Source organism: Paracoccus sp. L-17 (genome assembly GCF_056857655.1).
The window spans coordinates 1-54665 of record NZ_JBSXNM010000035.1 but is presented as its reverse complement, the minus strand read 5'-3'; the positions used below and the strand labels follow the sequence as shown (position 1 = coordinate 54665).

Below are 54665 nucleotides of genomic sequence, written 5' to 3'. Positions count from 1 at the left end.
ACGGGCTGTCGGCGGAATTGCTGGAAGAGGCGTCGGTGCCCGTGGCCGACGCGGTTCTGGCGGTGACCGATGACGACAAGACCAACATCCTGGCGGCCGTCCGGGCCAAGCAGGCCGGCGCGAAGATGGTGATATCGCTGATCAACGACCCGACGCTGGTGTCCCTGATGGGCGCGCTGGACATCGACGCCTATATCAATCCCCGCGCGACCACCGTCTCGACCATCTTGCGCCATATTCGCCACGGCCGGGTGCGCGACATCTATTCCATCGGCGATGCCGAGGCCGAGGTGATGGAGGCGCAGGTTTTGTCCACAAGCCCGATGTCCGGCCGCGCCATCCGCGATATCGACTTTCCCGAGGGCGCGCTGATCGGCGCGGTGCAGAAGGGCGACCGGATCCTGAAGCCGTCCCCGGACACCCGCATCGAAGAAGGCGACATCGTGCTGATCTTCGCCCTGACCCATGACGTGCCCGAGGTCGAGCGCCTGTTGCAGGTCTCGATCGACTTCTTCTGAGGCGCGAGGCGAATGAACCTGATCCTGCGTCTGCCGCTGCTGATCCTGCTATCCGTCCTGTCGGGGCTGGCGATGCTGGTTCCGGCCATCTATGCCTCGGTCATCAATCAGGACGCGATCGCGCGCAACTTTCTCTACGCGGCGCTTCTGGTCCTGATCGTGACCGGGATGATCGCGCTGGCCACATCGGCCAACCGCCGCAGGCCGCGTTCGCGCGACACGCTGCTGTCGATGCTGGCGGTGATGGGACTGATGCCGCTGATCCTGGCCATCCCCCTGGCCGAAAGCCTGCCCGATACCGGTCTGTTCAATGCCTGGTGGGAGATGGTGTCGGCGCTGACCACGACCGGCGCCTCGCTTTATTCCGCCGATCTTCTGCCGATGCCGCTGCATCTGTGGCGGGCGATGGTCGGCTGGATGGGCGGCTTCTTCATGCTGGTCGCCGCCATCGCCATTCTGGCACCGCTGCGGGTCGGCGGGTTCGAGATCATGTCCACGCCCTATGGCCGCAGCGAGGATTTCGAACAGCTGCCCCGATCGTCGGATCCGCGCGTGCGGCAACCGCATCTGTCCTCGCCGATCTTCCACACGGAACTGGCCGATCCTGCCTACCGGCTGGTCCGCGCCGCGATGCAGGTCTTTCCTGTCTATGCCGGCCTGACACTGGCCCTTTGGATGATCCTGCTGCTGCTGGGCGACAGCTCGATCCTGGCGCTGACGCGCGCGATGGGCACGCTGTCGACCAGCGGGATCACCCCGGTCATCGGTCCCTCCGGCGAACGTTCGGGCATCGCCGGCGAGATGGCGGTGTTCCTGTTCCTGATCCCCGCCCTGTCGCGGCGCTTCTGGCCGGGGGGCGGCGAATTGCGCGCCACCCGCCGGCTGATCGAGGATCCCGAGCTGAAGATGGCGGTGGGCCTGATCGCGCTGGTCGCGGCGGCCCTGTTTCTGCGCCATTTCATCGGCGCGATCGAGGCCGGTGTGGGCAACGACCCGGCGCTGCCCAGCCTGATTGATCTGCGCAACGGGCTGGCCGCCTTCTGGGGCGGCATGTTCAACGCGCTCAGCTACCTGACCACGACCGGCTGGAATTCGGTCGACTGGCAGGGATCGCGGGCCTGGTCGGGCCTGTCCTCGCCGGGCCTGATCCTTGCCGGGCTGGCGCTGATGGGGGGTGGCGTCGCGACGACGGCGGGCGGGGTCAAGCTGTTGCGCGTCTATTCACTGGCCCGCCACGGCGAACGGGAACTGGAACGCATCATCCATCCCTCATCGGTTTCGGGCGGCGGGCGGATCGCGCGTCGGCTACGGCGCGAAGGCGCCTATCTGGCGTTCATCTTCTTCATGCTCTTTGCCAGTTCCATCGCGGTGACGGTCGCGCTTGTCTCGATCCAGCAGATCGAGTTCGAGACCGCGACGATCCTGTCGATCGCGGCGCTGACCAATACCGGGCCACTGGCCGGCGCGATCCCGCTGACGCCCGCCTTCGAGGCCAGCGCCGGCATCGCCTCGGCCCCGTGGGAGGGCTGGTCGGGCCTGCCCGCGATGACCAAGATCGTGCTGGCCTGCGCCATGGTCGTCGGCCGACTGGAAATTCTGGCCATTCTGGCGCTGTTCTCGCCCGAATTCTGGCGGCGCTGAAGCGGGGTGGCGATGCGCGGGATGGCCGGGAAAGAGCGGTTCATCACTCAGCCATGTCGGCCTTGAAGCCCCGCGTCACGGATTGGGGGGCAGGCTGTCGTTCTGCAGGTCCGTACCAAGCTGCGCCAGAAACCCTGCCAGTTCCGGACCCATCGCCGCGCGCGCCGCGAACAGCGTTGCCTGAGAGCGCAGGATCGGTTCCTCGGACAGGATCTTCAGGTTGTTGGCCCGCAACGTCGCCCCGGACGAGGTGATGTCGGCGATGGCCTCGGCGGTCTGGTTGGCAATTGTGCCCTCGGTCGCGCCCTGACTGTCGACAAGCTGGTAGTCGGCCACCTCATGCGCGGCCAGCCATGCCCGGACCAGCCGATGATACTTGGTCGCGACGCGCAGCCTGAAACCATGCGTCGCGCGGAAATCGCGGGCGATCGCGGTCAGATCGTCCAGCGTCTCGCAATCACGCCAGCATTCCGGCACGGCGAGGATCAGGTCGGCATGACCAAAGCCCATCGGCGCGATCTCGATCACCAGATCGCGCCACCCCGCAAGCTTCTCGCGCACCAGATCGGTGCCGGTGACACCCAGATCGATCCGGCCCGCCGCCAGTTCGCGCGGGATTTCGCCGGCCGACAGCAGCACCAGCGACACGCCCTCGGCGCCTTCGACCCGGCCGGTATAGTCACGCTCGGATCCGGTCCGCGCCAGGCCGACCCCGCGGGCGGCGAACCACGAGAATGCCTGTTCCATCAGCCGCCCCTTCGACGGCACGCCCAGCCGGATCATGACGCCTCCATTTCGGCGATGAGGCCGGGGCGGATGATGCCGCCCACGGCCGGAATTTCGCGGCCGCGGCCCAGGATTCTGGTCAGCGCATCATAGCGCCCGCCCGAGGCGACGGCGGGCCAGCCCGGACGGTCCGACAGGAAGCTGAAGGTGAACCCGTCGTAATATTCCAGATTGGCGCGGCCGTGGCTGGGATCGAAAATGATCCCCGCCGGCGCAATCCCTCGCGCCGCGATGGCGGCGAAACGGGCCTCGATGCGCGCGACCGAGGCCGAGATCGCCGGCATGTCCACGGCAAGCGCGCGCAGGGCGGTGATGGCGTCGGGCGCCGATGCACGCAGGGCGAACAACTGTTCCAGCCGCTCGATCCATGATCGCGGCAGGGGGTCCACCCGCATGTCTTGGCGCAACCGGTCGATGCGCGCCTGCATTTCGGCCCGGCTTCGCAGGCCGGACCATACCGCCGGCGGATCGGGAAAATCCCTGTCGGGAACCGGGGCCGAGAACCGCGTCAGCAGGCGCTGGAACCGTCCCGGCCGCCAGATATGGTGCAGCAGCGCCTCGCGCCGTGGCTGCGGCAGGGGCAGGCCACGCACGGCGTCCATCAGCAGCCCCATATCGCCGGTCTCTGCCGTCAGCCCATAGGGCGCGAGCTGCCGATGGAACAACGCGAAGACCTCGGCATCGGCGGTTGGATCGCGGCTGAACATCTCGAACCCGGCCTGCAGATACTCGGCGTCGCGGGGCGCTTTCGGATGATGCTCGCCCATGTCCTGCTTGCGGAATACCTCGCCCAGATAGCAGTAGCGCGCAGGCTCGGCCCCGTTTTCCATATGTGCCTGCACGACCGGGACGGTAAAATCCGGCCGCAGCATCATTTCGCCCCGGATCGGGTCGGTGGTGACATAGGCGCGGGCGCGAATATCCTCGCCGTAAAGATCCAGAAGCGTTTCGGCGGGCAGCAGGATGTCGGGCGCGATCTCGGCCGCACCCGCCTCTCGGAACGCGGCCAGCAGGCGCTGGCCCACGGCCTGCCTGTCACGCTTGGGGATCATCCGAGGATCCGCCGGATTTCGGCAACCAGCCCGTGGCGCGGAACCTCGGTCTGTGCCGGCTGGGATTTCCATTCCTCGTGGCTGGCCTCGGCCGCGATCCTCGCGCCGAGGTTCAGATCCTTGACCTGAACCACGCCGCGCGCGGCCTCGTCAGCGCCCTGGATCACGGCCACGGGAGCGCCGCGCCTGTCGGCGTATTTCAACTGGTTGCCGAAATTCTTCGGATTGCCCAGATAGACCTCGGCCCGGATACCGGCGGCGCGCAGTTCCGATGCCATCGCCTGATAATCGGCCATCCGGTCGCGATCCATCACCGTCACCACGACCGGACCATCCGCTGCGGCGCCCGACAATCCCCTGGCCCTCAATGCCGCCAGCAGCCGGTCCACGCCGATGCTGACCCCGGTCGCGGGCATCTTCTGCCCGGTGAACCGCTCGACCAGCCCGTCATAGCGGCCGCCGCCCGCGACCGATCCGAATCGCCGCTTGCGACCCTTTTCGTCGAGGATCTCGAAGGTCAGTTCGGCCTCGAAGACCGGACCGGTATAATAGCCAAGGCCGCGCACCACCGCAGGGTCGATGACGGCGCGGTCGCCGCCTACACCCATCGCCTCCAGCATCGCGGCGATCTGCGCCAGTTCCTCGACCCCTTCGGCACCGATGGCCGAGCCACCCACGGCGGCGCGCAGATTGTCCAGCGTGGCCTGATTGTTGTCGCCACCGGAGGTCAGAAAGGCCAGCACCGGCGCGGCCTGGGCGTCGGACAATCCGACACCCTCGATAAAGGCGCCGCTGTCATCCTTGCGTCCGGCGGTCAGCAGCGCCAGCACGCCCTCGCGGCCGACCTTGTCGAACTTGTCGATCTGGCGCAGCACGCTTTCGGCCTGTTCGGCGCGGACCTCGGCGGCCTCCAGCACGCCGTTCAGGACCTTTCGGCTGTTGATCCGCACCATGTAGTCGCCGCGCGCGATGCCCACCGCCTCCAGCGCATCGGCCAGCATCACGCAGATCTCGGCATCGGCACCGACCGAGGCGCTGCCCACCGTATCCGCATCGCATTGATAGAACTGCCGGAACCGCCCCGGCCCCGGCTTTTCGTTGCGCCAGACCGGCCCCATCGCATAGCGCCGGTAAGGGGTCGGCAGATCATTGCGGAACTGCGCGGCCACGCGCGCCAGCGGTGCCGTCAGGTCATAGCGCAGGGCCAGCCAGTCACCCGAACCGCCGCCCGGCACCGTCTCTTCCTGCCAGGCAAAGACGCCGGCATTGGGTCGGTCCACATCGGGCAGGAACTTGCCGAGGGCCTCGACCGTCTCGACGGCGCTGGTTTCCAGGGGATCGAAGCCGTGGCGATGGTAGATTTCGGCGATGCGGTCCAGCATCGCCTTGCGCTCGGTCACATCCGCGCCAAAATAGTCGCGAAAGCCCTTTGGCGTCTCGGCCTTGGGGCGCGGCTGTTTTTTCTGATCCTTCGCCATGGTCTTTGCCTTTCGGGGCCAAATCCGTGGCTGCTGTAGCGGAAGGGAGTGACATGGACAAGGATGTGGCGGCCCGGCTGGATGCCCTGGAAGAGGCGCTGGCTCACCAGGCCCGCATGATCGAGGATCTCAGCGAGGTCATCGCGGCCCGGGATGGCGAAATCGCGCGTCTCGGCCGCCGCGTCACTCTGTTGATGCAGGCAGCGGCCGAACGCGAACTGGATGCGGGCGGATCGATCCCGCTGGCCGACCAGCGACCACCGCATTACTGATCCGGCGCTTTCTTCGTTGCGCAAATACCCGGGGGTAAGGCGCGGCACGCGCCGAGGGCGAGGCCCTTCAGACCACTGCGATGATGCGCGCAGGTCCCCCGGTGCCACGCTTGTGGCTGGGCGCGCCGACGAAGATCGTGGCGCCGGCGGCCGGCATCTGGTCCAGCCCCGCAAGGTTCTCGATCCCGTAGCGGCCGCCCGGCAGCCACGAATTGTGAACCGCGAAATCGGCCGAATTGCCGGGATCCAGCGACAGCGTATCGACTCCGATCCCGGCCACGTCCATCCCCGCCAGCATGTCCGTGGCGGCCTTCGAAAAGCCGGGAAAGGCGAAATTTCCGTCGCTGTCGGTGCGATAGGCGGTCTCGGCCAGTTTTGCGGCCCAGCCCGAATGCATGGCCACCACAGCGCCGGCCGGGATCTCGCCATTGGCGGATATCCATGCCTCGATATCCTCGGACTGGACCATGGCATTGGCATCCTCGGACGCCTTCGCCCTCAGGTCCAGCACGCAGAGCGGACAGACAAGGCCGGCGGCCGGCAACTGATCGACCGAGGCGCCATCGGCCGAGAAATGCAGCGGCGCGTCGACATGGGTGCCGGAATGTTCGAAAATCGTCAGCTTCCACAACTGATAGCCGTCGCGATCAAGGATCTTGTCGGGCTCGTAGAGAATTCCGGGCTTGCCGTCGAAGGTCGGAAAATCGCCGTCCCAGGGATGGGTCAGATCGACGACCTTGCCCGATGACTGGGCCAGGGCCGGTCGGGCCGCCGCGGCACCCATGGCAAGGGCCGCCGCCCCCGCGGTCGCGCCCGAAAACAGCGAGCGGCGGGACAGCATGTTCGACTTGACCGATTCGACGATACAGGCGTGACACATGGCGCGGGTCTCCCGGGTGGTTGCGCGTATTATTCCACGGTGCCGCCCCCGCGCCAAAGGAAATCGCCGCTTTTCCCCGGCACGGCCATGCGCTAGACCCTGCGGCGGTGATTTTCGGGCAAGGGAAGGACCGGCTCATGGCCAATGTGGTGGTTGTCGGCGCGCAATGGGGCGACGAGGGCAAGGGCAAGATCGTCGACTGGCTGTCCGAACGGGCCGACGTGATCGCGCGCTTTCAGGGCGGCCACAATGCCGGACACACCCTGGTCATCGGCGAGACGGTGTTCAAGCTGTCGCTTCTGCCCTCGGGCATCGTCCGCGAGGGAAAGCTGGCGGTCATCGGCAACGGCGTCGTGCTGGATCCCTGGGCGCTGTTTGCCGAGATCGACAGGCTGGCCGCGCAGGGCGTCCGCATCGACACAGACAGCCTGATCATCGCCGAGAACACGCCGCTGATCCTGCCGCTGCACCAGGATCTGGACCAGTTGCGCGAGGAGGCGGCCGGCAAGGCGAAGATCGGGACCACCGGCCGCGGGATCGGCCCGGCCTACGAGGACAAGGTGGGCCGCCGCACCATCCGGGTCGCCGATCTGGGCGACGACGAAACGCTGGAGGCGCGGTTGGACAGGCTTCTGGCCCATCACGACGCGCTGCGACAGGGCCTGGGCGCCGAGCCGATCGACCGGGCCGGGTTGAAGGCCAAGCTGCTGGACATCGCCCCCAAGCTGCTGCCCTATGCCGGTCCGGTCTGGAAGGTCATGGCCGAGGCGCGCAAATCCGGCAAGCGGATCCTGTTCGAGGGCGCGCAGGGTTCGCTTCTGGACATCGATTTCGGCACCTATCCCTATGTGACCAGTTCCACCACCGTTTCGGGCATGGCGGCCTCGGGCACCGGGATGGGGCCGGGCGCGATCGATTTCGTCCTGGGCATCGTCAAGGCCTATACGACGCGGGTCGGCGAGGGCCCGTTCCCGACCGAGTTGCACGATTCCGACGGTCAGCGGCTGGGCGAGCGGGGCCACGAATTCGGTACCGTCACCGGGCGCAAGCGGCGCTGCGGCTGGTTCGACGCGGTACTGGTGCGCCAGACCTGCGCGATCAGCGGCATGAACGGCATCGCGCTGACCAAGCTGGACGTGCTGGACGGGTTCGAGACGCTGAGGATCTGCACAGGCTACGAAATCGACGGCCGGCACTATGACTACCTGCCGACGGCGGCGGCCTTGCAGGCAAAGGTGGTGCCGATCTATGAAGAGATGGAGGGATGGGCGGAATCGACGGAGGGCGCGCGAAGCTGGGCCGATCTGCCGGCGGCGGCGGTGAAATATGTCCGCCGGGTCGAAGAACTGATCCGATGTCCGGTTGCGCTGCTGTCGACCAGCCCCGAACGCGACGATACGATTCTCGTGACCGATCCCTTCGCGGATTGAACCGGGGCCCTGCGTCCCGCGACCGCCGGGGGTTTCACACCCCTGGACCCCCGTGGGATACTTGGCGGACCAAAGCAGGCCGAGGGTCGTGTTTTTCGAGAATGGGCAGGAAGCGGGCATGAGATTGAAGACACGCAAGCGTTTGTCGCTGCTGATCCTCGTTCTGGGTCTGCCGGCCTATATCATCGTGGCGGTGATTCTCGTCAACTGGATGGATGATCGCTGGGGCCGGCAGCCGATCTGGATCGAGTTGGCGGTCTATGTCCTGCTGGGAGTGATCTGGATCCTGCCCTTGCGGCGCGTATTCACCGGAATCGGGCGCGAGGAATGATTGCGCCGGTCGTCATCGCGGATCGCGGGGTAACCGTGATCGGCGGCGGCGCGGTGGCGAAACCCGACCTGCTGACCGCGCTGGCCATTGCGCCGACCCTGGTCGCGGCCGATGGCGGCGCGGATCGTGCGCTGGCCCTGGGCCGACGGCCCGACTGGGTCATCGGCGATCTGGATTCGATCAGTTCCGGCGCCGAAAGCATGGTTCCCGCCGATCGCGTCGTGCGCGTGGCCGAACAGGACAGCACCGATTTCGGCAAATGCCTTGGCCGGATCGCGGCGCCTTTCGTCCTTGCCGTGGGCTTTACCGGCCTGCGCGTCGATCACACGCTGGCCGCGCTGTCGCTGATGGCGCGAGCGCCCCGACCGCCGGTGGTGATGCTGTCCCGGGACGATGTGATCTTCCGCGCGCCCTCGCGGACGACGCTGCCCTTGATGCCCGGCACGCGGGTTTCGCTGTTTCCCATGGGACCGGCCCGCGGTGTCAGCACCGGGCTTGAATGGCCAATCGAGGGGATCGAGTTCGACCCCGCCGGCCGCGTCGGCACATCGAACATGGCCACGGGATTGGTAACCCTGCGGATCGAAGGCCGGATGCTGGTCATGCTTCCGCGAAACGCGCTGGCCACGGTGCTGACGGCATTGCGCCTGCCCACCGGCTGAGGCGCCGGCGGGGCTTCGGCCGCCGGCTGCCGCTCCGAAGATCGGAAAGTCGCGATCGTTGAAATCCGCCAGGTCAGGATCGCCGTCAAGGGCGGCGATCGGGCCAGCGGGTTGCCTGGTGCCAGGCCTGGCCCAGTCGCAGGATCGCGGCATCCTTCCCGGTCGCTCCGGCAAGCTGCATCCCCATCGGCAGACCCGAGGCGCCGAAGCCCACCGGCACCGAAAGGCAGGGCAGGCCGGCAAGGCTGACCGGAACGACGATTTCCATCCAGCGGTGATAGGTATCGGCGGGACGGCCGCCCACCTGATGCGGCCAGCACCATTCGACCGGGAAGGGCCAGAACTGCGCCGAGGGCAGGGCGATGACATCCACCTGCTCGAACAGTTTCGCGGCGCGGCGATACCATTGGCTGCGAATCTCGCTGGCGGCATAGACATCGGCGGCACTCAGGGTCAGGCCCTGCTCGATTTCCCAGATCGCCTCCGGCTTCAGAAGTACACGCCTGACCGGATCGTCATGAAGCGCCCGCTTGCTGCCCGCGTTGAGAAAGGCGCGCAGGATCATCCACGAATGCCACAGCTTTTCGGCGGGAAAGGGCGGGTTCAGGGGCACGATCTCGCAGCCCAGATCGGCCAGGACATCCAGTCCGGCGCTGCAGAGCGACACGATCCCGTCCTCGCAGGGATAGGCGCCGCCCCAGTCGCCCAGCCAGCCGATGCGCAGCCGCTCGATGCGGCCGTCAAGCGCGTCGTCGTCGTCGCGCATCTCGCGGCCAAGGGGAACCGCGGGGTGGGGTCCGGCCATGACCGACAGCAATTGCGCCAGATCGCGGGGGCTGCGTCCCATCGGACCCAGCGTCGCCATCGTGGCCATGAAGCCGTCGCCCTGCGGTTCGCCCGGCACCAGCCCCCAGCTAGGGCGGAACCCGTAGACGTTGCAAAAGGCGGCCGGGTTGCGCAGGCTTCCCATCATGTCGGATCCGTCCGCGACCGGCAGCAGCCGCGCGGCCAGCGCCGCCGCCGCGCCGCCCGATGACCCGCCCGCCGTGCGCGCGGGATCGTAGGGGTTGCGCGTGGCGCCGAAGACCTCGTTGAATGTGTGCGAGCCAAGGCCCCATTCGGGCGTATTGGTCTTGCCGATGAAGATCGCCCCGGCCGCGCGCATTCGCGCCACGACCACATCGTCTTCCTGCGGCACGTGATCGGCAAAGATGGGCGAGCCCCAGGTCGTGCGGATGCCCTTGACGGCGGCCAGATCCTTGATCGCGACCGGCATCCCGTGCAGCCAGCCCCTGCGCGGGGCGGTATCGGCCCGGCGGGCCTCGGCCAGCAATTCGTCGCGCGGCCGCAGGCTGACAATGGCGTTGAGACCGGGATTGAGTGCCTCGATCCGGTCCAGATACGCCGTCATGACGGTCTCGGCACGAAGCCTTCCGTCGGCGATGGCCGCAGAGAGATCGGTGGCGTCGAGACTGGTCGGGTCGGTCATCTGATCCTTTCGGGCATCATCCGGCACAGATCTGTTGCAGCGCCAGCCATTGCTGGTCGGTCAGCAGCGGTTTCGGCGGCGTGGCGCTGCGGAAGGGATCACCCTCGATCAGAGGCAGGACCGAGGCTCCGGTCGGGTCGATCGAACGGGCATAGGGCTGGCTTGAGATTCCGACGCGGGCAAACTGGGCCAGCAGCGCCTGATCGTCGCCCCGGCGCGATGCGTGATTTGACAGCAAGGTCGGTCCATAGCCGGTCATCGCCCCCTCGGGCAGGGAACCCAGCGTCATCAGCCGCAGGGCGGTTGTCAATCCGGCATAGCCCAGGGCCTCCTGCCGGGCCTCTTTGTCGGTTTCGACCTGCCGGGCGGCCAGAAGATGACCCGCCGCTGCGTCGGGGCCGGAGGCGCCGACCAGCAGATCGGCCCCCATGACGTAAAGGTCGCCGGGAAGGCGCAGCGCCGTGTTCAATGGTCCCGGCACGACGCGGATCGCCGCCTCGTCGCCAAGCAGTCGTGGCGTCAGCCAGTCCAGCACCGCCTGTCCGGATTGGCGTTTGCAGACCGCGCCGGTGCTGCGTTCGACATCGGCCAGAACCGCCTCGCCGATCTGGCGCGCCTGGGCGGGCGGCGCGATCCGGGCCGCGTGGCGGACAAGCGTATCGGGTAGCCAGAAGACCAGTGCAGCCAGCATCGCCAGAATCGCAACCACGGTCAGCCCGTCGCGCAGACGCCCCGGATGGGCCCGGCGCGAGGCGATGGCGCGGTGCACCCGGGCGATGGCCTCGATCATGACCGGATCCTCGATCTCGACGGTTTCGTCGCGATCGTCGGGGCCGGGGGAAAAGATGGCCGGGCTCTTGCCCGGATTGAGGCGGGTCACCGCGGGCAGCGACCAGTGAGACAGCGGCGTGTCGGATTTCGGATCGGACAGCATCAGCGTCGCGTCGCCGAAAGAGACGACAACCTCGCGCAGCCGGGCGTCCGGCGACTCGCGCCACGAGCCCTGAGCCTCGAGCCGTTGAAATTCGCTGAGCGCGGTCATCCTGTCTGGTCTTCCTGCCTCGCGATGACCATAGCGCGATGGGATTTCAGGTCAATCGGCGCGAAGCGCGGATCGCCGCGCCATGCTTTCCGCCGCAGCGCCAAACCGGCCCGAGGCCGAGGCTATTCGGCCCCTTCCGGCACCCGCATCCCCTTCTCTCGTGCCAGGACCCGCATCCGATCCTGCAACTTCTCGAAGGCGCGAACCTCGATCTGGCGGATCCGCTCGCGGCTGACATCATAGCGGCCGGACAGGTCTTCCAGCGTCATGGGATCGTCGCGCAGGCGACGCTCCATCAGGATGTCCTTCTCGCGATCGTTCAGCACATCCATCGCGGCGATCAGCATCTGCCGGCGGGTGTCCAGTTCCTCGCTTTCGGCATAGGCGTCGGCCTGATTGGCATCCTCGTCCTCTAGCCAGTCCTGCCACTGCGCCGTCGAATCCCCATCGGCCGATCCGACGGTCGCGTTCAGCGAGGCATCGCCACCCGACATGCGCCGGTTCATGTCGATGACCTCCTGTTCGGTCACGTTCAGGTCGGTTGCGATCTGGGCCACGTTCTCGGGGCGCAGATCGCCCTCTTCCAGCGCGCCGATCTTGGATTTGGCCTTGCGCAGGTTGAAAAACAGTTTCTTCTGCGCGCTGGTCGTGCCCATCTTCACCAGCGACCACGAGCGCAGGATATATTCCTGAATCGAGGCGCGGATCCACCACATCGCATAGGTCGCGAGGCGAAAGCCCTTTTCGGGATCAAATCGTTTGACCGCCTGCATCAGCCCGACATTGGCCTCGCTGATCACCTCGGCCTGCGGCAAACCATAGCCGCGATAGCCCATGGCGATCTTGGCGGCCAGCCGCAGGTGACTGGTCACCATCTTGTGGGCGGCCTCGCTGTCCTCATGATCCACCCACGCCTTGGCCAGCATGTATTCTTCTTCGGGTTCCAGCAGCGGAAACTTGCGGATTTCCTGAAGATAGCGGTTCAGACCCTGTTCGGGTGAGGGGGCCGGTAAATTCGCATAAGTCGCCATCGCAAAGGGCCTTTCGCAGAGTCCGGGAAACGCAGGCGGCGCGATTGCGGTTCCGGGCGCCGGGCCGCGCAGCCTGGGAACAGACGAGGTGGTGACACAATCTGTCGGGTATTTCGTGCAATGCAATCTGGGCGCGGTTCACGTTGCCGTCAAGAGGGCGCGCCGCGCAGACGGTCCAGCAATCTTTGCATGTCCTGCGGCAGAGGGCTGTCAAAGGCCAGCGCCTGCTGGCTGACGGGATGGTCAAAGCCCAGATGCGCCGCGTGCAGGGCCTGCCGGGGAAAGGCCTGAACCTCTGCCGCCGCCTCTCCGAGGGACCGGATCGAGGCCCGGCGCGCACCGCCATAGACCGGATCGCCGATCAGCCCCAGCCCGGCATGAGACATATGGACGCGGATCTGGTGCGTGCGGCCGGTCTCCAGCCGGCATTCGACCAGCATCGCCGAGGGAGGCCGGCCAAAGCTTTCGATCATTCTGGCGCGGGTGACGGCATGGCGGCCCTTGTCGAACCAGACCGCTTGCCGCTGCCGGTCGGTTGCATGGCGCGCCAGCCGCGAGGCGATCTTCAGCACGCCGCCATCCTCGAAGGTCAGGCCGGGCGTGCCGCGCAGACGCGGGTCGGCGGCGTCGATCACGCCATGGGCCAGCGCCAGATAGCGGCGCTGCGCCGTATGCGCCTCGAACTGCGCGGCAAGCCCGTGATGGGCGCGGTCGGACTTGGCGACAACCAGCAGCCCCGATGTGTCCTTGTCGATGCGGTGGACGATGCCGGGCCGTCTTTCCCCCCCGATCCCGGACAAGCTGTCGCCGCAATGCGCCAGCAAGGCATTGACCAGGGTGCCCGAGGGGCTGCCCGGCGCGGGATGCACGACCATGCCTGGCGGCTTGTCGATGACGATCAGATCGGCATCCTCGTGAACGATGGTCAAAGGAATGGGTTCCGGCCGCGTCTCGACCGCGGCGATCTGGGGCAGGGCGATGCGGTATTGCTGACCCTCGGCCACCCGCGCCTTGCCGTCGCGGGCAACGCCGCCGGGGCCGCTGACGGCGCCCTCGGCGATCAGGCGCGCCAGACGGGACCGCGACAGAGCAGCGGCCTCTGGCACTGCCAGCGCAAGCGCCTTATCAAGCCGGTCGGGCGGATTGGCCGGGATGGTGATCAGAAGGGTCGACATGGGCAACGATGATAGGCAATGGAGCGACGCTGCGGAAGCGGTTCCGGAACTGCGCTTCCTGAAACGACTGGTCACCGGACTGGCGGTGGTCATGGGCCTGGGCGTGATCGCGCTGGTCGGACTGCTCTGGCTGCGCCTTGGCCAACCCGTGCTGCCGGACCTGCCTGCCACCATCTCGCTGCCCGAGGATGCGCGCGCCGAGGCCGTCACCTTCGCCCGCGACTGGATCGTCGTCGTCACCCAGACGGGCGAGGTGCTGCTCTATGACCGGATGGGCGCGTTGCGCGATCGGGTTCAGCCCTGAACCGTCTTTTCCAGCGCATCCAGGCGCGCCTTCAGCGCGGCGTTCTCGGTCCGTGCCTTGATCGCCATTTCCCGCACGGCATCGAATTCTTCCCGTGTCACGAAGTCGCGATCCGCCAGCCAGCGATCGACCCAGCCCTTCATCGCGGTCTCGGCCTCGGATTTCGCACCCTGGGCCACGCCCATCGCGTTGGTCATCATCTTGGAGATATCGTCGAAGAACTTGTTCTGCGTGGTCATGAATCGCTCCTGCCTTTGCGACCTTATATGGGCGTGGCGGCGCGGGCTTCAACGCCGCGGGGTGCGGCGAAGCGCGGTTGACACCGCATCCTGCGCCGCTAGCGTGCGCCCCGCATTCCGCGAGGCCCCCATGATTCCCTTTCCCGACATTTCGCCCGAGATCTTCACCATCGATCTGGGCGGCCTTTCGCTGTCGCTGCGCTGGTATGCGCTGGCCTATCTGGCGGGGCTGCTGCTGGGCTGGCGGCTGCTGATACGCATGATGCGCAACGACGCGGTCTGGGGCGACCGGGCGCCGATGCGACCGGAGGCGGTCGACGATCTGCTGACCTGGGTCATCCTGGGCGTGATCCTGGGCGGCCGCCTGGGCTTCGTGCTGTTCTATCAGCCGGGCTATTATCTTTCGAACCCCGCCGAGATCCTCAAGGTCTGGGAGGGCGGGATGAGCTTTCACGGAGGCTTCGCGGGCGTCATCCTGGCCACGTGGATCTTCTGCAGGCGCCACGACATCCCGCCTCTGCGCGTGGCCGACGCGATGTCGGTCGTGGCCCCGATCGGGCTGTTCTTCGGCCGCATCGCGAATTTCATCAACGCCGAACTCTGGGGCCGGCCGACCGACATGCCGTGGGGCGTGATCTTTCCCGGCGAGGCCGCGCAATCCTGTCCGGGCGTCGAAGGGATCTGCGCCCGCCATCCCAGCCAGCTCTACGAGGCGGGGCTGGAGGGCTTGCTGCTGGGTCTGATCCTCTGGGCCGTGCTGCGCGCCGGCGGCCTGCGGCGGCCCGGCCTGTTGTTCGGGGTGTTCCTTGTCGGATACAGCCTGGCCCGCTTCTTCGTGGAATTTTTCCGGGTCGCCGATCCGCAATTCATCACGCCCGACAATCCGCTGGGCCATGTGATCGGCGGGCCGGTGATCGGGCTGAGCATGGGTCAGCTTCTGTCGCTGCCAATGCTGCTGGTGGGTCTGTTCTTCGTCCTCTGGGCCAGACGTCGCCCCGCCATCGCATGACGCCGCTGGCGCGCGTGATCGCACAGCGTATCCGCGTCGCCGGGCCGATGACGCTGGCCGATTACATGGAATTGTGCCTGATGCATCCGCGTCATGGCTATTATGCCAGCCGCGATCCCTTCGGGGCCGCGGGCGATTTCACCACCGCCCCGGAAATCTCTCAGATCTTCGGCGAGTTATGCGGGCTCGCCCTGGCGCAGGCCTGGATGGATCAGGGCCGCCCCGCGCCCTTTACCCTGGCCGAGCCGGGGCCGGGACGCGGGACGCTGATGGCGGACATGCTGCGTGCGATCCGGGCCGTGCCCGGCATGTCGGACGCGGCCGAGGTGGCGCTGATCGAGGCATCGCCCTTTCTACGCCAGGTCCAGAAAGACCGGCTGGGCGCGATCCGGCATCTCGATCACGTCGAGGAACTGCCGGACAAGCCATTGTTCCTGATTGCAAACGAATTTTTCGATGCCTTGCCGATCCGGCAGTTTCAGCGCCTGGATGACGGCTGGGCCGAACGTGTCGTCAGCGGCGATGAAAACGGCCTGCGCATGGGTCTTGCGCCGCCGGTCCTTCTGCCGCGTGAAGGACAGGTCGGCGAGGTGATCGAGGATCGGCCCGCCGCGACCGCCATCGTCACTGCCATCGCCTCGCGCGTTGCCAGCCATGGCGGCGCGGCGATCCTTGTCGATTACGGCGGCTGGAACGGTGTTGGCGATACGTTTCAGGCCCTGCGCGCGCATCGCCCCGAGGATCCGCTGGCCCATCCCGGCGAGGCCGATCTGACCGCCCATGTCGATTTCGCACCGCTGGCGGCGGCCTCCATCCAGGCGGGCGCGGTGGCATCGCGCCCGATCCATCAGGGTGACTGGCTGCTGTCTCTGGGCGCCGCAGATCGGGCGCGCAGGCTGGCCGCGGCCGGGGATGGGGGTGCGATGGTCGCACTTGATCGCTTGACCGCCGCAGACAAAATGGGTCACTTGTTCAAGGCGATGGCCATCTGGCCCCGCGGGGCGCCGCCGGTGCCCGGATTCGACGCGCTGAGGCTTCATGCAGACAACGCTTGAGATCCTGAACCACCCGCTGCTTTCGGATGTGAGGCACGGATTTTTCACCCGGAAGGGCGGTGCGTCGTCGGGGCTTTTTGCGGGGCTGAATTGTGGCCGACGTTCCAGCGACCAGGCCGATATGGTGCGGGTCAATCGCGGGCGCGTGGCGCAGGCGATGGGGGTTCCGGCCGCCAGCCTGGCGACCGTGAAACAGGTTCATTCGGCCGATGTGGTGACGCTGGCCGCGGGCGAGGATGTCGAGGCGATCCGCGACCAGAGAGCCGACGGGATCGTGACGGCGCGGCGCGACGTGGCGCTGGCGGTGCTGACGGCCGATTGCCAGCCGATTCTGCTGGCCGATCCGCAGGCGGGCGTGATCGGCGCCTGTCATGCCGGCTGGCGCGGGGCCCTGTCCGGAGTGATCGAGGCGACGGTGGCCGCGATGCGGGCCCTGGGCGCGACGCAGATCCGGGCCGTGATCGGCCCCTCGATCAGCCAGCGGGCCTATGAGGTCGGGCAGGATTTCATGGAGGATTTCCTGCTGGAAGATCCCGATTACCATCGATTTTTCGCAGGCGGTCCGAACGGCAAGCCGATGTTCGATTTGCCGTCCTTCGGCCTCTCGCGTCTGCGCGCTGCCGGGGTCGAGGCCGAATGGTCGGGCCATTGCACCTATTCCGACCCCGCGCGCTTCTTCAGCTATCGCCGCGCCACGCATGAAGGGCAGGCCGATTACGGCCGGCTGATCTCGGCCATCGCGCTGTAGCCGGGATCCCGTCCGCGCCGCCGGGTCAGACGTCCAGCTCTTCCACGAAACGGGCGTTTTCCTGAATGTATTCAAAGCGAAGCTCGGGCTTCTTGCCCATCAGCCGCTCGACCAGATCGCCGGTTTCGCCGCCCTCGTCATCGTCGATGCTGACCCGGATCAGCTTGCGCGTCTTCGGGTTCATCGTCGTGTCCTTCAAATCCTTGGCGTCCATCTCGCCCAGGCCCTTGAACCGCTGCACGTCGATCTTGCCCTTGCCCCCCAGCCCCTTGGCCAGCATCCGCTCTTTCTCGGCGTCGTCGGCGACATAGATGCGATGCGCGCCCTGCGTCAGCCGATACAGCGGCGGACAGGCCAGATAGAGATGCCCCTTGTCGATCAGCGGCCGCATCTGGGTGAAGAAGAAGGTCATCAGCAGCGATGCGATATGCGCCCCGTCCACATCCGCATCGGTCATGATGATGATCTTGTCGTAGCGCAGATCGTCCACGTTGAAGCGCGTCCCCATCCCGACCCCGAGCGCCTGGCAAAGATCATTGATTTCCGCGTTCTGGCCCAGCTTGGACGAGGCCGCGCCCAGCACGTTCAGGATCTTGCCGCGCAGGGGCAGCAGCGCCTGTGTGGTGCGGTCGCGCGCCATCTTGGCGCTGCCGCCGGCGCTGTCGCCCTCGACGATGAACAATTCGGTGCCGTCGCGCGCGGTGGCGCTGCAATCGACCAGCTTGCCGGGCAGGCGCAGTTTCTTGGTCGCCGATTTCCGGGCGGTTTCCTTTTCCTGCCGGCGGCGCAGACGTTCTTCGGACCGCAGCACCAGAAAATCGAGGATTGCGCCCGCCGACTTCGTGTCCGAGGCCAGCCAGTTGTCGAAATGGTCGCGCACCGCACCCTCGATCAGCCGCGCGGCTTCGGTCGTGGCCAGGCGGTCCTTGGTCTGGCCGACGAATTCCGGCTCGCGGATGAAACAGCTGACCAGCGCGCAGCCGCCTGTCAGCAGATCCTCGCGGGTGATCTGGGCGGCCTTGCGGTTGCTGACCCGTTCGCCATAGGCGCGGATGCCCTTGAGGATCGCGGCCCAGAAGCCGGCTTCGTGGGTGCCGCCCTCGGGGGTGGGGACGGTGTTGCAATAGGACTGGATGAAGCCGTCGCGGGCCGGCGTCCAGTTGATCGCCCAATCGACCTTGCCCGGCGCGTCGAAGCGTTTGAAATCGACGCTGCCCGCGAAAGGCCGGTCGGCATAGCTGGTCGCGCCGGCCAGCGTTTCCGACAGGTAGTCGGCCAGCCCGCCGGGAAAGTGAAAGCTGGCCTCGGTCGGCGTCTCGCCGTCGTCGATCTCGGATTTCCAGCGGATTTCGACGCCCGAGAAAAGGTAGGCCTTGGATTTCACCATCTTCAGCAGGCGCGCGGGCTTGAAGCGGTGATGGCCGAAAATGTCCTCGTCGGCATGAAAGGTGACGGTCGTGCCGCGCCGGTTCGGCGCCGCGCCGATCTTCTCGACCGGTCCTTCCGGCACCCCGCGCGAGAATCGCTGCTCGAACAGTTCCTTGTTGCGGGCGACCTGAACCACCAGGCTGTCGGACAGCGCGTTCACGACCGATGCGCCGACGCCGTGCAAACCGCCCGACGTCGCATAGGCATCGCCCGAGAACTTGCCCCCGGCATGAAGCGTGCACAGGATCACCTCCAGCGCGGATTTTCCGGGAAATTTCGGATGCGGGTCGATGGGAATGCCGCGTCCGTTGTCGCGCACCACGACACTGAAATCAGCCAGCAGTTCGACCTCGATCCGGCTGGCATGGCCGGCGACCGCCTCGTCCATCGAATTGTCGAGGATCTCGGCCACAAGGTGATGCAGGGCGCGTTCATCGGTGCCGCCGATATACATGCCGGGGCGCTTGCGGACCGGTTCCAGTCCCTCCAGCACCTCGATCGAGGATGCGGAATAGCTTTCCACGCTGGCATCGGCGGCAGAGAGAAGGTCGTCGGCCATGGGCTGCTCGTGTTTATGGCTGTTTTGACGACTATCTCATGTCCGGGCCGGGTGGGGCAAGTGGTTGTGGCTTTGGAAACCTCGGCCGCAACCACTTGCGCGGGCGATAGCGTATCATTCCGGCTCGGCCAGCCGTGCCTCCCACATGCGGCGAAAGGCCGGCCGGGCCTGGCAAGCGTCCAGCCAGGCGGTGATCGCGGGGAATTCCTGCATCAGGGCGCCGTAGGATTGGGCATAGCGCAGAACTTCGGCCAGATTGATGTCGGCGACGGTAAACCGGTCGCCGATCAGATGGCTGTGACGGCCCAGATGATCTTCGACCACGCGCAAGGGCCGGATCAGCCTCCCGGCTGCATCCGCGACGATGGCCGCGTCCTCGCCGGATTGTGTCTGGTCGCGTCCATGCAGGAACAGGATCGTCAGGGCGTCGGGTTCGATGGCTGTCGCCGCGTAAAAGCTCCACTGCATCATCAGCGCATCCTCGGCGGCGTCGGTGGGGCCTATGGGCTGGCCGTGTCGGCGCGCCAGATACAGCGTGCAGGCCATCGATTCGCTGAGGATCAATCCATCGTCGTCGATCACCGGAATGGCGCCTGCGGGCGACAGGTCCAGAAAGCCGGGTGAGCGTGTGTTCATCCGCGCGCCGGGCGCATCCGCATCGGCAAGGCGGTAGGCCTGAATCACCGGCACCTGGTGAAAAGGCAGGGCGATCTCGTGGCACAGCCAGACGATGCGCGATGCGCGGGAGCGGGTGACACCATAGAGGGTCAGCATCTGGACGTACTCCTGTCTGCCTCGGCCCGGGCAAGTCGGGCCTTGCTTGCGGTTTCACGACGGCGCGTCATCGCAGCCCGGCGCGGGCGGCGGCGCGGTCGATGGCGGCCACGACCTGGTCCGGGGCGGCGTGATGAGGCATATGGCCCACATCCTTCAGCACCGTCAGACGGGCGCTCGGCACCTCGCGCACCATGCGGCGCGAGTGAATGTCCAGTCCGACAGTCGTATCGGCATCGCCATGCACGATCTCGATCGGCTGGTTCAGACCTGGATAGAGCGGCGCCATCTTTTCGAGATAGGGTTTCAGATTCGCCACCTGCTGCGCATTGGCCAGCAGACTGCCCTGTCGCAGCGTCAGTTCGGCGCCGACGTAGGAGGCGTAGCCGTCCGGCACCGGATTGGGCGCGAAAATCTCGGCGATCGCGCGATCGACGGTGGATTTCGGCGCGAAGGCCGAGATCATCGGTGCGACCACGGCCCTGCCAAAGGGAGTGGCGAGAAAGGGCGACAATCCGCCAAGCTCACCTTCCCAGGGGTAGGTCGCCCCCGCCAGCAGCACCAGCGCGGCGGTGCCGTCGGGATCGCCCAAGGCCCATGCCATCGCAACCGCGCCGCCATAACTGTGGCCCAGAACGACAGGATTGCGCACGCCAAGCTGGTCGGCCGCCTGGCGCAGAAGATCGGCCTGACGGCGCGGGTCGTCGTTGCCTTCGGGCAAGGGATCGGTCCATCCCAGACCGGGTCGATCGAAGGTGATGACGCGGTATCTGTCCTGCAGGCGCCCGACCAGGTCGAAGGTGAAATCGCGGCTGCTGCCGCTGGCACCGTGCAGCAGGACCAGATCCGGACCTTGCCCGCGAATGTCGGCATGAACCGTCAGGCCGTTCACTTCGAGCAACTGACCGGTCGGGGGAAAACGCCGTTCGGCCGCTTCGGCACGCCGCTCGACCTGATTGTCCAGCAGGGCGGCGCATCCGCCAAGGCTGAGGGCGGTAACGGCAATCAGCATCGCGGCCTTGAAAAAGCGCATCTCGGTCGGGTCTCCGCAGGTCGTCCTGTCGAACAATCACGGACGAGAGAGGGTTCCGGTTGCACCCGGACGAATTTTTCCGTTCATCCGCAGATCATTGTCCAAGCGTCGCAGGTGACGCAAGCGGCGCGGACGGGTTGTCGCCACGGCCCGGGCTTGCCGTTTGCGACCATGAGGCCATCACCCCATCTGACCGGGCCAATCTCTGCATTCCTCGCGCCTTGGGCCGGCTGGCGCGGAACACGACACCAGATCCGAAGTCACCGGACCACAAAAAGCGAGGCTGGAAAAGCGCGCAGCAAAAACGGGCGGGAAGGCCCCGCCCGGTTCGGTTTTGGCGCATCACAGCGCGCTCAGGGTCCGATCACCTTGCAATCCTGCGAGCGGGTCCGGAATCTTTCGCAGACCAGTTGTGCGCCGGCCTTGTCAAGATTGACGAACTTGGGTTCGAAACCGCGAATCGTATTGGCGATATTGCGCTGCGCATTCCCAAGCACCGCGCCGTCCTGCAAGGCGCTGCGGATCAGCAACTGGTCGGCTTCGGCCCTGGAGCGGTACAGACCCAGCGACACCCCCCAATTCCGGCTGCCGTCAGAGGCGCGCGAGACGATCTCCAGCGGTTCCGGCTCGGACCGGTCGCCTTCGCCCATCGCGGCAAGGATCACCGAATCCGAACGCGGCTTCGGCGCTTCAGAGGCCATAAGCGACATCGCATCACCCTGTTTCGGAACCGCGGCGGCGACGGCCCGGGCGATGGCCTCCGGGTCCTGACCCTTTTCCGCCGAGGCGACCAGCGAGGCGGTTTGCGTGCCGCGCGACCGGGGTGCCGGGGCCGGGCGGGACGATTCCGACAGCAGGCCGGCAGCAAGACTTGCCGATTGCCGCGGTGCGGCCTCGGTCGAGGCGACAGCGCTGGCAATGGCCTCTTCCACTGCGTCGCCCTCGGCGACCGGACGGCGGTTGGGACGGATGCTGGAGGCCAGTAGCAGTTTGTTGCCATCGGCAGCCGGCTGGGCGGCAGCGGCCTGACGGACCGCCTCCGCGATCTGCACCGGGTCGCTGACCGGAACCGCCGAGCGGCGCGCAGGCTTTTCGGAGGCCGACAGAACCAGGCGCTGCGGCTGCGGCCGGGTCGCCGCCGTGCTGGGCTGGACCTGGGCCCTGCGCACGACCTTCTTGGCCAGGTAACGTGGCGGCTGAGGCCGGACCTCGCTGACCCGGTCGCGAACGCGCGAGAATCCCGCGTCCAGCAATTGCGCCATCAACTGATTGCGCTGCGCGGTCGATGTGCCACCGAACACGGTCGCGATCAGCCGCTTGTTGCCGCGCTGCGCCGAAGCGGTCAGGTTGAACCCTGCCGCGCGGGTATATCCGGTCTTGATGCCGTCAGCGCCCTTGTAGGCATCCAGGAACCGCTTGTTGGTCGAAGACACCTTGGCGATTCCCGCATCCGCCGAACGGCGCGAGAACAGGTTGTAATATTGAGGGAAATCATAGAACAGGCGGCGGCCAAGGATCGACATGTCCTGGGCGGTGGAATAATGCCCCTGGGTCGTCAGACCGTTCGCGTTCCTGAATTGCGTGTTCCGCATCCCCAGGGCGCGTGCCATCTGGGTCATCTGCTGGGCAAAGGCCGCCTCGGACCCTGCCAGGCCTTCACCGATGGTGGTGGCGGCGTCGTTGGCCGACTTGATCGCCGCCGCCCGGATCAGATAGCGCAGTTCTATCTTCTGCCCCGCCCGCAGACCAAGTTTCGAGGGCGGTTCGGCCGCGGCGTTCGACGATACCGTGAACAGTGAATCCAGCCGCACCTGCCCGCGCTCGATCGCGGTGAACGCCATGTAAAGCGTCATCATCTTGGTCAGGGATGCAGGATGCAGCGGTGTGTTGGCGTTCTGTGAATAGATCGGCTGACCGTTCCGGGCGTCCATCACATAGGCTGCGAAGGGTGCGGCCGACAGACTTGCCGGTGCCAGCATGGCCAACAGAAGGAAAGCCCATGGCCGGGCCAAGCGTAGAGAATGGGTCAATGTCACTGTCTCTCTGCCTCGTGCGGGCATGTCTTTTGTCGCATACCCGTTCTTAATAAAATCACAATAGCATGAGATTTCTGTGCATGTAACCTTGGATTTGCACTATTTTCCACCTTGCCCGCGTATGGGATCCGGGGCTTTCATCGCCCGCCAAAACGCTTATATTCGCCCATGGACGAAGGGTCGGCCGCGATGCGGGCCCGGAACACAGGACCGGAAGGCCTCACGGACACTCATGACGCAATGGATGAGCGACAGCGACAAGCCCGACGACCAACAGGATCTGGCCGTTAAGCCGCATACCCGACCGCAGCGACCGCCGATGTACAAGGTCTTGATGCTGAACGACGATTTCACGCCGATGGAATTCGTCGTGCATGTCCTGGAACGGCTTTTCAACATGACCCATGCCCAGGCGATCGAGATCATGCTGACCGTCCACCGCAAGGGGGTCGCGGTGGTCGGGGTCTTTTCGCATGAAGTGGCCGAGACCAAGGTGGCGCAGGTCATGGAACTGGCCCGGCGTCAGCAGCATCCGCTGCAATGCACCATGGAAAAAGAGTAACCCGTGACCGGCACCCGACTTTCGCTGGCCCTCGCGGACTCGGTGCCCGAGGGACGTTTCCTTGTGATCGGTGCGCGTGCAGCGGACGATCTTGCCCCGCTGGGTCCCGATCGCATGGTGATCCAGCAGCGACATTTCCCCGACCATCATGCGCTTGCCGCACGCGGCTTTGATGTCACAACCCAGGCCGAGGGGCGTTTCGAGGCCGCGCTGGTGTTCCTGCCGCGCGCCAAGCCCGAGGCCCGCGCCCGGATCGCCGAGGCCGCAGCGTGCCTTTCCGCCGGCGCTCCGCTCTGGATCGACGGGCAAAAGACCGATGGTGTCGATTCGATCCTGAAAGAGTTGCGCGACCTGGCCGGGATCGACGAGGTCCACAGCAAGGCGCATGGCAAGATCTTTCGCCTGACGCTGCCGGCGGGCGACTGGCTGCCCGCCGGCTGGGCAGCCCGCCCGAACCACGTCGCGCCCGGATTTGTCACCCGGCCCGGCGTCTTTTCCGCCGATGGGATCGATCCGGGATCGGCCTTGCTGGCGCGGCACCTGCCGGAGCGGCTGCCGTCGAGGATGGTCGACCTGGGCGCCGGCTGGGGCTGGCTGGCGGCGCAGGCGCTGTCGCGGCCGGGGGTCGAGGTGATCCATCTGGTCGAGGCCGACAATGCCGCACTGCAATCGGCGCGCGACAACATCGCCGATCCGCGCGCCCGTTTTCACTGGGCCGATGCGCGTGACGTGGCCCTGGCCGATCCGGTGAACGGCGTGATCATGAACCCGCCCTTCCATGACGGGCGCGATGCCGATCCCCGGCTGGGTGCGGCCTTCATCGCCTCGGCCGCGCGGCTTCTGACCGGGGCGGGCCGGCTGTGGATGGTCGCCAACCGCCATCTGCCCTACGAGGCCGCCCTGGCGCGGCATTTTGCGCAAGTCACCGAAACCGGAGGCGATGCGCGCTTCAAGATCATCGAGGCCAGCGGCGCCCGCCGCGGCACCCGCAGGATGCAAGGAAAACGCGGATGAGCATGTCCGTTCAGGGAAAGACCGCCATAGTCACCGGCGCCGCGCGCGGGATCGGCCTTGCCATTGCCCAGCATCTGGTCGAGCGGGGGGCGAACGTCATGTTTGCCGACAGCGACGAAGAGGCGCTGGAATCCCAGGTCTCGGATTATGATACCGAGACCGGCCCGGTGCGCCAGTTCGTCGGCCACATGACCGAAAAGCTGGCCATGGCCAACCTGCTTTCGGCCACGCTGGATGCGTTCGAACGCATCGACATTCTGGTGAACGCCCATCGCTTCGTCAAAAGCTCGGATCCGCTGGACACCGATCCGGGCGTGCTCGAGGAAATGCTGCGTCAGAACATGATCGCGGGCCTGCGGCTGTCGCAGATGGTTGCCAAGCGGATGATCAAGCAGGCCGAGGACCAGCGCGATCTGGCGCAGGCGGGCGCCATCGTGAACATCTCGACGCTGGCGGCCTGCCGGCCGGTGCCGTCGATGCTGGGCTATTCCATCGCCTGCGCGGCCCAGGAACAATCGACGCGCGGGCTGGCGCTGGCGCTGGCGCCCTATCGGATCAGGGTGAACGGCGTGTCCTTCAGCAGCATCATGTCGCACGAACTGAAATGCGCCTTGCGCGATGACATGGATCTGCGCGCCCAGATCATTTCGGGCACGCCTCTGGGCCGGATCGGCGGCGCCGACGAAGTGGCCGAGACGGTGCAATATCTTGTCAGCGAGGGCGCGCGCTTCGTGACCGGCCAGATCGTGACCGTGGATGGCGGCCGCAGCCTTGCCGATCCGGTCACGGCGCAGGTTCTGTAATCTCAGCCCTGCTTTTCGGGATAGGCGGCCTTGCAGGCCCGAACCGCGGCCGCCGCCTGGGTGGCCAGCGCCGTCTTGCGCGCCGCCAGGTTGTCGCGCTTGCGGGTTTCGGCCGCCGGGTCGATGGGCACGCGGTAACGCTGGGTATCGACGTAGTCCTGCCAGCAGGGACGATAGCTGACCTGAACGTTCCCCTCCTTGTCGCGATACAGATCGCGGCACTGGGTCAGGCGGTCGCGCACCACCTCGCGCTCTTCCCAGGCATAGCCACGCGCCAGATTGCCCTCGACCACGGCCAGCAGGCGGCTGACCGTGCGATATTCATCGGTGTTGCGGCCGATGCACTGCTGTAGCGGGGTCGCGCAGGCCGCCAGCAGCAGCGGAACGGAAAGGGCGAAGGCGGTGTTGCGGCGCATGATCGGTCTCTTTACATCGGCGAGGCGATGCTAGCCGGGCGTTCGGTCGCTTGGCAAATCAAGAATGGAGAGCGTCATGGACGACCAACGCCGCCAGGCTGCCGGCTGGTTCAGGGAATTGCGCGACCGGATCACGACCGCCTTCGAATCGCTGGAGGATCGCGGCCCCGGCGACGGACCCGAGGGACGATTCGTCGTCACTCCCACGCAACGCGGCGAGGATGGCGGCGGCGGGCTGATGTCGGTCATGCGCGGTGGCCGGGTCTTCGAGAAGGTCGGCGTGAACTGGTCCGAGGTTCATGGCACGCTGGCCCCCGCGGCCCAGGCGGCCATGGCTGCACGCGGTGTGCCCGGCATGGACCGCGACCCGCGGTTCTGGGCCTCGGGGATCAGCCTTGTCGCGCATATGCAGAACCCTCATGCGCCGGCGGTCCATATGAACACGCGCATGTTCTGGACGCCCGGCGCCTGGTGGTTCGGCGGCGGATCGGATCTGAACCCCTGCATCGAATATCCCCATGATACTGCGCATTTCCATGCCACCCTGCGTGCGGCCTGCGCGCCGCACGGGGCCGATTATTACGACCGCTTCAAGGCCTGGGCGGACGAATATTTCTTCATCCCCCATCGCGGCCGCGCGCGCGGGGTCGGTGGCATCTTCTACGACGATCTGTGCACTGGCGACTGGCAGGCCGATTTCGCCTTTACCCGCGATGTTGGCGCGGCTTTCCTGCCCGCCTTCCTGCCGCTGGCCGAGGCACGCATGGCGCAGGGCTGGGACGACGCCGACCGCGAGGCGCAGCTGATACATCGCGGCCTCTATGCCGAATACAATCTGGTCTATGATCGCGGCACGAAGTTCGGGCTGGAGACCGGCCATAATGCCGATGCCGTGCTGATGAGCCTGCCGCCGCTGGCGAAATGGGTCTGAGGATCGCGTGATCCTTGCCGATCCGCCCATCCGGCGACAGCAGCGGGAAGGGATGGTTGCGGCAGGGGGACCGGGGGATGCAAAACCCCCGGCCGTCGCGGGACGCGAAAGACGCCCTCAGCCGATGGCCACCGCCAGCAGCCAGCCGACCCCGATCACGATCAGCGCCATTCCGGCCAGTTGCAGCCGTTGCGTGGCCTCGCGGAACAGCCGGCCCGAAACGATCTGCGCGAACACCACCTCGACCAGTGCCAGGGTGCGGACATTGGCGGCGGGGGTCAGTGCGAAACCCACGAACCAGAACAGCGACGCCATTGCGCCAAGCGCGCCGGCCGCCAGTGACACCCGCCATTCGACGGTGATGCCGCGCAGTGCCGCGCGATCGAAGGCCGACAACCACGCCAGCATCGCCACCGATTGCATGGCCAGGGTCAGGACCAGCACCGTCAGCGCCCGGGCAAAATAGCCGCCCTCGGGCAGCGCAAGCAAGGCGCCGCGAAACCCGATGGCCGAGATCCCGAACAATGCCCCCGCAGCAATGCCGTTCAGGATCGGCCGCAGGCCCGCTTGCGACCAGCTGGCCCCGGATGCCAGCACGACGCCCAGGGTCGCCACCCCGATCGCGCCCATCCGTGCCGGTCCCAGCGGCTCGGCCAGAACCAGAGCGCCGATCAGTGCCAGCGTCACCGGTTCGGTCTTCATCAGCGCGGTGGCGACGCCAAAGCTCTGGCCGCGCATGGTCAGCAGCATGAAGGCCGTCGCAGCAATCTGCGCCGCGGCACCAAGTCCGGCAAAGGCCAGCGTGCCGGGGCCGATGATCGGCAATTCCATGAACGGCCACAGCGCCAGCAGCATCACCGCCGCGAAGGGCAGGCCAAAGACGAAACGCACTGCCGTCGCGCCGGTCGTTCCGACGCGGGCGGTCAGTCCGGCCTGCGCCGCATTCCGTCCGGTTTGCGCGACCGCGGCGATCAACGTGGCCGCGACCCAGATCATGCGCTTCGGACCGCCTCGATCATGGCCGCGACGTTGTCCGGGTCGGCCTCGGGCGTGATCCCATGACCCAGATTGAAGACATGCGGGCCGCCCCGAAAGGCGCGGGTGATCCGTTGCGCCTCGGCGATCAGATCCCTGCCGCCCGTGACCATGTGTCGCGGGTCCAGATTGCCCTGGACACAGCCGTCGATCTGCACGTTCCGGACCGCCCATTCCGGACTGACCGAAGTGTCCAGCGCGACGCAATCAGCGCCCGTGGCACGGGCAAAGCCGACATAGCGTTGTGCCGCCCCGCGCGGAAAGGCGATGACCGGGATGCCGGGGTGGCGCTGTTTCAGCGCGGCAATGATGCGACGGGCGGGGGCGATCGCGAAATCGTCGAAATCGGGGCCTGCCAGGCTGCCTGCCCAGCTGTCGAACAGCTTGACCGCCTCGGCGCCCGCTTCGATCTGCGCCGACAGATACAGGATCGTCGCCTCGGTGATCCGGTCGATCAGCGCCGAAAATGCCGCACGGTCCGCCGCCTTGAAATCATGCGCTGGACCCTGATCGGGCGTGCCGCGGCCGGCGATCATGTAGGTGGCGACGGTCCAGGGCGCGCCGGCAAAACCGATCAGGGCGGTCTGCGCAGGCAGATTGCGCGACAGGATCTTCACCGTCTCATAGACGGGATGCAGCCTGTCATGGATCGCATCGGCCGGCCGAAGGTCTGCCGCGCCCGCCGCGCTGGTGATCGTCGAGAGGCGCGGCCCCTCGCCGGCGACAAACCACAGATCCGCGCCAAGCGCCTGCGGCACCAGCAGAATATCGGCGAAGAGGATCGCGGCGTCGAAGCCGAACCGCCGGATCGGTTGCAGCGTCACCTCGGCCGCCAGCTCGGGATTGTAGCACAGCGACAGGAAATCGCCCGCTCGGGCGCGCGTCGCGCGATATTCCGGCAGATAGCGCCCGGCCTGACGCATCATCCAGATCGGCGGGACGGGCAGCGCCTCACCGGCCAGCGCGCGCAGCAGCAACTTGGTCATGGGACCTCCTTTGCGGCCCTTCAAGGCGAGGGTGCGGGCGTTGTCAAGCGCGCGTCCGACCGCTATGGCGGGCGCATGACACAGATGCCCGACCCCTCGCAGCCCCTGAAGATCGGCACCCGCGGCTCGGTCCTGGCGCTGGCGCAGGCGCATGAGACGCGCGCCCGCCTGATGGCCGTCCACGATCTGCCGGCCGAGGCGTTCGAGATCGTCGTGATCAGGACCACCGGCGACCGGATCACCGACCGCCCGCTGAAAGAAATCGGCGGCAAGGGCCTGTTCACGCGTGAGATCGAAGAGGCGCTGTCTGCGGGCCGGATCGACATCGCGGTCCATTCGATGAAGGACATGCCGACGCTTCAGCCCGAGGGAATGCTGATCGATTGCCTGCTGCCACGCGAGGATGTCCGCGACGCCTTCGTGTCCCCGCACGTTGCCTCGATCCAGGATCTGCCGCAGGGCGCGGTGGTCGGTTCTTCCAGCCTGCGCCGGCGGGCGCAGTTGGCGCATCGGCGACCCGATCTGCATCTGGTCGAGTTTCGCGGCAACGTCCAGACCCGGCTGCGGAAGCTGGAAGAGGGCGTGGCGGTTGCGACCTTTCTCGCCATGGCCGGCTTGCGACGGCTGGACATGCTGCATGTGGCGCGCGGGCCGATCGATCCGGCCGAAATGCTTCCCGCGGTGGCGCAGGGCGCCATCGGCGTCGAGCGCCGGGCCGGCGATGACGCGACCGCGACACTCCTGCGTGCCATCCATGATGTCGAAACCGGTCAGCGCATCGCTGCCGAACGCGCCTTCCTCGCGCGCCTGGACGGATCCTGCCAGACGCCGATCGCAGGTCTGGCCGAGCTGAGCGGATCGCGACTGACCCTGCGCGGAGAAATCCTGCGCCCGGACGGCGCCGAGGCGTTCAGCGGCAGCCGTAAAGGCGAAATTCCCGACGGCCCGGCGATGGGGGCCGACCTGGCCGAGGAATTGCTGTCGCGTGCCGGCCGGGGCTTTCTGGAACATCTGTGAGCGGCAGAGGCCATGCCGCAAGGCCGGGACAGCCAGCCTGAGGACACGAACCCACCCGGCAGTCAGCTTGTGACAGGCCAGACCGATGCGAGCGGTCGCAATGCGGCCCTTCGCGGGCGATCAGCCAAGGGTGCCGCGCCGCGATCCCTCAATAGCTGCGGATCAGGCCGACGAGGCGGCCCTGCACGCGGACACTTTCCTCGGGCAGGATGCGGGTTTCGTAGGCAGGGTTTGCCGCCTCCAGCGCGATCATCGCGCCGCGCCGGCGATAGCGTTTCAGCGTCGCCTCATGGCCTTCGACCAGGGCGACGATGATGTCACCGTTCTCTGCGCTGTCCTGTTCGCGAATCACCACGACGTCGCCGTCGTTGATCCCCGCCTCGATCATCGAATCGCCCTTGACCTCCAGTGCGTAATGATGGTCGCGACCCGTCAGCATCGTGCCGGGCACCGAGACATGGTGCGAAATTTCGGAAATCGCCTCGATCGGGACGCCCGCCGCGATCCGGCCCATCAGCGGCAATGCGACGGCCGCGCTGTCCACGATGTCCATCGCGCCGCGCGGACGGCCCGGACGATCATTCGAGATGACGCGGGGCGAGAATCCGGCCGCAGCTTTCGGGGTGTCCCCGTCCGTCCCCGCCAGCGCATCCGGCAGGCGCAGGATTTCCAGCGCGCGGGCACGATGGGGAAGACGCCGGATGAAGCCACGTTCCTCAAGCGCCGTCACCAGCCGGTGGATGCCGGATTTTGAGCGCAGATCCAGCGCATCCTTCATCTCGTCGAAAGAGGGCGGGACACCGTCGCGCGCCATGCGCTTCTGAATGAATTCCAGCAGCTGGATTTGTTTCCTGGTCAGCATCGGCCCGTCCTTGCCCCGAAGTGTTCCGCGAATGTTCTAGCCGATCGGCCGAATCGCGTCAACAATCTGCGCGCATCGTGATGAAAAATCGGTTAAGGCTCAGCGGCGAAGCGGCAGAAAGCAGACCACGTCGCCGGCCCTGCGGGCGGGGTCGCCGGCGGGCCTGACCAGCAGGGCGTCAGCCTGCGCCATCAGCGACAGGCGGGCGGAATCCTGGTCGCGGAACGGATTGATCAGCGGCAGGTCAGGCCCGTCTTCAAGGCCGGCCCGCAGGTAATGCTGGCGATCGCCCTCGGGGGCCAGATCGCGGGCAAGACGGGCGCGTCCGATGCGGTGTCCCGCATCCAGCCCCTGCATCCGAAGGATCAGAGGTTGCATGAACAAAATTCCGCAAACAATTGCAGAAACAGGATTTCCTGGTAGTCCAAGCATGGCGGACCGGCTGATTGTTCCGGCCATCAGCGGTTTTCCGGGCCGCATCGCGATCTTGTAGAAGGCGCGGTCCATGCCCAGGTCGGCCGCGACCTTGCCGACCAGATCATGATCTCCGACCGAGGCGCCGCCGATGGTGACGATCAGATCGGCATCCGCGGCCGAGGCCAGGCTGTCGCGCAGGCTGGCCTCGCTGTCTCGCGCGATGGGCAGGATCCGCGGCACGGCGCCTGCCTCGGCGGCCAGCGCGGCGATGGCGAGATCGTTGGAACTGACGATCTGGCCGGGCTGCGGCATCTGACCCGGCCGGACCAGTTCGTCGCCGCCCGCGAGAATCGCGACGCGGGGCTGGTCTGCGACGACCACCTGCGGAACATTCATCGCTGCCAGCAAGCCGATATCGGCCGCCGTCAGCTTTCGCCCGGATGGCAGCACATCACCTTCTGCGAAATCGCCGCCGCGCAGGCGGATATGGGTGGCATCGCTGCGTGTGGCAACGCTGAGGCTGTCGCCCTCGCGGACGGTGTTTTCCTGCATCACGACGCGATCATAGCCGGGCGGAACGGGTGCGCCGGTAAAGATGCGGATGGCGGTTCCGGGCACGGCCTCGCCCGACCATGGATGGCCCGCGGCAGAGGTGCCGGCGACGCGCAGCGGCCCGTCCAGATCGCGCGAGCGCAGCGCATAGCCGTCCATTGCGGCGGCATCGAAAGGCGGTTGGGTCAGACGCGCGCGCGCCGGCTCCAGCAGCGCGCGGCCCGCGGCGCGTTCCAGCGGAACCAGATCCGGCCGCGGCGCCGGAGCCAGCGCGAGAACGCGCGACAGGGCCTCATCGACGGGGATCACGGGCGGGCCTCGTAGAGACCGGACTTGCCGCCTTCCTTGCGCAGCAGGCGGATGGCGTCGATCCGCATGTCCTTCTGCGCCGCCTTCAGCATGTCGTAGATCGTCAGGCAGGCGACGGTGACGGCGGTCAGGGCCTCCATCTCGACGCCGGTGCGGCCGGTTGTGCGGACGGTCGCCGTGACGCGGATGCCGGGAAGATCCGGATCCGGCGTCAGATCAAGTGCGACCCTGGCGATGGGCAGGGGATGGCACAACGGGATCAGGTCGGCTGTGCGCTTGGCCGCCATGATTCCGGCCAGACGCGCAACGCCCATCACATCGCCCTTCTTGGTCCCGTCCTGGGCCAGGGCCAGCGTTTCGGGCGCCATGATCACACAACCTTCGGCCACTGCCTCGCGCGCTGTGTCCGGCTTGCCCGAGACATCGACCATATGCGCCTGTCCGGCCTTGTCGAAATGGGTCAGGCTCATGGCGCGGCGGCCTTGGCGGTGTCGAGGATGGCCCGCGTCGCCGCAGCCACGTCGTCCTGCCGCATCAGGCTTTCACCGATCAGGAAACGCGATGCGCCGACAGCCATCATCCGTGCCAGATCGGACGAGGTGAAAAGGCCGCTTTCGCAAACCAGATCGCGGCCCGCGGGGATGCGCGGGGCCAGATCGCGGGTCACGTCCAGCGTCACCTCGAAGGTCCGCAGATTGCGGTTGTTGACCCCGATCAGCGGCGATGCCAGCCGCAGCGCGCGGTCCAGCTCCGCCGCGTCGTGGACCTCGATCAGCGCGTCCATGCCCCAATGGCGGGCAGCATCCTCAAGCTCGGCGGCCAGCGCGTCATCGACCGAAGCCATGATGATCAGGATGCAATCGGCGCCCCAGGCACGAGCCTCGGCGACCTGATAGGTGTCGTGGAGAAAATCCTTGCGCAAGACCGGCAGGTCGCAGGCCGCGTGCGCGTCTGCCAGATAATCGGGCGCGCCCTGGAAACTGGGCGCGTCGGTCAGGACCGACAGGCAGGCGGCGCCCCCCGCGGCATAGGCGCGGGCCAGCGAGGGCGGGTCGAAATCGGGGCGGATCAGGCCCTTGGACGGACTGGCCTTCTTGATTTCGGCAATCAGGGCGGGGCCGGTCGCGGCCCTCGCGGTCAGCGCGGCGGCGAAACCGCGCGGTGCCGGCGCGGCGCGGGCGGCGTCTTCGATTTCGGCAAGCGGACGGGCGGCCTTGGCGGCCGCGATCTCGTCCAGTTTGTAGGCCTTGATCGTGTCGAGAATATCCATGGATTGCTTCTAGCCTTGCCGGGGCGACGAGGGAAGAGCGTGCGGCTTCGCCCAGTCGATCGGGGTCCGGCCCTGCCTCTCCAGCCAGCGATTGATATGGCCGAAGGGGCGGCTGCCGAAAAAGCCGCGCCGCGCCGACAGCGGTGAAGGATGCGCGGTGGCGATGACCAGATCCTGCTTGCGCGGCAGGCCGGACGCAGCCCTCTGTGCATGGGCGCCCCAGAGCACGAAGGCGAGGGGGCCGTGTTTCTGCGCCTCGGCCATGGCGTCGCGGGCCAGGGCCTGCCAACCCCATCCGGCATGGGCGCCGGCCTGGCCGGGCAGCACCGACAGCGCGGTGTTCAGCAACAGAACCCCCTGTTCGGCCCAGGCCGACAGATCGCCCGTGGCCGGGGCCGCGCCCAGATCGTCGCGAAGTTCGGCGAAGATGTTTTTCAGGCTGCGCGGCACGGCGATGCCGGGCGCGACCGAAAAGGCAAGCCCGTTGGCATGGCCCGGCGTCGGGTAGGGATCCTGCCCCAGGATGACCACCCGGACCTGATGCGGCGAAATCGCATCGAGGGCCGCAAAAAGCCGGTCGGGGCCGGGCAACCAGCCATCCGCCATATCCAGCCGGTCGCGGATGCCGGGCCATGTCTGCTGAAAGAAGGGCAGATGCGCCCAGGGCGCCGGCGGAATCACGTTTCGGGCGGCGGGCCGGTGACGGCGGCAAGCTGTTTCAGCTTTGCTCGGGCCGCGCCGCTGTCGATGGATCGGGCCGCCATCGCGGCCCCTTCGCGAAGGTCGGCCACCTTGTCCGCCACCAGCAGTGCTGCCGCCGCGTTCAGCAGAACGGCGTCGCGATAGGCGCTTTCGGCGCCGTCCAGCAGGGCGATGAATGCCTTCGCGTTGTCGCGCGGCTCGCCGCCGATGATCGCCGCGAATGGGTGGCGTGGCAGGCCGGCATCTTCGGGCGTGATGGTGAATTCGGTGATGCCGCCATCCTTCAGGGCGGCGACATGGCTTTCGCCCGCGATGCTCAGTTCATCCGTGCCGTCGCCGCCATGGACCAGCCAGGCCGCATCCGAACCCAGATCGCGCAGCACTTCGGCCATGGGGCGGATCCATTGCGCTGAAAATGCGCCGGTCAACTGCCGGCGGACCGAGGCGGGATTGGTCAGCGGGCCAAGCAGGTTGAACACCGTTCGCGTGCCCAGTTCGGTGCGCGGCGGACCGACGTGGCGCATGGCCGGGTGATGCATGGGCGCCATCATGAAGCAGATGCCCGCAACATCCAGCGCCTGTTGCGCCACGGCGGGACCGCCCATCACGTTGATCCCCATCTGCGTCAGCGCGTCCGCCGCGCCCGATTTCGAGGACAGGTTCCGGTTGCCATGCTTGGCCACCGTCACGCCCGCGCCGGCCACCACGAAGGCCGCCGCGGTCGAGATGTTCAACGTGCCCTTGCCGTCGCCTCCGGTGCCGACGATATCCATCGCCCCGGCCGGCGCGTGGACCCGGTTCATCCGCTTGCGCATGGCGCGGGCGGCGGCGGCGATTTCGTCCACGGTCTCGCCGCGCACGCGCAGCGCCATCAGCAGACCGCCGATCTGTGCCGGCGTCGCGGCGCCGTCGAACAGCGCCGCAAAGGCCGTCTCGGCCTCGGTTCCGGTCAGCGGCCGGGTCGCGGCGATGCCGATCAGCGGACGGATGTCGGTGCTCATGCGGCGGCTTTCGTCCGGCAGCGGGTCAGAAAGTTGCGGATCATGTCATGGCCATGTTCCGAGGCGATCGATTCGGGGTGGAACTGGACACCCTCGATGGGCAGGTCGGCGTGGATCAGGCCCATGATCGTACCGTCATCCGAGGTCGCGGTGACGCGCAGGCATTCGGGCAGGCTTTCGGGCTGGACGGTCAGCGAATGATAGCGTGTGGCCTTCAGCGGCGAGGGCAGGCCGGCGAAGACGCCGCTGCCGTCATGGTCGATGGCGTCCACCTTGCCATGCAGGATGCGATTGGCGCGCACGATCCTGCCGCCGAAAGCCTCGCCGATGGCCTGATGGCCAAGACAGACGCCCAGCAGGGGAATCCGGCGCCCGGCTGCCGCGCGGATCAGGTCGAGACAAATCCCCGCCTGCGCCGGATCGCAGGGACCGGGCGAGATCACGATGCCGTCAGGATCCATCGACAGCGCCTCGTCCACGCCGATACGGTCGTTGCGGTGGACGGCCACCTCGGCCCCGGCCTCGCCCAGATAATGCACGAGGTTCCAGGTGAAGCTGTCGTAATTGTCGATCAGAAGGATCATCGGGCGGCCTCGGGCTGGTGCGGTTCGGGGGCGGTTCCCCCTTGCGGGCGGGTTCGTTATAGATGGGCCAAAGCGCGCCGGGGGGTCAAGCCCGGCCGGGACGTGAAGGGGCGCATGGCACGCGGTTTCTGGACAGGTTTGCTGCATGGTGGCGTCGTCAGCGCCGCCGGTCTGGTCGCGCTGTCGTTGGCGCTGCCATTGCCGGGCACGGCCCCACCCGCGACGAACCCACCCGAAACCGCCGGCTCCGTGCCGCAGGACGGGGCCGCCAAACCCGCGCAGGCGACGGGCGACGGGCCCGCCTCGGCCGATGCCGTCTCTGCCGAACCTGTCTCTCGGGAAGCCGAGACCCGCGAATCCGGGGCCCGCGCATCCGAGGCGGACGGATCCGGGCAGGCCCGGACGCCGACGCCACCGGACGATGCCGGACCGACCGAACGGGCGTCAGCCACGCCCGCGCCGGATCGGCCGCAGGCCGAAGGCGCGCCCTCGGCTGGGGCGGTGGATCTGCCGGTGGGTTCGGAATTCGGGCGCGGCGGCGATCTTGCGCCGCAGATGCCCGCGCCGCTGGCCGTGCCGGGGTCGCGGATGCGGCAATCCGAGGCTCCGGCCGTTGCCGCACCCGCCGCCGAACCCGCACCCGTCGCCCTGACCGGCGACAACCGCCGGCCACAGACCGAACCGGCCCGGGGCCCCGCTCTTGCCAGCCCCGAGGATGACGCGGGCGACGCGCCGGACCTGACGCGGCCCGATGCGATTTCGGCGCCCGCCGCGCCAGCGGTGCCCAGGATGGCGGGGGCCGGCGCGCAGGACGAAGCACCGGCCCGCCCGACCGCCTCGCAGGGGGATGCCGCGCGAACTGCGCCCGCCCGGCCAGCCGATGAAACCGCGCCGGACGCAGCCGCTGTCACGCCTGCCGCGACAGCCGAGTCCGTGCCGCAGCCCGCCAACGTCGATCCTGCGGCGGCCGGATCCCGGTCCGATGCCGCCGATCCTGCCGTGTCAGGCGGATCGGATGCCGTGGCGCCGTCGATGCCGCAGCCGTCGCTGGATCTGTCGCTGCCGCCCGACCTTTCCGATCTGCGCAGCCTGGAGCGTGACTGACATGATGCCGCTGAACCCCGCCCTTGCGGGCACCTTTCCGCCGCCGGTGATGGAGGCGCGGCGCTGGTTGCAGGATGCGGACTTCCCGCCAGACCGTCCGCTGATCAATGTCAGCCAGGCCGCGCCGGTAGAGCCGCCGCCGCAAGGACTTTGCCGCGCCATCGCCGAGGCCGCGCTGAACCGCCCCGAGGCGCATCTCTATGGCCCGGTCCTGGGCAATGCCGATCTGCGCGCCGCCGTGGCGTCGGAATTCGCGCGCGCCTATGGCGGCCGGGTCGCGCCGGATGAGGTGGCGATCACCCAGGGCTGCAATCAGGCCTTCTGCGCCGCAATGGCCACGCTGGCCGGGCAGGGGGACGAGGTGATCCTGCCGGCGCCGTGGTATTTCAATCACAAGATGTGGCTGGACATGCAGGGCGTGATCACGCGCCCCTTGCCCTGCCGCCAGGACATGTTGCCCGATCCGGCCGAGGCCGCAGAACTGATCGGTCCCCGCACGAAAGCCATCGTGCTGGTCACGCCGAACAATCCTTCGGGTGCGGAATATCCCGCGGATCTGGTCGCGGCCTTCTTCGATCTGGCGCAGCGGCGCGGCCTGGCGCTGGTGCTTGACGAGACCTATCGCGATTTCGACAGCCGCACTGGCGCCCCTCATGACCTGCTGCGCCGCGCAGAGCGGGACCAGACGCTGATCCAGCTTTACAGTTTTTCCAAGGCCTACCGGCTGACCGGCCACCGCGTCGGCGCGATGATCGCCTCGACGGCGCGGCTGCGCGAGGTCGAGAAATTCCTCGATACGGTGGCCATCTCGACCTCGCAGCTTGGCCAGATCGGTGCCCTGTGGGGGATCGAGAACCTGCGCGACTGGCTGGCCGGCGAACGCGATGCGATCCTGGCGCGGCGCGCGGCGGCAGTGGCGGCAATGTCGGATCTGCCGGGCTGGCGGCTGAAAAGCGCCGGGGCCTATTTCGCCTGGGTGGAACATCCCTTCGCCGAGAGTTCCGCCGACCTGGCCCCCCGGCTGGTGCGCGGGGCCGGTGTGCTGGCGCTTCCCGGCACGATGTTCGTGCCCCGCGGCGATGCCGAGGGCGCGCGGCATTTCCGCCTGGCCTTCGCCAATGTCGATGCGGACGGAATCGCCCATCTTGCCGAAAGACTGGCGGGTTTCGGCGGCTGACAGGCTTGTGGCGGGGGCGCGCGCGTCCTAGAACCGGCAGCGACACGACATGACGGAAGGCCGGGCCATGAAGAACCTGCGCACACACGGTAAATCCACGATCGTCTGGTTGCTTCTGGGCCTCATGGTGCTGGGCCTGGGCGGCTTCGGGGTGACCAGCTTCTCGGGCGGTTCGTCCGAGATCGGCTCGGTCGGCGAGACCAAGGTCACGGCCGAGGAATATGCGCGCGCTTTGCGCGGGCAGATGATCGCGATCCAGCAGCAGACCGGCCAGCCGCTGACCATGGCACAGGCGCAATCCCTGGGTCTTCAGCAATCGGTTCAGGCGCAGCTTTTCACCGCCGCCGCGCTGGAGGAACAGGCCCGCCGCATGGGCGTTTCCGTCGGCGACGAGGCAGTTCGCCAGACGATCCTCGGCGCGGAGGCCTTCAAGGGTCCGAACGGCAAATTCGATCGCACCGCCTATTCCCAGGCGTTGCGGCGCGAGAGCATGGCCGAAAGCGACTTCGAGGACGAGGTCCGCAAGGACGAGGCCAGGCTGATGATTCAGCGCGCCGTGGCCGGCGGCGTGGTCGCGCCCCAGGCCATGGTGGATCGCGCCGCCGCCTGGATTCTGGAAGCACGCGATCTGTCCTGGGCCGAGTTGACCGCCGAGGATCTTCCCGCCGCCATCGAGGAACCCGACGAAAAGACGCTGAAGGCCTGGCACCAGGCCAATGCCGACCGCTTCACCGCGCCCGAGGCGCGCAAGATCACCTATGTCTGGTTGACCCCCGAGATGATGTCGGATCAGGTCAAGCTGGACGAAGCGGCCCTGCGCGCGGTCTATGACGAGCGCATCGACGAATTCCAGCAACCCGAGCGGCGACTGGTCAGCCGGCTGGTCTTTCCGTCCGAGGCCGAGGCAAAGGCCGCCAAGGATCAGATCGACGCGGGCACCCAGCCATTCGAAGCCTTCGTGATACAGCGCGGCCTGACAATGGATAGTATCGATCTGGGCGAGATGACCAGACAGCAGCTCGGCGCGGCCGGCGACGCGGTTTTCGCGCTTGACGGACCGGGCGTGGTCGGTCCGGTCCAGACCGATCTGGGACCGGCCCTCTTTTCGATGAACGCGATCCTCGACCCGATCAACATTTCCTTCGATGAGGCCAAGCCCGATCTGCGCCAGGAGGCCGCCATCGACCGCGCGCAACGCATGATCGACGATAATTCGGCCGATTACGAGGACATGCTGGCCGGTGGCGCGACGCTGGAAGAGGTCGCCCAGCAGACGCCGATGGAACTGGGCCAGATCGACTGGGTGGCGGGCGAGACGCCGGGCCCGGGCGGCATCGACGGCTATCAGGCATTCCGCGACCGCGCCGAGGCGGTCAGCGAAAGCGACTTTCCCGAAATCGAACGGCTGGATGATGGCGGCATTTTCGCGCTGCGTCTGGACGAGGTGGTGCCCGCGACGCTGAAGCCCTTCGAGGCGGTGCGCGACGCGGTCGCCGAGGATTGGCGCCTTGCCGAAACCAGGCGTCAGCTTCTGGCCCTTGCCGAGGAGGAAAAGCTCAGGGCCAGCGCGGCGGCCGAACCCGGTGCGGAACCGCAGCCGCTGCAGGGCGCGGGCGGAGTGGTGCAGAATTCGGGCCCGGCGCCGAATGCTGCCGGGGACAATGCCGCGGCTGATCCGGCGACGCAGGATCCGGCACCGCTGGAATGGACCTCGCAGACCGGTCTGACGCGCGACGGCTGGATCGACAACCTGCCCCGGCAGGTGGTTGCACAGGCCTTTGCCCTGAAGGAACCCGGCGAGATCGAGGTCGTCGATGCCGATGAGCGTGTTTTTCTGGTCCGTCTGGACGCGGTGCAGAAGGCCGATCTGGACAGCGAGGACGCGCGTGGCGTGAAGAATGCCATCGCATCGCGGATGGGGCAGTCCCTGCAGGACGACATCTTCGACTATTATTCCCGCGCGGCCCAACGGCAGGGCGGTCTTCAGATCAACCAGCAGGCGATCAATGCCATCAACGCACAGGTCCAGTGATGGAGCTTTCGCCTGAATTTCCCGCCTTCGAGGCGGGCTGGAAATCCGGGCATAATCAATTGGTGACGATCCGGCTGGCCGCCGATCTGGACACGCCGGTCAGCCTGATGCTGAAACTGGCCGAGGCCGCGCCGATGTCCTTCATGCTCGAATCGGTGACGGGGGGCGAGGTCCGCGGACGGTATTCCATCGTCGGCATGAAGCCCGACCTGATCTGGGATTGCCGCGACGGCCAGGCGCGGATCAACCGCCAGGCGCGCTTTTCCGACGAATATCAGCGCGACGACCGGCCCGCGCTGGACAGTCTGCGGGCGCTGATCTCGGAAAGCCGGATCGCCGAGATGCCCGAGGATGTGCCCCCGGTCGCGGCGGGCCTTTTCGGCTATCTCGGATACGACATGATCCGGCTGGTCGAGGATCTGCCGAACGTCAATCCCGACCCTCTGGATCTGCCCGACGCGATGCTGATGCGGCCCTCGGTCGTCGCGGTCCTGGACGGAGTGAAGGGCGAGGTGACGCTGTGCGCGCCTGCCTGGCACGATGGCAGCGACAATGCCCGCGCCGCCTATGCCCGCGCCGCCGAACGGGTGATGGATGCCCTGCGCTCGCTGGACCGGCAACCGTCCGAGCCGCGCGCCCTGGGCCACGACACCAAGATCGGCGAGCCGGTGTCGAACTTTGCCAAAGCGGATTATCTGGCGGCGGTCGAGAAGGCCAGGGAATACATCCGCGCGGGCGACATCTTTCAGGTCGTGCCCTCGCAACGCTGGCGGATGGCGTTCCCTCTGCCGCCCTTCGCGCTGTACCGGTCGCTGCGCCGCACCAATCCCTCGCCCTTCATGTTCTTCCTGAACATGGGCGGATTTCAGATCGTGGGCGCCAGTCCCGAAATCCTCGTGCGTCTGCGCGACGGCGAGGTGACGATACGACCCATCGCCGGAACCCGACCGCGCGGGGCGAACGAGGCCGAGGACCGCGCGCTGGAGGCCGAGCTCCTAGGCGATCAGAAAGAGCTGGCCGAACATCTGATGCTGCTGGATCTGGGCCGCAACGATGTCGGTCGTGTCGCCAGAACCGGCACTGTCCGTCCCACCGAGCAATTCACCATCGAGCGCTACAGCCACGTCATGCATATCGTGTCGAATGTCGTGGGAGAATTGCGCGAAGGCGAGGATGGCTTGTCAGCGTTGCTGGCGGGTCTGCCGGCGGGCACGGTTTCGGGGGCGCCCAAGGTCCGCGCGATGCAGATCATCGACGAACTGGAGCCCGAAAAGCGCGGCGTCTATGCCGGTGCGGTCGGCTATTTCGCCGGCAATGGCGAGATGGACATGTGCATCGCCTTGCGGACCGGGGTGGTCAAGGACGGCTCGCTTTACATTCAGGCGGGCGGCGGGGTGGTCTATGACAGCGATCCCGAGGCCGAATTCCAGGAAACCGTGAACAAGAGCCGCGCCCTGCAACGCGCCGCCGAAAGTGCATCGCGGTTCGTGCGCGGCGGAAACGGCTAGCGGGTCGCTTGCGGCGCAACCGCGTGCTGCATGACCGGGCCGGCCCCGGTTGGCGCATGGCTGACCGATCGCTTGCGGCGCAACCGCGATCGCAAAAAAAAAAACGGCCCCGAAGGGCCGCTTCAATCATTACCTAACCGCAGGCCCTAGTTGCTGGCCGGCTTCTCTTCGGTCGTCATGCCGCCATCTGCCGGCGCCATGCCATCGGCCGGGGCCGCTGCACCATCTGCCGGCGCAGCACCATCAGCCGGAGCCGCTGCCGGATCAGCCGGAGCCGCTGCCGGGTCGGCCGGAGCCGCTGCCGGATCGGCCGGGGCCATCGCCGGATCGGCCGGGGCCGTTGCCGGGTCGGTGGCCAGCGTGCCACCAGCCGCCGGCGCGTTGGCACCCGGAGCCGCCTCACGCTCGCGGAACACGTATTCCGGCGCCGCATCGGCCTCTTCCTTGGTCAACTCGCTGGTGATCTCCTGCGCGTCATAGTTGACCTTCAACTGATCCCAGGGCACGGCGATCTGTTTTTCACCGATGCCCAGGAAGCCGCCCACACCGATGATCGCCGCGATCATCGTTCCCTGTTCGGCGTCCACGATCAGATCGTTGATGTCACCGATTGCGGTGCCGTCGGGCGCCGTGACCGAGGTATTGGTGATCCAGTCCAGCCGCAGTTCGTTCGGCGCCTGTTCCTGCGCGACCTTGCCGCTGGCGGCAACATCCGCGGCTGCGGCTGCAGCCTGATTGTCGGCCGCGGCGGGGTCCGCGGCCGGATCGGTCGTCATCGGTGCGGCCGCGCCATCAGCGGGCGCTTGGGTATTGGTATCCTGCGCAAGAACCGGCGCAACGCCGAGGGGCAGGATAAAGGCTGTGGTCAAAAGAAGCTTACGCATGTCTTCCTCCATTGGTTTTACCAGCACGACCGATCAATCCGTGCGACCGGCAGGCGCTTCGAAGGACTAATGTCGGTCGACGTGACCCGGTTCCTGCGTTTTGTAAGAGATGGGCAGGATTCTGCCCGTCCCGGCAGGAAAAGCCATGCGGCCGGCCCCTTCAGGGGAAGGATCTCGCGTCGCACTTCAACCAGATACGCTGGTGTCAAGAGGCCGGCATCGCCATCCCGCGCCCCTGCCATGACGGGTTTTCAGTCCTCGCCCCGGTAGGGCTGGACATATTGCAGCGCCATGTCCCACGGAAAGAAGATCCAGGTGTCCTGGCTGACCTCGGTGATCCAGCTTTGCACCATCGGCTTGCCCTTGGGCTTGGCATAGACGGTGGCGAAATGTGCCTTGGGATACATCTCGCGGATCAGTTCCAGGGTGCGGCCGGAATCGACAAGGTCATCGACGACCAGGATCCCGTCGCCATCGGCCATCAACCCGTCATCGGGGCGTTTCAGAACCTCCAGCTGGCCCTGGCCCGCCTCGGCGCCGATTCCGCGGTAGGATCGAATCGAGATCGTGTCGATGGTCCGGATATCCAGTTCGCGCGCAACGATCATCGCCGGGACCAGTCCGCCGCGTGTGACTGCCACCACGGCGCGCCATTCGGTGCCGTCCAGCCGCCAGGCCAGGGCCCGCGCATCGCGGTGCAACTGATCCCAGCTGACGTGAAAACCCTTTTCGTGCGGCAAGCGGTCCATCATCGCGTCGTCTCCTTCAATGGCGCAGGATCAGGGACAGGCCCAGAAGACCGATGGCCAGACCCGCGCCGCGATCGATCCAGAATTTCGCGGCATAATAGCGCCGCCGCAGCCAAGGCAAAGCCATCATGCTGGCCAGGGCGGAATAGAAGCCAAGTTCCACCGACACCGCTGTCAGATAGACCGCGCCCTTGTCCAGCGCCGACAGCGGCGGGGGAAAGATCGACAGGATCACGGCGGAATAGAACAGCGCCGGCTTGGGATTGGACAGGTTGAGCGCGATACCGGCGGCGAACCCGGTTCCGCGCCGCCCGCCGGCCGGGCCGGGCAAGGGATCGGCCGCATGGCGCCACATCCTCCAGGCGATCCAGATCAGATAGGCACCGCCGGCGATCTTCAGCGCGGTATAGGTCCAGGGCATCAGCCCGAACAGCATCGTTAGACCCAGAAGCGAGAACAGGCACCACAGCGAAGCGCCGAAGGCCAGCCCCCAGCCATAGGGCATCGCGCGGCCCCGACCCAGGGCGAAGGCGCTTTGGCTGACCGCGATCACGCCGGGGCCGGGCGACAGGATCGCCACCGCCAGCGTGGCCGTGAACAGCACAAGCTGATCTGCCGAAACGCTGTTCATCAGCCTTCTTCGTTGCCCAAATACCCCTGACCCGCCGGATCAGTCCTTTTTGACGGTGGCGATATCGGGCGCGTCAACCGCCTTCATGCCGACGACATGATAACCCGCATCGACATGGTGAACCTCGCCGGTGACCCCCTGGCCCAGTCGCGACAGCAGGTAGAGGGCGGAATTCCCGACATCCTCCTGCGTGACATTGCGCCGCAGGGGTGAGTTCAGTTCGTTCCACTTCATGATATAGCGGAAATCGCCGATACCGCTGGCCGCCAGTGTCTTGATCGGCCCGGCGCTGATCGCGTTGACGCGGATTCGGTCCTTGCCCAGATCCTCGGCCAGATAGCGGACCGAGGCTTCCAGCGCCGCCTTGGCGACGCCCATCACGTTGTAATGCGGCATGACCCGTTCGGCGCCGTAATAGGTCAGCGTCAGGATGGAACCGCCATCGGGCATCATCGCGGCCGCGCGCCGCGCGACGGCGGTGAAGGAATAGACCGAGATGTCCATCGTCTTCAGGAAATTGTCCCGCGTCGTGTCGGCATAGCGGCCACGCAGCTGATCCTTGTCGGAAAACCCGATGGCGTGGACCAGAAAATCAAGGCGGTCCCAGCCATCGGCCAACCGGTCGAACAGCGCGTCCACCGACGCCTCGTCGCCCACGTCGCAGGGCAGCACGGTCGTCGAGCCAAGCTGCCCCGCCAGCGGATCGACGCGCTTTTTCAGCGCCTCGCCCTGATAGGAAAAGGCCAGGTCCGCCCCTTCCGCGGCCAGGGCCTTGGCGATGCCCCAGGCGATCGACTTGTCGTTGGCCAGTCCCATGATCAGGCCCCGCTTTCCGGCCATCAGACCGCCCTGATGCTCGCTCGACATGTGGGACCTCTCGCCTTTTCAACTCGTTGTGATAGTGCTTAGGCCAAAGGCTTGGCAGCATCAAGCGTCAGGAAACACGAGGGATCACAAGATGACGGATCGCAGCGGCATCTTTGCGGGCGAGGACCCGTTCGACATCGCGCGGACATGGCTGGACGAGGCGAAGGCGGTCGAGCCCAATGATCCCGACGCCATCGCCCTGGCGACGGTGGATGATGAGGGAATGCCCGATGTGCGCATGGTCCTGCTGAAGCAGATCGAGGGCGCCGGGACCAGGGGCGCGTTCGTCTTCTACACCAATTACGACAGCGCCAAGGGCCGCCAGATTGCGCAGAACGGCAAGGCCGCCTTCGTCATGCACTGGAAATCACTGCGTCGCCAGATTCGCGTTCGCGGCGCCGTCACCCGCGAGGACGGTCCGCAGGCCGACGCCTATTTCGAAAGCCGCGCCCTGCAAAGCCGGCTGGGGGCCTGGGCCTCGCATCAGTCGCAGCCGCTTGACAGCCGTGCCAGCCTGGTTTCGGCCGCGGCGAAGCAGGCGCTGCTGCGCGGCCCCTCGCCGGCGCGCCCGCCCTTCTGGGGCGGCTTCCGCATTCATCCCCGACAGATCGAGTTCTGGGCCGACGGCGCATTCCGTCTGCACGACCGCTTCTGCTGGCGGCTGCAGGCAGATAATCGCTGGTTTGTCACGCGCTTGTCGCCTTGAGGCTTGACGCATGAGGTCTTCGGTATAAGGCTGGGAATGCCTCGCGTTGATTTGACCCGCTTGAAATCGGAGCGCCTTCATGTGACCTGTGCGCGCCCCATATCTGGAGAACCGACAAGGTTGCCGGTTTGACGTTCTGAAACAAGCGCATTGCGCGGAATGAAATGACGATGAGTGATGAAAACGGTGCTGTTTTGCAAAAAGGCCTGGTCAAGTGGTTTGATCCGGGCAAGGGATACGGCTTCATCCTGAACGAACAGGGGGGCGCCGACATTCTGCTGCACGCCAACGTGCTGCGGAACTTCGGGCGGTCTTCCGTCGCCGATCAATCGCTGGTCACCTTCTATGTCCAGCCGACGGCGCGTGGCCTGCAGGCCTCCGAGATCGTCTCGATCGAACCGCCGGAATCCGACGGAACGGCGCCGATCGCCGATCTGGACAACGGCATCATCGAACATCTCGACCAGTTGCCGCTGCATCCGGCGCGGGTGAAATGGTTCGACAAGTCCAAGGGTTTCGGTTTCGCCAATATCTTCGGCCATCCCGAAGATGTCTTCCTGCATGTCGAGGTGCTGCGCCATTCGGGTTTTGCCGACCTCGCCATCGGCGAAGCGATCGCACTGCGCGTCGTGGAAGGGCCGCGGGGCCTGATGGCCGCGCAGATCGCAAGCTGGGATCAGGGCATGACGACACAAGGGGGTGGCAGTGCCGAGATCCCGGGCCCTTTTGTCGATGACTCAGACGAGGCGCTGCTCGCCCATGTCGCGGAATAGACCGGTCGCGACCGCGCTTCTCCTGCTGACGATGATGAGCGCCGTGACCGCGCAGCCTGCGGTGGCTGCGCTGGAACCTGCGGCCTGCGCGCAGGACGTGGCTCTGTTCATGACCCCGGACGGAGCGCGCGCGGTCCGTGTCGAGATCGCCGACGATCCGCAGGAACGCGCCCGGGGCCTGATGTTCCGGGAATCGCTGCCAGCGGATACGGGGATGCTGTTTCTTTACGAAACGCCACGCGAATCCAGCTTCTGGATGAAGAACACCTATCTGCCGCTGGACATCGTCTTCATGGATGCGCGCGGCGTGATCCGCTACATTCACCGCAATGCCCGGCCGCTGGACGAGACCCCGATACCCGGCGCCCTGGCGGGCGATCCCGATCCGCTGCGGCTGGCGATTCTGGAAGTCGCGGCAGGAGAGGCCGACCGTCTGGGACTGGCTACGGGTCAGCCGATGGCCTATCCGGCGCTGGACCAGGGTCAGGCGGCCTGGCCCTGTCGTTAGGCCTTTCCCCGGCCGGCGCGATCCGCTAGAAGCCGCCTCGTCGGGGCGTAGCGCAGCCTGGTAGCGCGACGGTTTTGGGTACCGTAGGTCGGAGGTTCGAATCCTCTCGCCCCGACCACCATTCGCATTCCGACGCAGAGGGCATCAGTCCCCTTCGCCCCACGATAGGACCTGCCGGTATTGCTGCGCAATGGCTCGGGTCTTGCCCGCTGCCAGAGGTCAAATACCTTGGGCGTGCCGCATCACGACCATCCGGAATGATGGCATGCCCGAACAGAAGGCGCGGCGCGCGCTGTGAAGCGGCTGCGCGCCAGACGAAGGGCCGCAGCAAGTCCGACCCTAGATTGATGAACGGCCCGCGCGGGCAGCCATGCCCCAGATTGCCGCCAGCCCTGCGGAAAGGATCGCGTTCCAGCTGGCCATGGACAGGCCCACAAAGCGCCACACGACCTCGTCGCAGCGCACGACCGGGGCGGTTTTCAGCTTTGCCGTCAGATCTTTCAACGACATCTTCGCGAAGTCGGTCACCCCGCCCGAGCATTGCGACGGCCCCGGCCACCAGCCGATTTCGACCCCGGTGTGATAGATGGCAAGGCCCATAGCAACGGCTACCGCTGCCATCCCCAGCACGGACAGCGGTCGCACCCATCCGGTCAGCCAGATCAGCGCGCCGATCACCACCGCCACGACATGCGGCCAGCGTTGCAGGATGCACAATTCGCAGGGAGCATAGCCGGCGGCCTGAAATCCTAGCGCGGCGATCAGCAGGGCCGCCGAACCCGCGGCGGCCAGAAGGGCAAGTCTTGTTCCGGTCACAGATACCTCAACGCGGCAAAACCGCCGATCAGCGCAGCCATGAACAGGGTGAAAACCAGCCCAAGCCGACGCTCTATGAAGTCGCGGATCGGCGGGCCAAAGCGCCACAACAGCCCCGCGACGATGAAGAACCGGCCCGCGCGACCGATGATCGAGGTCAGGATGAACAACGGCAACGAAAAGCCGACGGCGCCCGAAAAGATCGTGATGACCTTGAACGGAAAGGGCGTCAGCGCCGCGAACAGCACCGCCCAGCCGCCATAATCCGCAAAGCGCGCGGCAAGCTGGGCATAGGCATCCTGCTTGCCATAGGCGGCCAGAACCGCCTGACCCAGGCTGTCCATCAGCGCCGCGCCGATCCAGTAGCCCAGCATCGCGCCCAGCACCGACCCGGCGGTCGCGATCAGCGCGACGGCCATCGCCTTCGAGCGACGCGCCAGAACCATCGGGATCATCAGCACATCCGGCGGAATCGGAAAGACCGAGCTTTCGATGAAACTGACGCCGAAAAGGGCGGTCATGGCATGGCGATGGGCCGAAAGCCCCATGGTCCAGTCGTATAGCCTGCGCAGCATTGCATTCCCCTTCGGATCGAAACGCTGCATCCTCTGCCGGGCGCGTGGCGTCAAGTCACTTCCGCGCCGCTCGCGTGCCCCGCGACCGTCCGCACGGCGCGAAAGCCGGGAACCGGGCGGGGTAAGCGGCGTTCGGCACAAGGGACCGCAGATCCTCGGAGGAACCCGTCGGATGAAATGGCAAGGCAGGCGCGGCAGCAGCAATATCGAGGATCGGCGCAGCATGGGCGCGACCGGGGCCGGCGGCATCGGCGTCGTGGGAACGCTGGTCGTGCTGGCCGTGGGATATTTCTTCGGCGTCGATATCACCCCTGTGATCCGCCAGATAGACCAGAGCCAGAACCAAACCCAGCAGGGGCGCCAAGGCAGCGTGCCGCTGACGCAAGAGGATCAACGCTGGGGCGATTTCGTTTCGGTCGTGCTGGCCGATACCGAAGAGGTCTGGGCCGGCATTCTTCCCGAACAGGCCGGCATGGATTACCGCAACCCGACCCTCGTGCTTTACGGGGGCGTGGTGCAATCGGCCTGCGGCGGCGCCTCGGCGGCAATGGGGCCGTTTTATTGCCCGAACGACCAGAAGGTTTATCTGGACACCGATTTCTTCAATCTGATGGCGCAGAAGATGGGCGCGGGCGGCGATTTCGCCTATGCCTATGTGATCGCCCACGAGGTCGGCCACCACGTGCAGAATCTTGTGGGCACGCTGTCGCGGGTCAACGCCAGCCGCCAGCGCATCAGCGAACGGGATTCAAACGCGCTGTCGGTCCTGACCGAGCTTCAGGCCGATTGCTATGCCGGGATCTGGGCGCGGCAGGCGCGGGATCGATTCGGATCGCTGGAACAGGGCGATCTGGAAGAAGCGGCCAATGCCGCCCGCGCGGTTGGCGACGACGTGATCCAGTCCGGCGCCGGACGGACGCCGGTGCCCGACAGCTTTACCCATGGCAGCGCCAGGCAACGCCAGACATGGCTGATGCGTGGTTTCGAATCAGGCGACATGGCGCAATGCCAGACATTCAGCGAGGCCGGACCCTGAGGCCCGCCACGCAGCCGGAAAGGAGGATGACATGTTGATAACGATCGGATTGCTGGGACTGGCCGGGCTTGCGGCCGCCCACGCTGCGCAGCCGCGCCCGCGCCGTGTGCGGGCGGATGCGCCCCGCCATTGATCTCACTACCGGGGCAGTCGCAGGCCGCGACCGTTCTGCATCTGCGCCCAGTCGGGCCACAGGTCCAGCCATTCCAACGCCAGGATGATCAGTCCGGCCGCCACGATCGCGAGAACCAGCTTGACCATCCGGGCGCTTGGCGGGTGCCGCGCCCATCGCGATGCGCGAAGAAACCAGATCAGGTTGTTCATTCCCGGCCTCGCCTGCTAGATGCGCAGAGCCGACCAGACAACGCGCCCAAAGACAAGAGCCCCGCCTTGCCGCAACACCAGGACAACCGCGACCTTCCCTACAGCGCCCGCCAGATGTTCGACCTCGTCGCCGATGTCGAACGCTATCCGGAATTTTTGCCCTGGAACAGCGCCGCCCGCGTACGGTCGCGCCAGACCCGACCGGACGGCGCCGAGGAGATCGCGGCCGATCTTGTCATCAGTTTCAAGGTCTTTCGCGAACGTTTCGGCAGCCGCGTCGTGTTGTGGCCCGCCGATCCCCGGACCGGCGCCCTGAAGATCGACACCGAATATCTGGACGGCCCGTTCAGATACATGCGCAGCGGCTGGACTTTCCACGACCGTCCTGAAGGCGGCTGCCGGGTGGAATTCTTTGTCGATTTCGAATTTCGCAACGCCATACTGCAACGCCTGATCGGCGTCGTCTTCCACGAGGCGATGGCGCGCATCGTCCGCGCCTTCGAGGATCGCGCCCGCAACCTGTACGGAGCCCCGTCATGACCGATATGCCACCCCCGCCCGCAGCCGAAGCCGCGACCGGCCCCGGCGATCCGTTGCTGCCCGCGAAACTGATCTATGGGCTTTACGCCATCGGCTATGCGGTAGCGATCACGACACTGGTCGGGGTGGTTTATGCCTATATCGCCAGGGGCCGGCACCCGGTTCTGGACACGCATCTGACCTTCCAGATCCGGACGTTCTGGATCAGCCTGCTGATCGCGGTCCTGGCCGTCGTCACGATGGTCGTGGGCCTCGGCTTCCTGATCTGGGCCTTTCTTGCGGTCTGGGGCGTGATTCGCGTCCTGTCGGGCTTTCTGCTGGCCAATGATGGCAAGCCGGTCACCGGCACGAAATACTGGGGCATGATGGCGTTCTGAGAACGCGCGACCCGGCATCCCCGGCTGGCCGGTCCGGCATCCGGGGCAAAGCGCCCCGGCCGGTCAGCTCAGCGCCGCTTTCAGCGCCTCGGCGCGGTCGGTCCGTTCCCAGGAAAACGCCGTCGCCCCGGCCAGCGCATGGGGATCGCGGCCGAAATGGCCATAGGTCGCGGTCGGCCGATAGATTGGATGCAGCAGGTCCAGGTCGCGGATGATGGCGAAGGGGCGCAGGTCGAAGACCTCGCGCAGGGCGGCCACGATCCGCTCGTGCGGCACCGTCTCGGTTCCGAAGGTGTTCAGGCTGATCGAAGTGGGCCGCGCTTCGCCGATCGCATAGCTGACCTGAATTTCGCACCGGCTGGCCAAGCCGGCTGCGACGATGTTCTTGGCCACCCAGCGTCCCGCATAGGCGGCCGAGCGATCCACCTTGCTGGGATCCTTGCCCGAGAACGCGCCGCCGCCATGCCGGGCCATGCCGCCATAGCTGTCCACGATGATCTTGCGCCCGGTCAGCCCGCAATCGCCGACCGGCCCGCCGATGACGAATTTACCGGTCGGATTGATGAAATACTTGGTTTCGGGCGACAGCCATTCGGCGGGCAGGACCGGCTTGATGATTTCCTCGATCACTGCCTCGCGCAGATCGGCCAGGGTGATTTCGGGATTGTGCTGGGTGGACAGGACCACCGCGTCGATGGCCTCGGGCCGGCCGTCCGCACCATAGCGCAGCGTCAGCTGCGACTTGGCGTCCGGGCGCAACCAGTCCAGCGTGCCGTCGCGCCGGACCTTCGACTGACGTTCCACCAGCCGATGGGCATAGGTGATCGGCGCAGGCATCAGCACGTCGGTCTCGTCGCTGGCATAGCCGAACATCAGTCCCTGATCGCCCGCGCCCTGTTCCTCGAGGCTCTGGCGATCGACGCCCTGATTGATCTCGGGCGATTGCTTGCCGATGATGTTGATGACCGAACAGGTGGCGCCGTCAAAGCCGACATCGCTGCTGGTATAGCCGATATCGTTGATGACGCCGCGCACAATGGATTCCAGATCGACCCAGGCGCTGGTCGTGATCTCGCCCGAGATGATGGCGACCCCGGTCTTGACCATGGTTTCGCAGGCAACGCGGGCGCGCGGGTCCTCGGCCAGGATGGCGTCCAGGATCGCGTCGCTGATCTGGTCGGCGATCTTGTCGGGATGACCCTCGGACACGGATTCCGAGGTGAACAGCGAATATTCGGTCATGAGGTCAGTACCGGTAATGATCTGATTTGAAGGGCCCCTCGGGCGTCACGCCGATGTAATCGGCCTGTTCCTTCGACAGGGTGGACAATTTGACGCCGATCTTGTCCAGATGCAGCCGCGCGACCTTTTCGTCCAGCGCCTTGGGCAGGATATACACGCCCGGCTGGTAATCCGCGCCCCTGGTCCACAGCTCGATCTGGGCCAGAACCTGATTGGTGAAGCTGGCCGACATGACGAAGCTGGGATGGCCGGTGGCGTTGCCCAGATTCAGCAGACGGCCCTGGCTCAGCAGGATGATGCGGTTGCCCGAAGGCATCTCGATCATGTCCACCTGATCCTTGACGTTGGTCCATTTGTGGTTCCGCAGAGCCGCGACCTGAATCTCGTTGTCGAAATGGCCGATATTGCCGACGATGGCCATGTCCTTCATCGCGCGCATGTGTTCCAGCCGGATCACGTCGCGGTTGCCCGTCGTGGTGATGAAGATGTCGGCGCTGTCGGCCACGTCTTCCAGCCTCACCACCTCGAACCCGTCCATGGCGGCCTGAAGCGCGCAGATCGGATCGACTTCGGTGACCTTGACCCGCGCACCGGCTCCGCGCAGGCTGGCCGCGCTGCCCTTGCCGACATCGCCATATCCGCAGACCACGGCGACCTTTCCGGCCATCATGACATCGGTCGCACGGCGGATGCCATCGACCAGGGATTCCTTGCACCCGTACTTGTTGTCGAATTTCGACTTGGTCACACTGTCGTTCACGTTGATCGCGGCGAAGGGCAGCAGCCCCTTGCGATGCAGGTCGTAGAGACGGTGAACGCCGGTGGTGGTTTCCTCGCTGACGCCCCGGATCGCGTCGCGCTGACGGGCGAACCATCCCGGCGTTTCGGCCATGCGCTTGCGGATCTGGGAAAACAGCGCCTCTTCCTCTTCGCTGGCGGGGGTGTCGATCAGTTCCGTCTCGCCCGCCTCGACCCGCGCGCCCAGCAGGACATACATCGTCGCATCCCCGCCATCGTCGAGGATCATGTTGGCCGTGCCGCCGTCCTTTTCATTGCCCCCGAAGCGGAAGATCCGGTCGGTATAGGACCAGTATTCGGCCAGCGTCTCGCCCTTGATGGCAAAGACAGGCACGCCGGTGGCGGCGATGGCGGCGGCGGCGTGATCCTGGGTCGAAAAGATGTTGCACGATGCCCAGCGGACCTCGGCCCCAAGCGCCACCAGCGTCTCGATCAGCACGGCGGTCTGCACGGTCATGTGCAGGCTGCCGGCGATCCGCGCCCCGGCCAATGGCCTGGCCTCGCCATATTCGGCGCGCAGCGCCATCAGCCCGGGCATCTCGGTTTCTGCGATGTCCAGTTCCTTGCGGCCGAAATCGGCCAGCGCGATATCCTTGATGATATGATCGGTCACGGGGTTCTTGCTTTCACAGATCGCGGGTTGCCGAGGGCATAGCGCAAGCAGCCTGCAGGGGAAAGAGGCCGCGCCCTTCTGTGGAGGACCGATCCCCTGGGCCTTCACGCGGGCCGGCCTGCGGCAAAAAGGCTGCGACGGAACCCCAGATCCGCCGCAGCCCGGAAAGCGGCAGTGCGCTGCTCGCTTCCCGTCGGGTTCAAGCCTTTATTATGCCCGAAAAGCGAGAAGAAACATCCAAGCGCAATCGGATTGCCGTGACCCGGCGGACGTCACTGTGATCACGCGGGAATGTTCTGATTCCCGGAGCCGCGGGCGGGTACGCTGCCGCGCGCGGCACGATGAACAAAGTCACGCAGCGCCAGTTTGGCGATCCGGGCCGCCGAGAAACAGGGCACGTCCGGCAGCGTGTCGTGCAGCCGCCCCTCGACGATCATCCTGCCAAGCCCTATGACGAAGGCGTGCGAGGACAGGGCCATCAGCGGAATGTTCTCGTCCGGTTTCAGGCGGCCGGCATCGCGCGCACGTTCGAGGGTCCTGATCATCAGATCCACCATCGAATCGATATAGCGGCTGAGCTGCGGCGTCGCCTTGGCATTGAGAACACGTTCATCCTGCAGCAGGCGGAATTGCGAAGGGTTGGCGCTGGCCCAGTCGATATAGGTCTCGCCAAGCGCGATGAACTGGGCGACGGAATCGTCCGGGTCGACCTGAACGACCGCCTTCACCGACGAATCGATCAGCCATACCAGCGCCTGTTCGGCGGCGGCCACCAGCACGGAACGGTCGTCGGGAAAGATGCGATGCAGGTCCTTCGCCGGCACGCCGACCAGTTCGGCGATCTCGGCCATGGTCGGACGTCGCGACTGGCTTTCCTCCAGCAGATCAAGGGCCGCCCTGATCGAGCGACCGTGAAGACTGGTCCCGTCGGCGATGATCTGATGCTTGCTCATGTCCGCCTCGGCGCGTTCGCGTGATTCAGGGCGCAGGTCGCGGCCCGCACGGAAGACCGCAGCGCAATCGCCCCGAACCGAAAGCCGTGTTGCAGGGAAAACACACAATTCCGGTATGGGCAGGCTAACACGGAAAGGCGGTTCCGCAAACCTTCTAAATAGACAGTTTTACCTAGGGTCAGGACCCGTTAAACCTCTTGCGTGTTCAGCTTGCTTCTGAATCTCTGTCGGCATCATGGAGGTGCCGCATGAGCGATCTGTTTTGGCTGACTGAGGCGCAGATGGAGCGCCTCAGGCCGTTCTTTCCACTGTCCCACGGCAAGCCGAGAGTTGACGACCGTCGGGTGCTGAGCGGGATTATCTTCATCAATCGCAATGGTTTGCGCTGGAGGGATGCGCCCGCAGCCTATGGTCCGCCGAAGACGCTCTACAATCGTTGGGTCCGTTGGAGCCGGTTGGGTGTGTTCGCCTGCATCCTGACCGAATTGGCCGCAGCGGGGCGGGAGCGGGACACGCTGATGATCGATGCCACTCACCTCAAGGCGCACCGGACGGCCGCCAGCCTGCGGGGCAAAAAGGGGGGCACAGTCGCTTCATTGGGCGCAGCAAGGGCGGGCTGAACTCCAAGTTGCACACCGTGGCCGACGGAAAGGGGCGTCCGATCGGGATGTTCCTGAGCGCCGGCCAGACCAGCGACTACATCGGGGCGCGGGCATTGCTGGCGTCGCTGCCGACGGCAAAAACCCTCCTGGCGGATCGCGGCTACGACGCCGAGTGGTTCCGCAACGCCTTGATCGAACGGGACATCCAGCCCTGCATCCCGTCCCGCAAATGCCGTAAAGCGCCGATCCCGCATGACGCCGTCCTCTACCGCGAACGTCACCGGATCGAGAACGCCTTCGCCCGCCTCAAGGACTGGCGCAGGATTGCCACCCGCTACGACAGATGCGCCGATCTGTTCCTCTCAGCCTGCGCCCTCGCAGCCGTCGTCATGTTCTGGCTATGAGTCCTGACCCTAG

The 54665-nt window shown here is 66.5% G+C and carries 59 protein-coding genes and 1 tRNA gene (1 of these 60 running past the window's edge); 27 read left to right on the top strand and 33 right to left on the bottom strand.

The features are described 5' to 3' along the window. Positions 1 to 518 carry the final stretch of a Trk system potassium transporter TrkA gene (trkA, locus tag AC13CR_RS08090; protein WP_292955818.1) on the top strand. Its footprint begins 859 nt before the window's first position, so 518 of the gene's 1377 nt are visible here — the last part of the coding sequence; the start codon falls outside the window, past its left edge; it ends in the stop codon at positions 516 to 518. Positions 519 to 530: 12 nt separating this feature from the next. Further along, positions 531 to 2159 (top strand): TrkH family potassium uptake protein, encoded by a 1629-nt coding sequence (locus AC13CR_RS08085; RefSeq protein ID WP_292955815.1) that lies wholly within the window; start codon positions 531 to 533, stop codon positions 2157 to 2159. Between the two features lie 75 nt (positions 2160 to 2234). Here AC13CR_RS08085 and hisG read toward each other — a convergent pair whose 3' ends face one another. The 3 genes from hisG to hisS are packed head-to-tail and all read right to left on the bottom strand — an operon-like array spanning position 2235 to position 5475. Further along, positions 2235 to 2942, bottom strand: coding sequence for an ATP phosphoribosyltransferase (gene hisG / locus AC13CR_RS08080; protein WP_292955812.1), 708 nt, complete (start codon positions 2940 to 2942; stop codon positions 2235 to 2237). After that, on the bottom strand, positions 2939 to 3994 hold the full coding sequence (locus AC13CR_RS08075) for an ATP phosphoribosyltransferase regulatory subunit (RefSeq protein WP_414692166.1): 1056 nt from the start codon (positions 3992 to 3994) through the stop codon (positions 2939 to 2941). Before AC13CR_RS08075 ends, hisG begins: the two co-directional genes overlap by 4 nt. Further along, positions 3994 to 5475, bottom strand: a complete 1482-nt coding sequence (gene hisS / locus AC13CR_RS08070; RefSeq protein ID WP_292955806.1) for a histidine--tRNA ligase — start codon at positions 5473 to 5475, stop codon at positions 3994 to 3996. The genes AC13CR_RS08075 and hisS overlap by 1 nt, the downstream gene beginning before the upstream one ends. 53 nt (positions 5476 to 5528) lie before the next feature. Between hisS and AC13CR_RS08065 the strand changes: the two genes are divergently transcribed. Further along, on the top strand, positions 5529 to 5747 hold the full coding sequence (locus AC13CR_RS08065) for a SlyX family protein (RefSeq protein WP_292955803.1): 219 nt from the start codon (positions 5529 to 5531) through the stop codon (positions 5745 to 5747). A gap of 67 nt (positions 5748 to 5814) precedes the next feature. Here AC13CR_RS08065 and AC13CR_RS08060 read toward each other — a convergent pair whose 3' ends face one another. Continuing rightward, entirely contained in the window at positions 5815 to 6627 is an 813-nt protein-coding gene (locus AC13CR_RS08060; RefSeq protein ID WP_292978575.1) for a cyclase family protein, read from the bottom strand. Positions 6628 to 6764: 137 nt separating this feature from the next. On the opposite strand from AC13CR_RS08060, the gene AC13CR_RS08055 reads away from it, so the two are divergent. The 3 genes from AC13CR_RS08055 to AC13CR_RS08045 all read left to right on the top strand — a co-directional run bounded on the left by AC13CR_RS08055 (position 6765) and on the right by AC13CR_RS08045 (position 9050). Then, on the top strand, positions 6765 to 8057 hold the full coding sequence (locus AC13CR_RS08055; RefSeq protein ID WP_292955797.1) for an adenylosuccinate synthase: 1293 nt from the start codon (positions 6765 to 6767) through the stop codon (positions 8055 to 8057). Positions 8058 to 8175: 118 nt separating this feature from the next. Continuing rightward, positions 8176 to 8388: a DUF2842 domain-containing protein gene (locus AC13CR_RS08050; protein WP_292955794.1), complete on the top strand. Its 213-nt coding sequence runs from the start codon at positions 8176 to 8178 to the stop codon at positions 8386 to 8388. Next, the gene (locus tag AC13CR_RS08045; protein WP_292955791.1) at positions 8385 to 9050 is read left to right on the top strand and encodes a thiamine diphosphokinase; all 666 of its coding nucleotides are present in this window, start codon (positions 8385 to 8387) and stop codon (positions 9048 to 9050) included. Before AC13CR_RS08050 ends, AC13CR_RS08045 begins: the two co-directional genes overlap by 4 nt. An 85-nt stretch (positions 9051 to 9135) precedes the next feature. Here the strand turns inward: AC13CR_RS08045 and AC13CR_RS08040 are convergent, their stop codons facing one another. From AC13CR_RS08040 to AC13CR_RS08025, 4 genes are all read right to left on the bottom strand, one after another. Then, positions 9136 to 10539 (bottom strand): amidase, encoded by a 1404-nt coding sequence (locus tag AC13CR_RS08040; RefSeq protein ID WP_292955788.1) that lies wholly within the window; start codon positions 10537 to 10539, stop codon positions 9136 to 9138. Positions 10540 to 10555: 16 nt separating this feature from the next. Continuing rightward, positions 10556 to 11581, bottom strand: a complete 1026-nt coding sequence (locus tag AC13CR_RS08035) for a hypothetical protein (RefSeq protein WP_293015146.1) — start codon at positions 11579 to 11581, stop codon at positions 10556 to 10558. A gap of 122 nt (positions 11582 to 11703) precedes the next feature. Next, positions 11704 to 12612 carry an RNA polymerase sigma factor RpoH gene (gene rpoH, locus AC13CR_RS08030; RefSeq protein ID WP_292955782.1) on the bottom strand — a complete coding sequence of 303 codons (909 nt, stop codon included), beginning with the start codon at positions 12610 to 12612 and terminating at the stop codon, positions 11704 to 11706. A 149-nt stretch (positions 12613 to 12761) separates the two neighbouring features. Next, entirely contained in the window at positions 12762 to 13787 is a 1026-nt protein-coding gene (locus AC13CR_RS08025) for an RluA family pseudouridine synthase (RefSeq protein WP_292955779.1), read from the bottom strand. Here AC13CR_RS08025 and AC13CR_RS08020 point away from each other — a divergent pair. Further along, on the top strand, positions 13786 to 14091 hold the full coding sequence (locus tag AC13CR_RS08020; protein WP_292955776.1) for a DUF6476 family protein: 306 nt from the start codon (positions 13786 to 13788) through the stop codon (positions 14089 to 14091). The two genes, AC13CR_RS08025 and AC13CR_RS08020, sit on opposite strands and share 2 nt — an antisense overlap. On the opposite strand, the gene AC13CR_RS08015 is transcribed toward AC13CR_RS08020, so the two are convergent. Further along, on the bottom strand, positions 14082 to 14330 hold the full coding sequence (locus AC13CR_RS08015) for an accessory factor UbiK family protein (protein WP_292955773.1): 249 nt from the start codon (positions 14328 to 14330) through the stop codon (positions 14082 to 14084). The two genes, AC13CR_RS08020 and AC13CR_RS08015, sit on opposite strands and share 10 nt — an antisense overlap. A 130-nt stretch (positions 14331 to 14460) precedes the next feature. Here AC13CR_RS08015 and lgt point away from each other — a divergent pair, with 130 nt between their 5' ends. The 3 genes from lgt to pgeF are packed head-to-tail and all read left to right on the top strand — an operon-like array spanning position 14461 to position 17142. Next, on the top strand, positions 14461 to 15339 hold the full coding sequence (gene lgt / locus AC13CR_RS08010) for a prolipoprotein diacylglyceryl transferase (RefSeq protein ID WP_292955770.1): 879 nt from the start codon (positions 14461 to 14463) through the stop codon (positions 15337 to 15339). Then, a complete protein-coding gene (locus AC13CR_RS08005) occupies positions 15336 to 16394 on the top strand; it encodes a class I SAM-dependent methyltransferase (RefSeq protein WP_482900899.1) in 1059 nt (352 codons plus the stop codon). Before lgt ends, AC13CR_RS08005 begins: the two co-directional genes overlap by 4 nt. Beyond that, positions 16378 to 17142, top strand: a complete 765-nt coding sequence (pgeF, locus tag AC13CR_RS08000; protein ID WP_292955761.1) for a peptidoglycan editing factor PgeF — start codon at positions 16378 to 16380, stop codon at positions 17140 to 17142. The genes AC13CR_RS08005 and pgeF overlap by 17 nt, the downstream gene beginning before the upstream one ends. 25 nt (positions 17143 to 17167) lie before the next feature. Here the strand turns inward: pgeF and parE are convergent, their stop codons facing one another. From parE to AC13CR_RS07980, 4 genes are all read right to left on the bottom strand, one after another. Beyond that, positions 17168 to 19129, bottom strand: coding sequence for a DNA topoisomerase IV subunit B (gene parE, locus AC13CR_RS07995; RefSeq protein WP_292955758.1), 1962 nt, complete (start codon positions 19127 to 19129; stop codon positions 17168 to 17170). 114 nt (positions 19130 to 19243) lie between these two features. After that, positions 19244 to 19903, bottom strand: coding sequence for a glutathione S-transferase family protein (locus AC13CR_RS07990; RefSeq protein WP_292955755.1), 660 nt, complete (start codon positions 19901 to 19903; stop codon positions 19244 to 19246). A 67-nt stretch (positions 19904 to 19970) separates the two neighbouring features. Continuing rightward, entirely contained in the window at positions 19971 to 20936 is a 966-nt protein-coding gene (locus tag AC13CR_RS07985) for an alpha/beta fold hydrolase (RefSeq protein WP_292955752.1), read from the bottom strand. Between the two features lie 353 nt (positions 20937 to 21289). Continuing rightward, a complete protein-coding gene (locus tag AC13CR_RS07980; RefSeq protein WP_446236460.1) occupies positions 21290 to 22915 on the bottom strand; it encodes a D-alanyl-D-alanine carboxypeptidase family protein in 1626 nt (541 codons plus the stop codon). Positions 22916 to 23216: 301 nt separating this feature from the next. Here AC13CR_RS07980 and clpS point away from each other — a divergent pair, with 301 nt between their 5' ends. The 3 genes from clpS to AC13CR_RS07965 are packed head-to-tail and all read left to right on the top strand — an operon-like array spanning position 23217 to position 25351. Then, positions 23217 to 23534, top strand: a complete 318-nt coding sequence (gene clpS, locus AC13CR_RS07975; RefSeq protein ID WP_292955746.1) for an ATP-dependent Clp protease adapter ClpS — start codon at positions 23217 to 23219, stop codon at positions 23532 to 23534. A gap of 3 nt (positions 23535 to 23537) precedes the next feature. After that, positions 23538 to 24548, top strand: coding sequence for a class I SAM-dependent methyltransferase (locus tag AC13CR_RS07970; protein ID WP_292955743.1), 1011 nt, complete (start codon positions 23538 to 23540; stop codon positions 24546 to 24548). Next, positions 24545 to 25351 carry an SDR family NAD(P)-dependent oxidoreductase gene (locus AC13CR_RS07965; protein ID WP_292955740.1) on the top strand — a complete coding sequence of 269 codons (807 nt, stop codon included), beginning with the start codon at positions 24545 to 24547 and terminating at the stop codon, positions 25349 to 25351. Before AC13CR_RS07970 ends, AC13CR_RS07965 begins: the two co-directional genes overlap by 4 nt. 2 nt (positions 25352 to 25353) lie before the next feature. Here AC13CR_RS07965 and AC13CR_RS07960 read toward each other — a convergent pair whose 3' ends face one another. After that, complete coding sequence (locus AC13CR_RS07960; protein WP_292955737.1) at positions 25354 to 25767, bottom strand: hypothetical protein; 414 nt, start codon at positions 25765 to 25767, stop codon at positions 25354 to 25356. Positions 25768 to 25831: 64 nt separating this feature from the next. Here AC13CR_RS07960 and hemF point away from each other — a divergent pair, with 64 nt between their 5' ends. Continuing rightward, a complete protein-coding gene (hemF, locus tag AC13CR_RS07955) occupies positions 25832 to 26698 on the top strand; it encodes an oxygen-dependent coproporphyrinogen oxidase (RefSeq protein ID WP_292955734.1) in 867 nt (288 codons plus the stop codon). Positions 26699 to 26815: 117 nt separating this feature from the next. On the opposite strand, the gene AC13CR_RS07950 is transcribed toward hemF, so the two are convergent. Then, positions 26816 to 27694, bottom strand: a complete 879-nt coding sequence (locus AC13CR_RS07950; RefSeq protein ID WP_292955731.1) for a DMT family transporter — start codon at positions 27692 to 27694, stop codon at positions 26816 to 26818. Beyond that, positions 27691 to 28719: a uroporphyrinogen decarboxylase gene (hemE, locus tag AC13CR_RS07945; RefSeq protein WP_292978585.1), complete on the bottom strand. Its 1029-nt coding sequence runs from the start codon at positions 28717 to 28719 to the stop codon at positions 27691 to 27693. Before hemE ends, AC13CR_RS07950 begins: the two co-directional genes overlap by 4 nt. Before the next feature lie 75 nt (positions 28720 to 28794). Here hemE and hemC point away from each other — a divergent pair, with 75 nt between their 5' ends. Next, positions 28795 to 29736: a hydroxymethylbilane synthase gene (hemC, locus tag AC13CR_RS07940; RefSeq protein WP_292958322.1), complete on the top strand. Its 942-nt coding sequence runs from the start codon at positions 28795 to 28797 to the stop codon at positions 29734 to 29736. A 148-nt stretch (positions 29737 to 29884) separates the two neighbouring features. Here hemC and lexA read toward each other — a convergent pair whose 3' ends face one another. The 7 genes from lexA to AC13CR_RS07905 all read right to left on the bottom strand — a co-directional run bounded on the left by lexA (position 29885) and on the right by AC13CR_RS07905 (position 35433). Next, entirely contained in the window at positions 29885 to 30598 is a 714-nt protein-coding gene (lexA, locus tag AC13CR_RS07935; protein ID WP_292958320.1) for a transcriptional repressor LexA, read from the bottom strand. A gap of 99 nt (positions 30599 to 30697) precedes the next feature. Next, positions 30698 to 31876 carry a molybdopterin molybdotransferase MoeA gene (locus AC13CR_RS07930; RefSeq protein WP_293013947.1) on the bottom strand — a complete coding sequence of 393 codons (1179 nt, stop codon included), beginning with the start codon at positions 31874 to 31876 and terminating at the stop codon, positions 30698 to 30700. Next, positions 31873 to 32346: a cyclic pyranopterin monophosphate synthase MoaC gene (gene moaC, locus AC13CR_RS07925; RefSeq protein ID WP_292958316.1), complete on the bottom strand. Its 474-nt coding sequence runs from the start codon at positions 32344 to 32346 to the stop codon at positions 31873 to 31875. The genes AC13CR_RS07930 and moaC overlap by 4 nt, the downstream gene beginning before the upstream one ends. Next, positions 32343 to 33146, bottom strand: a complete 804-nt coding sequence (gene trpC / locus AC13CR_RS07920; protein WP_292958314.1) for an indole-3-glycerol phosphate synthase TrpC — start codon at positions 33144 to 33146, stop codon at positions 32343 to 32345. The genes moaC and trpC overlap by 4 nt, the downstream gene beginning before the upstream one ends. A 9-nt stretch (positions 33147 to 33155) precedes the next feature. Beyond that, the gene (locus AC13CR_RS07915) at positions 33156 to 33827 is read right to left on the bottom strand and encodes a uracil-DNA glycosylase (RefSeq protein WP_446236254.1); all 672 of its coding nucleotides are present in this window, start codon (positions 33825 to 33827) and stop codon (positions 33156 to 33158) included. Next, positions 33824 to 34849: an anthranilate phosphoribosyltransferase gene (gene trpD / locus AC13CR_RS07910; protein ID WP_292958310.1), complete on the bottom strand. Its 1026-nt coding sequence runs from the start codon at positions 34847 to 34849 to the stop codon at positions 33824 to 33826. Before trpD ends, AC13CR_RS07915 begins: the two co-directional genes overlap by 4 nt. Continuing rightward, the gene (locus AC13CR_RS07905; protein ID WP_292958308.1) at positions 34846 to 35433 is read right to left on the bottom strand and encodes an anthranilate synthase component II; all 588 of its coding nucleotides are present in this window, start codon (positions 35431 to 35433) and stop codon (positions 34846 to 34848) included. The genes trpD and AC13CR_RS07905 overlap by 4 nt, the downstream gene beginning before the upstream one ends. Before the next feature lie 114 nt (positions 35434 to 35547). On the opposite strand from AC13CR_RS07905, the gene AC13CR_RS07900 reads away from it, so the two are divergent. From AC13CR_RS07900 to trpE, 4 genes are all read left to right on the top strand, one after another. Then, positions 35548 to 36537 (top strand): hypothetical protein, encoded by a 990-nt coding sequence (locus AC13CR_RS07900; protein WP_292958306.1) that lies wholly within the window; start codon positions 35548 to 35550, stop codon positions 36535 to 36537. A 1-nt stretch (position 36538) separates the two neighbouring features. After that, positions 36539 to 37714: an aminotransferase gene (locus AC13CR_RS07895; protein ID WP_292958304.1), complete on the top strand. Its 1176-nt coding sequence runs from the start codon at positions 36539 to 36541 to the stop codon at positions 37712 to 37714. Between the two features lie 67 nt (positions 37715 to 37781). After that, on the top strand, positions 37782 to 39746 hold the full coding sequence (locus AC13CR_RS07890; protein WP_292958302.1) for a SurA N-terminal domain-containing protein: 1965 nt from the start codon (positions 37782 to 37784) through the stop codon (positions 39744 to 39746). After that, positions 39746 to 41254 carry an anthranilate synthase component I gene (gene trpE / locus AC13CR_RS07885; protein ID WP_292958300.1) on the top strand — a complete coding sequence of 503 codons (1509 nt, stop codon included), beginning with the start codon at positions 39746 to 39748 and terminating at the stop codon, positions 41252 to 41254. Before AC13CR_RS07890 ends, trpE begins: the two co-directional genes overlap by 1 nt. Before the next feature lie 146 nt (positions 41255 to 41400). On the opposite strand, the gene AC13CR_RS07880 is transcribed toward trpE, so the two are convergent. From AC13CR_RS07880 to fabI, 4 genes are all read right to left on the bottom strand, one after another. Next, positions 41401 to 42138, bottom strand: a complete 738-nt coding sequence (locus AC13CR_RS07880) for a PRC-barrel domain-containing protein (RefSeq protein ID WP_293767001.1) — start codon at positions 42136 to 42138, stop codon at positions 41401 to 41403. Between the two features lie 251 nt (positions 42139 to 42389). Next, positions 42390 to 42890, bottom strand: a complete 501-nt coding sequence (gpt, locus tag AC13CR_RS07875) for a xanthine phosphoribosyltransferase (protein ID WP_292958296.1) — start codon at positions 42888 to 42890, stop codon at positions 42390 to 42392. A gap of 13 nt (positions 42891 to 42903) precedes the next feature. After that, positions 42904 to 43518, bottom strand: a complete 615-nt coding sequence (locus AC13CR_RS07870; RefSeq protein ID WP_292958294.1) for a LysE family translocator — start codon at positions 43516 to 43518, stop codon at positions 42904 to 42906. Positions 43519 to 43557: 39 nt separating this feature from the next. Next, positions 43558 to 44385 carry an enoyl-ACP reductase FabI gene (fabI, locus tag AC13CR_RS07865; RefSeq protein WP_292958292.1) on the bottom strand — a complete coding sequence of 276 codons (828 nt, stop codon included), beginning with the start codon at positions 44383 to 44385 and terminating at the stop codon, positions 43558 to 43560. A 91-nt stretch (positions 44386 to 44476) separates the two neighbouring features. On the opposite strand from fabI, the gene pdxH reads away from it, so the two are divergent. The 4 genes from pdxH (at position 44477) to AC13CR_RS07845 (ending at position 46490) form a co-directional block, all read left to right on the top strand. After that, on the top strand, positions 44477 to 45091 hold the full coding sequence (pdxH, locus tag AC13CR_RS07860; RefSeq protein WP_292958290.1) for a pyridoxamine 5'-phosphate oxidase: 615 nt from the start codon (positions 44477 to 44479) through the stop codon (positions 45089 to 45091). Positions 45092 to 45261: 170 nt separating this feature from the next. After that, a complete protein-coding gene (locus tag AC13CR_RS07855) occupies positions 45262 to 45864 on the top strand; it encodes a cold-shock protein (RefSeq protein ID WP_292958288.1) in 603 nt (200 codons plus the stop codon). Then, positions 45851 to 46372, top strand: coding sequence for a DUF192 domain-containing protein (locus tag AC13CR_RS07850; protein ID WP_292958286.1), 522 nt, complete (start codon positions 45851 to 45853; stop codon positions 46370 to 46372). The genes AC13CR_RS07855 and AC13CR_RS07850 overlap by 14 nt, the downstream gene beginning before the upstream one ends. 41 nt (positions 46373 to 46413) lie before the next feature. Next, positions 46414 to 46490, top strand: a tRNA-Pro gene (locus AC13CR_RS07845). 221 nt (positions 46491 to 46711) lie between these two features. Here AC13CR_RS07845 and AC13CR_RS07840 read toward each other — a convergent pair. Both AC13CR_RS07840 and AC13CR_RS07835 read right to left on the bottom strand, forming a co-directional pair. Further along, positions 46712 to 47188 carry a disulfide bond formation protein B gene (locus AC13CR_RS07840; protein ID WP_283646777.1) on the bottom strand — a complete coding sequence of 159 codons (477 nt, stop codon included), beginning with the start codon at positions 47186 to 47188 and terminating at the stop codon, positions 46712 to 46714. After that, complete coding sequence (locus AC13CR_RS07835) at positions 47185 to 47763, bottom strand: YqaA family protein (RefSeq protein WP_283646776.1); 579 nt, start codon at positions 47761 to 47763, stop codon at positions 47185 to 47187. The genes AC13CR_RS07840 and AC13CR_RS07835 overlap by 4 nt, the downstream gene beginning before the upstream one ends. Before the next feature lie 172 nt (positions 47764 to 47935). Between AC13CR_RS07835 and ypfJ the strand changes: the two genes are divergently transcribed. Beyond that, positions 47936 to 48799, top strand: coding sequence for a KPN_02809 family neutral zinc metallopeptidase (gene ypfJ, locus AC13CR_RS07830; RefSeq protein WP_292958282.1), 864 nt, complete (start codon positions 47936 to 47938; stop codon positions 48797 to 48799). A gap of 138 nt (positions 48800 to 48937) precedes the next feature. Here the strand turns inward: ypfJ and AC13CR_RS07825 are convergent, their stop codons facing one another. Further along, on the bottom strand, positions 48938 to 49123 hold the full coding sequence (locus AC13CR_RS07825; RefSeq protein ID WP_292958280.1) for a hypothetical protein: 186 nt from the start codon (positions 49121 to 49123) through the stop codon (positions 48938 to 48940). A 66-nt stretch (positions 49124 to 49189) separates the two neighbouring features. Between AC13CR_RS07825 and AC13CR_RS07820 the strand changes: the two genes are divergently transcribed. Both AC13CR_RS07820 and AC13CR_RS07815 read left to right on the top strand, forming a co-directional pair. Beyond that, the gene (locus AC13CR_RS07820) at positions 49190 to 49663 is read left to right on the top strand and encodes a type II toxin-antitoxin system RatA family toxin (protein ID WP_292958278.1); all 474 of its coding nucleotides are present in this window, start codon (positions 49190 to 49192) and stop codon (positions 49661 to 49663) included. Next, complete coding sequence (locus AC13CR_RS07815; protein WP_292958276.1) at positions 49660 to 50040, top strand: DUF4870 family protein; 381 nt, start codon at positions 49660 to 49662, stop codon at positions 50038 to 50040. Before AC13CR_RS07820 ends, AC13CR_RS07815 begins: the two co-directional genes overlap by 4 nt. A 63-nt stretch (positions 50041 to 50103) precedes the next feature. Here AC13CR_RS07815 and metK read toward each other — a convergent pair whose 3' ends face one another. The 3 genes from metK to AC13CR_RS07800 form a co-directional block, all read right to left on the bottom strand. Beyond that, a complete protein-coding gene (gene metK / locus AC13CR_RS07810) occupies positions 50104 to 51282 on the bottom strand; it encodes a methionine adenosyltransferase (protein WP_292958274.1) in 1179 nt (392 codons plus the stop codon). A gap of 4 nt (positions 51283 to 51286) precedes the next feature. Next, entirely contained in the window at positions 51287 to 52693 is a 1407-nt protein-coding gene (gene ahcY, locus AC13CR_RS07805) for an adenosylhomocysteinase (RefSeq protein ID WP_292958272.1), read from the bottom strand. Positions 52694 to 52974: 281 nt separating this feature from the next. Continuing rightward, on the bottom strand, positions 52975 to 53646 hold the full coding sequence (locus AC13CR_RS07800; protein WP_292958270.1) for a TetR/AcrR family transcriptional regulator: 672 nt from the start codon (positions 53644 to 53646) through the stop codon (positions 52975 to 52977). Between the two features lie 248 nt (positions 53647 to 53894). On the opposite strand from AC13CR_RS07800, the gene AC13CR_RS07795 reads away from it, so the two are divergent. Then, positions 53895 to 54652 (top strand): IS5 family transposase gene (locus AC13CR_RS07795; protein ID WP_292958393.1). Its coding sequence is split into 2 segments (ribosomal slippage): positions 53895 to 54231 and positions 54231 to 54652, totalling 759 coding nucleotides; the frame shifts between segments, so codons are not numbered across the junction. Positions 54653 to 54665: the final 13 nt, after the last annotated feature.

Coding starts and splice junctions, on each gene's coding strand:
- AC13CR_RS08025 (WP_292955779.1), bottom strand. CDS start 13,787: ATGTCGACCCTTCTGATCACCATCCCGGCCAATCCGCCCGACCGGCTT.
- metK (WP_292958274.1), bottom strand. CDS start 51,282: ATGACCGAATATTCGCTGTTCACCTCGGAATCCGTGTCCGAGGGTCAT.
- ypfJ (WP_292958282.1), top strand. CDS start 47,936: ATGAAATGGCAAGGCAGGCGCGGCAGCAGCAATATCGAGGATCGGCGC.
- pgeF (WP_292955761.1), top strand. CDS start 16,378: ATGCAGACAACGCTTGAGATCCTGAACCACCCGCTGCTTTCGGATGTG.
- fabI (WP_292958292.1), bottom strand. CDS start 44,385: ATGTCGAGCGAGCATCAGGGCGGTCTGATGGCCGGAAAGCGGGGCCTG.
- AC13CR_RS08035 (WP_293015146.1), bottom strand. CDS start 11,581: ATGACCGCGCTCAGCGAATTTCAACGGCTCGAGGCTCAGGGCTCGTGG.
- AC13CR_RS08045 (WP_292955791.1), top strand. CDS start 8,385: ATGATTGCGCCGGTCGTCATCGCGGATCGCGGGGTAACCGTGATCGGC.
- hemF (WP_292955734.1), top strand. CDS start 25,832: ATGGAGAGCGTCATGGACGACCAACGCCGCCAGGCTGCCGGCTGGTTC.
- pdxH (WP_292958290.1), top strand. CDS start 44,477: ATGACGGATCGCAGCGGCATCTTTGCGGGCGAGGACCCGTTCGACATC.
- AC13CR_RS07870 (WP_292958294.1), bottom strand. CDS start 43,518: ATGAACAGCGTTTCGGCAGATCAGCTTGTGCTGTTCACGGCCACGCTG.
- AC13CR_RS07825 (WP_292958280.1), bottom strand. CDS start 49,123: ATGAACAACCTGATCTGGTTTCTTCGCGCATCGCGATGGGCGCGGCAC.
- hisG (WP_292955812.1), bottom strand. CDS start 2,942: ATGATCCGGCTGGGCGTGCCGTCGAAGGGGCGGCTGATGGAACAGGCA.
- AC13CR_RS08065 (WP_292955803.1), top strand. CDS start 5,529: ATGGACAAGGATGTGGCGGCCCGGCTGGATGCCCTGGAAGAGGCGCTG.
- trpC (WP_292958314.1), bottom strand. CDS start 33,146: ATGGATATTCTCGACACGATCAAGGCCTACAAACTGGACGAGATCGCG.
- AC13CR_RS08020 (WP_292955776.1), top strand. CDS start 13,786: ATGGGCAACGATGATAGGCAATGGAGCGACGCTGCGGAAGCGGTTCCG.
- trpD (WP_292958310.1), bottom strand. CDS start 34,849: ATGAGCACCGACATCCGTCCGCTGATCGGCATCGCCGCGACCCGGCCG.
- AC13CR_RS08085 (WP_292955815.1), top strand. CDS start 531: ATGAACCTGATCCTGCGTCTGCCGCTGCTGATCCTGCTATCCGTCCTG.
- clpS (WP_292955746.1), top strand. CDS start 23,217: ATGAGCGACAGCGACAAGCCCGACGACCAACAGGATCTGGCCGTTAAG.
- AC13CR_RS07800 (WP_292958270.1), bottom strand. CDS start 53,646: ATGAGCAAGCATCAGATCATCGCCGACGGGACCAGTCTTCACGGTCGC.
- AC13CR_RS07980 (WP_446236460.1), bottom strand. CDS start 22,915: ATGCTGGCACCGGCAAGTCTGTCGGCCGCACCCTTCGCAGCCTATGTG.
- parE (WP_292955758.1), bottom strand. CDS start 19,129: ATGGCCGACGACCTTCTCTCTGCCGCCGATGCCAGCGTGGAAAGCTAT.
- AC13CR_RS07835 (WP_283646776.1), bottom strand. CDS start 47,763: ATGCTGCGCAGGCTATACGACTGGACCATGGGGCTTTCGGCCCATCGC.
- AC13CR_RS08055 (WP_292955797.1), top strand. CDS start 6,765: ATGGCCAATGTGGTGGTTGTCGGCGCGCAATGGGGCGACGAGGGCAAG.
- AC13CR_RS07895 (WP_292958304.1), top strand. CDS start 36,539: ATGATGCCGCTGAACCCCGCCCTTGCGGGCACCTTTCCGCCGCCGGTG.
- AC13CR_RS07815 (WP_292958276.1), top strand. CDS start 49,660: ATGACCGATATGCCACCCCCGCCCGCAGCCGAAGCCGCGACCGGCCCC.
- AC13CR_RS07900 (WP_292958306.1), top strand. CDS start 35,548: ATGGCACGCGGTTTCTGGACAGGTTTGCTGCATGGTGGCGTCGTCAGC.
- AC13CR_RS07985 (WP_292955752.1), bottom strand. CDS start 20,936: ATGCGCTTTTTCAAGGCCGCGATGCTGATTGCCGTTACCGCCCTCAGC.
- lexA (WP_292958320.1), bottom strand. CDS start 30,598: ATGCTGACCAGGAAACAAATCCAGCTGCTGGAATTCATTCAGAAGCGC.
- AC13CR_RS07890 (WP_292958302.1), top strand. CDS start 37,782: ATGAAGAACCTGCGCACACACGGTAAATCCACGATCGTCTGGTTGCTT.
- AC13CR_RS08060 (WP_292978575.1), bottom strand. CDS start 6,627: ATGTGTCACGCCTGTATCGTCGAATCGGTCAAGTCGAACATGCTGTCC.
- AC13CR_RS07990 (WP_292955755.1), bottom strand. CDS start 19,903: ATGCTGACCCTCTATGGTGTCACCCGCTCCCGCGCATCGCGCATCGTC.
- AC13CR_RS07850 (WP_292958286.1), top strand. CDS start 45,851: ATGTCGCGGAATAGACCGGTCGCGACCGCGCTTCTCCTGCTGACGATG.
- AC13CR_RS07905 (WP_292958308.1), bottom strand. CDS start 35,433: ATGATCCTTCTGATCGACAATTACGACAGCTTCACCTGGAACCTCGTG.
- AC13CR_RS07965 (WP_292955740.1), top strand. CDS start 24,545: ATGAGCATGTCCGTTCAGGGAAAGACCGCCATAGTCACCGGCGCCGCG.
- gpt (WP_292958296.1), bottom strand. CDS start 42,890: ATGATGGACCGCTTGCCGCACGAAAAGGGTTTTCACGTCAGCTGGGAT.
- AC13CR_RS07960 (WP_292955737.1), bottom strand. CDS start 25,767: ATGCGCCGCAACACCGCCTTCGCCCTTTCCGTTCCGCTGCTGCTGGCG.
- AC13CR_RS07880 (WP_293767001.1), bottom strand. CDS start 42,138: ATGCGTAAGCTTCTTTTGACCACAGCCTTTATCCTGCCCCTCGGCGTT.
- AC13CR_RS07855 (WP_292958288.1), top strand. CDS start 45,262: ATGAGTGATGAAAACGGTGCTGTTTTGCAAAAAGGCCTGGTCAAGTGG.
- AC13CR_RS08050 (WP_292955794.1), top strand. CDS start 8,176: ATGAGATTGAAGACACGCAAGCGTTTGTCGCTGCTGATCCTCGTTCTG.
- hemC (WP_292958322.1), top strand. CDS start 28,795: ATGACACAGATGCCCGACCCCTCGCAGCCCCTGAAGATCGGCACCCGC.
- AC13CR_RS08005 (WP_482900899.1), top strand. CDS start 15,336: ATGACGCCGCTGGCGCGCGTGATCGCACAGCGTATCCGCGTCGCCGGG.
- AC13CR_RS07950 (WP_292955731.1), bottom strand. CDS start 27,694: ATGATCTGGGTCGCGGCCACGTTGATCGCCGCGGTCGCGCAAACCGGA.
- AC13CR_RS08040 (WP_292955788.1), bottom strand. CDS start 10,539: ATGACCGACCCGACCAGTCTCGACGCCACCGATCTCTCTGCGGCCATC.
- hisS (WP_292955806.1), bottom strand. CDS start 5,475: ATGGCGAAGGATCAGAAAAAACAGCCGCGCCCCAAGGCCGAGACGCCA.
- moaC (WP_292958316.1), bottom strand. CDS start 32,346: ATGAGCCTGACCCATTTCGACAAGGCCGGACAGGCGCATATGGTCGAT.
- lgt (WP_292955770.1), top strand. CDS start 14,461: ATGATTCCCTTTCCCGACATTTCGCCCGAGATCTTCACCATCGATCTG.
- rpoH (WP_292955782.1), bottom strand. CDS start 12,612: ATGGCGACTTATGCGAATTTACCGGCCCCCTCACCCGAACAGGGTCTG.
- hemE (WP_292978585.1), bottom strand. CDS start 28,719: ATGACCAAGTTGCTGCTGCGCGCGCTGGCCGGTGAGGCGCTGCCCGTC.
- trpE (WP_292958300.1), top strand. CDS start 39,746: ATGGAGCTTTCGCCTGAATTTCCCGCCTTCGAGGCGGGCTGGAAATCC.
- AC13CR_RS08015 (WP_292955773.1), bottom strand. CDS start 14,330: ATGACCACGCAGAACAAGTTCTTCGACGATATCTCCAAGATGATGACC.